This is a genomic window from Maribacter sp. Asnod2-G09, assembly GCF_045063795.1.
GTDB lineage: Bacteria > Bacteroidota > Bacteroidia > Flavobacteriales > Flavobacteriaceae > Maribacter.
Window position 1 is genome coordinate 288,357 of record NZ_JBEFOA010000005.1, and the last position, 57,671, is coordinate 346,027.

Annotated in this window: 38 protein-coding genes and 1 tRNA gene (2 of these 39 cut by a window edge); 13 read left to right on the forward strand and 26 right to left on the reverse strand. The window is 36.1% G+C overall.

Features of this window, described 5'->3' with window-relative positions; all coding sequences use genetic code 11:
• The 6 genes from sprA to ruvB all read right to left on the reverse strand — a co-directional run.
• On the reverse strand, positions 1–5,107 hold the 5' portion of the coding sequence (gene sprA, locus ACJJVT_RS13450) for a cell surface protein SprA (RefSeq protein ID WP_405399369.1). The gene continues 2,087 nt to the left of window position 1, outside the view; only the first 5,107 of its 7,194 coding nucleotides appear in the window; it begins with the start codon at positions 5,105–5,107; the stop codon falls past the left edge of the window.
• A gap of 5 nt (positions 5,108–5,112) precedes the next feature.
• The gene (ruvA, locus tag ACJJVT_RS13455) at positions 5,113–5,694 is read right to left on the reverse strand and encodes a Holliday junction branch migration protein RuvA (RefSeq protein WP_073242374.1); all 582 of its coding nucleotides are present in this window, start codon (positions 5,692–5,694) and stop codon (positions 5,113–5,115) included.
• Positions 5,695–5,767: 73 nt separating this feature from the next.
• On the reverse strand, positions 5,768–8,062 hold the full coding sequence (locus ACJJVT_RS13460; RefSeq protein WP_405399372.1) for an NADP-dependent malic enzyme: 2,295 nt from the start codon (positions 8,060–8,062) through the stop codon (positions 5,768–5,770).
• A 118-nt stretch (positions 8,063–8,180) separates the two neighbouring features.
• Positions 8,181–9,500 (reverse strand): MFS transporter, encoded by a 1,320-nt coding sequence (locus ACJJVT_RS13465; RefSeq protein ID WP_405399374.1) that lies wholly within the window; start codon positions 9,498–9,500, stop codon positions 8,181–8,183.
• Between the two features lie 168 nt (positions 9,501–9,668).
• Entirely contained in the window at positions 9,669–10,589 is a 921-nt protein-coding gene (gene queG, locus ACJJVT_RS13470; protein ID WP_405401041.1) for a tRNA epoxyqueuosine(34) reductase QueG, read from the reverse strand.
• Between the two features lie 2 nt (positions 10,590–10,591).
• Positions 10,592–11,614, reverse strand: coding sequence for a Holliday junction branch migration DNA helicase RuvB (gene ruvB, locus ACJJVT_RS13475; protein ID WP_405399376.1), 1,023 nt, complete (start codon positions 11,612–11,614; stop codon positions 10,592–10,594).
• A gap of 130 nt (positions 11,615–11,744) precedes the next feature.
• On the opposite strand from ruvB, the gene ACJJVT_RS13480 reads away from it, so the two are divergent.
• The gene (locus tag ACJJVT_RS13480; RefSeq protein ID WP_405399377.1) at positions 11,745–14,009 is read left to right on the forward strand and encodes an acyl-CoA dehydrogenase; all 2,265 of its coding nucleotides are present in this window, start codon (positions 11,745–11,747) and stop codon (positions 14,007–14,009) included.
• Here the strand turns inward: ACJJVT_RS13480 and ACJJVT_RS13485 are convergent.
• The 9 genes from ACJJVT_RS13485 to ACJJVT_RS13525 all read right to left on the reverse strand — a co-directional run bounded on the left by ACJJVT_RS13485 (position 14,006) and on the right by ACJJVT_RS13525 (position 26,743).
• Entirely contained in the window at positions 14,006–14,833 is an 828-nt protein-coding gene (locus ACJJVT_RS13485) for a GIN domain-containing protein (protein ID WP_405399379.1), read from the reverse strand. The two genes, ACJJVT_RS13480 and ACJJVT_RS13485, sit on opposite strands and share 4 nt — an antisense overlap.
• Positions 14,834–14,965: 132 nt before the next feature.
• A complete protein-coding gene (locus ACJJVT_RS13490; RefSeq protein WP_405399381.1) occupies positions 14,966–16,795 on the reverse strand; it encodes a cbb3-type cytochrome c oxidase subunit I in 1,830 nt (609 codons plus the stop codon).
• Between the two features lie 60 nt (positions 16,796–16,855).
• On the reverse strand, positions 16,856–17,959 hold the full coding sequence (locus tag ACJJVT_RS13495) for a cytochrome c oxidase subunit II (RefSeq protein ID WP_405399382.1): 1,104 nt from the start codon (positions 17,957–17,959) through the stop codon (positions 16,856–16,858).
• Between the two features lie 31 nt (positions 17,960–17,990).
• The gene (locus ACJJVT_RS13500; protein WP_405399383.1) at positions 17,991–19,325 is read right to left on the reverse strand and encodes a quinol:cytochrome C oxidoreductase; all 1,335 of its coding nucleotides are present in this window, start codon (positions 19,323–19,325) and stop codon (positions 17,991–17,993) included.
• A 15-nt stretch (positions 19,326–19,340) separates the two neighbouring features.
• On the reverse strand, positions 19,341–19,901 hold the full coding sequence (locus tag ACJJVT_RS13505) for a c-type cytochrome (RefSeq protein WP_405399385.1): 561 nt from the start codon (positions 19,899–19,901) through the stop codon (positions 19,341–19,343).
• A gap of 2 nt (positions 19,902–19,903) precedes the next feature.
• Positions 19,904–20,434 carry a DUF3341 domain-containing protein gene (locus tag ACJJVT_RS13510; protein WP_405399386.1) on the reverse strand — a complete coding sequence of 177 codons (531 nt, stop codon included), beginning with the start codon at positions 20,432–20,434 and terminating at the stop codon, positions 19,904–19,906.
• Between the two features lie 2 nt (positions 20,435–20,436).
• The gene (gene nrfD / locus ACJJVT_RS13515) at positions 20,437–22,182 is read right to left on the reverse strand and encodes an NrfD/PsrC family molybdoenzyme membrane anchor subunit (protein ID WP_405399388.1); all 1,746 of its coding nucleotides are present in this window, start codon (positions 22,180–22,182) and stop codon (positions 20,437–20,439) included.
• 32 nt (positions 22,183–22,214) lie between these two features.
• Positions 22,215–25,337 (reverse strand): TAT-variant-translocated molybdopterin oxidoreductase, encoded by a 3,123-nt coding sequence (locus ACJJVT_RS13520; protein ID WP_405399389.1) that lies wholly within the window; start codon positions 25,335–25,337, stop codon positions 22,215–22,217.
• A 35-nt stretch (positions 25,338–25,372) separates the two neighbouring features.
• Positions 25,373–26,743: a c-type cytochrome gene (locus ACJJVT_RS13525; RefSeq protein WP_405399390.1), complete on the reverse strand. Its 1,371-nt coding sequence runs from the start codon at positions 26,741–26,743 to the stop codon at positions 25,373–25,375.
• Positions 26,744–26,975: 232 nt separating this feature from the next.
• Between ACJJVT_RS13525 and ACJJVT_RS13530 the strand changes: the two genes are divergently transcribed.
• On the forward strand, positions 26,976–27,347 hold the full coding sequence (locus ACJJVT_RS13530) for an SPOR domain-containing protein (RefSeq protein ID WP_405399392.1): 372 nt from the start codon (positions 26,976–26,978) through the stop codon (positions 27,345–27,347).
• 55 nt (positions 27,348–27,402) lie between these two features.
• Here ACJJVT_RS13530 and infB read toward each other — a convergent pair whose 3' ends face one another.
• From infB to rimP, 3 genes are read right to left on the reverse strand one after another with little or no spacing between them, the layout of a single operon-like run.
• Positions 27,403–30,243 carry a translation initiation factor IF-2 gene (infB, locus tag ACJJVT_RS13535; RefSeq protein ID WP_405399393.1) on the reverse strand — a complete coding sequence of 947 codons (2,841 nt, stop codon included), beginning with the start codon at positions 30,241–30,243 and terminating at the stop codon, positions 27,403–27,405.
• A gap of 42 nt (positions 30,244–30,285) precedes the next feature.
• Positions 30,286–31,518, reverse strand: coding sequence for a transcription termination factor NusA (nusA, locus tag ACJJVT_RS13540; protein WP_073242344.1), 1,233 nt, complete (start codon positions 31,516–31,518; stop codon positions 30,286–30,288).
• Positions 31,519–31,530: 12 nt separating this feature from the next.
• Positions 31,531–31,992 (reverse strand): ribosome assembly cofactor RimP, encoded by a 462-nt coding sequence (gene rimP, locus ACJJVT_RS13545; RefSeq protein WP_405399394.1) that lies wholly within the window; start codon positions 31,990–31,992, stop codon positions 31,531–31,533.
• A gap of 221 nt (positions 31,993–32,213) precedes the next feature.
• Between rimP and ACJJVT_RS13550 the strand changes: the two genes are divergently transcribed.
• The gene (locus ACJJVT_RS13550; protein ID WP_405399395.1) at positions 32,214–33,539 is read left to right on the forward strand and encodes a cation:proton antiporter; all 1,326 of its coding nucleotides are present in this window, start codon (positions 32,214–32,216) and stop codon (positions 33,537–33,539) included.
• A gap of 48 nt (positions 33,540–33,587) precedes the next feature.
• Here the strand turns inward: ACJJVT_RS13550 and ACJJVT_RS13555 are convergent, their stop codons facing one another.
• Together ACJJVT_RS13555 and ACJJVT_RS13560 are read right to left on the reverse strand one after the other, a co-directional pair.
• On the reverse strand, positions 33,588–33,920 hold the full coding sequence (locus ACJJVT_RS13555; protein ID WP_405399396.1) for a hypothetical protein: 333 nt from the start codon (positions 33,918–33,920) through the stop codon (positions 33,588–33,590).
• 252 nt (positions 33,921–34,172) lie between these two features.
• Positions 34,173–34,243: transfer RNA gene (locus tag ACJJVT_RS13560), tRNA-Gln, on the reverse strand.
• Positions 34,244–34,411: 168 nt separating this feature from the next.
• On the opposite strand from ACJJVT_RS13560, the gene ACJJVT_RS13565 reads away from it, so the two are divergent.
• A complete protein-coding gene (locus ACJJVT_RS13565) occupies positions 34,412–37,735 on the forward strand; it encodes a DUF2723 domain-containing protein (RefSeq protein ID WP_405399397.1) in 3,324 nt (1,107 codons plus the stop codon).
• A gap of 82 nt (positions 37,736–37,817) precedes the next feature.
• On the opposite strand, the gene ACJJVT_RS13570 is transcribed toward ACJJVT_RS13565, so the two are convergent.
• From ACJJVT_RS13570 to ACJJVT_RS13580, 3 genes are all read right to left on the reverse strand, one after another.
• Positions 37,818–38,114, reverse strand: coding sequence for a thioredoxin family protein (locus ACJJVT_RS13570; protein ID WP_405399399.1), 297 nt, complete (start codon positions 38,112–38,114; stop codon positions 37,818–37,820).
• 92 nt (positions 38,115–38,206) lie between these two features.
• A complete protein-coding gene (locus ACJJVT_RS13575) occupies positions 38,207–39,436 on the reverse strand; it encodes a metallophosphoesterase (RefSeq protein ID WP_405399401.1) in 1,230 nt (409 codons plus the stop codon).
• A 57-nt stretch (positions 39,437–39,493) separates the two neighbouring features.
• On the reverse strand, positions 39,494–40,216 hold the full coding sequence (locus ACJJVT_RS13580; protein WP_405399403.1) for a copper homeostasis protein CutC: 723 nt from the start codon (positions 40,214–40,216) through the stop codon (positions 39,494–39,496).
• 41 nt (positions 40,217–40,257) lie between these two features.
• On the opposite strand from ACJJVT_RS13580, the gene ACJJVT_RS13585 reads away from it, so the two are divergent.
• The 5 genes from ACJJVT_RS13585 (at position 40,258) to ACJJVT_RS13605 (ending at position 49,896) form a co-directional block, all read left to right on the forward strand.
• A complete protein-coding gene (locus tag ACJJVT_RS13585) occupies positions 40,258–41,244 on the forward strand; it encodes an isoaspartyl peptidase/L-asparaginase family protein (protein ID WP_405399405.1) in 987 nt (328 codons plus the stop codon).
• Between the two features lie 103 nt (positions 41,245–41,347).
• Positions 41,348–44,182: a DNA polymerase I gene (gene polA, locus ACJJVT_RS13590; RefSeq protein ID WP_405399407.1), complete on the forward strand. Its 2,835-nt coding sequence runs from the start codon at positions 41,348–41,350 to the stop codon at positions 44,180–44,182.
• Between the two features lie 118 nt (positions 44,183–44,300).
• Positions 44,301–48,824 carry a thrombospondin type 3 repeat-containing protein gene (locus ACJJVT_RS13595; protein ID WP_405399408.1) on the forward strand — a complete coding sequence of 1,508 codons (4,524 nt, stop codon included), beginning with the start codon at positions 44,301–44,303 and terminating at the stop codon, positions 48,822–48,824.
• Positions 48,821–49,495 carry a hypothetical protein gene (locus ACJJVT_RS13600; RefSeq protein ID WP_405399410.1) on the forward strand — a complete coding sequence of 225 codons (675 nt, stop codon included), beginning with the start codon at positions 48,821–48,823 and terminating at the stop codon, positions 49,493–49,495. Before ACJJVT_RS13595 ends, ACJJVT_RS13600 begins: the two co-directional genes overlap by 4 nt.
• 89 nt (positions 49,496–49,584) lie before the next feature.
• Positions 49,585–49,896 carry a T9SS type A sorting domain-containing protein gene (locus tag ACJJVT_RS13605; RefSeq protein ID WP_405399412.1) on the forward strand — a complete coding sequence of 104 codons (312 nt, stop codon included), beginning with the start codon at positions 49,585–49,587 and terminating at the stop codon, positions 49,894–49,896.
• Positions 49,897–49,949: 53 nt separating this feature from the next.
• Here ACJJVT_RS13605 and ACJJVT_RS13610 read toward each other — a convergent pair whose 3' ends face one another.
• Together ACJJVT_RS13610 and ACJJVT_RS13615 are read right to left on the reverse strand one after the other, a co-directional pair.
• Positions 49,950–50,459 (reverse strand): hypothetical protein, encoded by a 510-nt coding sequence (locus ACJJVT_RS13610; protein ID WP_405399414.1) that lies wholly within the window; start codon positions 50,457–50,459, stop codon positions 49,950–49,952.
• Positions 50,460–50,551: 92 nt separating this feature from the next.
• A complete protein-coding gene (locus ACJJVT_RS13615) occupies positions 50,552–53,182 on the reverse strand; it encodes a DUF5916 domain-containing protein (RefSeq protein WP_405399415.1) in 2,631 nt (876 codons plus the stop codon).
• A 247-nt stretch (positions 53,183–53,429) separates the two neighbouring features.
• Between ACJJVT_RS13615 and rplM the strand changes: the two genes are divergently transcribed.
• The 4 genes from rplM (at position 53,430) to tsf (ending at position 56,637) form a co-directional block, all read left to right on the forward strand.
• Positions 53,430–53,885 (forward strand): 50S ribosomal protein L13, encoded by a 456-nt coding sequence (rplM, locus tag ACJJVT_RS13620; RefSeq protein WP_073242320.1) that lies wholly within the window; start codon positions 53,430–53,432, stop codon positions 53,883–53,885.
• Position 53,886: 1 nt separating this feature from the next.
• Positions 53,887–54,273, forward strand: a complete 387-nt coding sequence (gene rpsI / locus ACJJVT_RS13625; protein ID WP_073242318.1) for a 30S ribosomal protein S9 — start codon at positions 53,887–53,889, stop codon at positions 54,271–54,273.
• A gap of 236 nt (positions 54,274–54,509) precedes the next feature.
• Positions 54,510–55,601, forward strand: a complete 1,092-nt coding sequence (gene rpsB / locus ACJJVT_RS13630) for a 30S ribosomal protein S2 (protein ID WP_405399419.1) — start codon at positions 54,510–54,512, stop codon at positions 55,599–55,601.
• Positions 55,602–55,671: 70 nt separating this feature from the next.
• Positions 55,672–56,637, forward strand: a complete 966-nt coding sequence (gene tsf / locus ACJJVT_RS13635; protein WP_405399421.1) for a translation elongation factor Ts — start codon at positions 55,672–55,674, stop codon at positions 56,635–56,637.
• Between the two features lie 83 nt (positions 56,638–56,720).
• Here tsf and ACJJVT_RS13640 read toward each other — a convergent pair whose 3' ends face one another.
• Positions 56,721–57,671, reverse strand: the 3' portion of a protein-coding gene (locus ACJJVT_RS13640) for a peptidase M61 (protein WP_405399422.1). The gene runs 921 nt beyond the window's last position; only the last 951 of its 1,872 coding nucleotides appear in the window; its start codon lies off the right edge, out of view; the stop codon is at positions 56,721–56,723.

A 57,671-nucleotide genomic window follows, 5' to 3' on the forward strand; every position in this document is an offset into this window, starting at 1 on the left:
GTTCAAAACTGTGATTGTACACAAAACCAGTATTCACATTTTGCTCTTTTAGCTCAGCAATTTCAAAATCTCTATGATCAGTTTCGTTGTAACTATAATTAAATGTAAAGTTTTCAATATCGTAGAAGTTAGCATCTGCCTCTTCGCCACGATCTTTTCGAACACCAATTAAGTTGATACTCGTTCGCTTTGTATAATCTTCAGCCTGCTCTAAAACTTCATCTTTACCCTCTTGGGTAGCTTCAGCCGCAATTCTATCGTCTAATTTTAAATCATCATATACAGGATCAAACTCAGGCGTAATCATCTGCTCTGAAATTCCGTAATTGAATGGTAATTGAATTCCCCATTTCTTAGGAAGCAATTGTCCGACATTAACATTGGTAACTACATCGTAAGAAATAACATCTTCACGAGCACGTTCATTTGGCATTTGATCTATAGAACCAAAACCAGAAGTACTTTTACTACCGGTTGCACTAAAATTGGCAAAATCGGCAATATTACCATCAACTGCAGCAATTGCAGCCCAGCCACCATTATTATCTAAACCAGCTAAACGAAGTTCATTGAACCAAACCTCACCTCTTGCAGGTAAAATATCTTGATTTTTTATACCCACCATCATGGTACGTATACTACCTAAAGACGGGTTACCCTTAATACCAATACGTATTCTACCAGGAGCACGAACATCGAACTCACCCACAGGTATAACTTCGCCGTTTTCAATTTCAAAGAAACGAACATCACTAAGATCACCATCGGCAATCCATTGCGATTTTACTTTTGTTAAATCACTAAGTAAAATGTTCATCTCATTATTCTCTGGCCATACCTCATCATCTGCAACCGCAGTAAAAGGCGTAAACTCTAACGGTAATTCTATTTGATAGTAGTTTTGGGTAAAATCTGTTCCCATACGCAAGAAACCTACTAAAGGCGTAGAAGTATCTGCATAATCACTATCTATAATTTTTTCGGCATGTATGAACATTTTCATTTTCTCATACTGACGAATGTCAACATTCAAGTTTTTAAATACACCACGCGAATCTTCAGACTCTAAATTAGACACGGTCAACGAAAGAGATTGCTCGTTCTGGCGTATAATGGTATTGTTATTATTTAATTGTTCTCTAATAACACCTGGCGGCAATACATAAGGTATCGGCGTTCTACTGCTATTTTCTTCAATATTTACCGTATTAACATCTAAGGTAGTACCATCATCAGAAGGATCACTATCAATGTTTTTATCTTGTAAGGTACTGGTATATGTACGCCAATCTCCTCTAACTAAATCTAATGTAGCAAAACGTAAAATGGTTGGACTATTAAAACCAGTCATATACATTCTCATAAAACTAATAGACCTAAAATCTGTAATACCACCTACAGCATCGGTAAAATCACTTAACGGAATTTTATATTGGATCCAACGGTAGTTTACGTCATCACCATTAGGTATTCTAATATCTCCGCTTGCTGTACCTTCAATAATGTCGGTTACATACTCGTCATTAATTGTAGTATTAGGCTTTATTGAAATTCGATATTCGTAATAACTATTAACCGTATTCATGGTTAAATCTCTATCAACATCTTCCACATCTGGCAATGTTGTAGAACCCCTATCAGTATTGGTTACCGTTACAGGCGAATTCCCTTGAGGGTTATTAAAATCTAAATATCTATCTAAAATACTACCATCTCTATTTAGGTAATACCCGTAGTTATCTAATGCAGGATCATCACCACCGTTATTCGTATATACATCCGCTTCACGTACATCATCTAAACCGTCAAAACCAATATCCTGTAAACCTCTGTTGTTTTCATCTGCATCAAAAGCATACACCAAAGATTGTGTTGCCGGCACCTCTCCCCAAGAAGTAGGCGAAACAAAATCGTTACTATTTACGCCCGGCAATCCGTTTTCATATTGCTTTTTACCATCACGTAAAATATCTTCAGAAATATTACCAAGGTTAAAAACCAATTCACCTGGACCGTTAGCAATACCATCAACATAAGGATCCATTACCCAAAACTGAACAAATTCAACATTACTTTGTTCAAAATCTGTACTACTTAAAGAACGCATCATACCACCCCACTTTTCAGTTGGAGCTTCAGTTTCAAAATCAGGATTGTTATTATACGGACCTTTAGCTGTCGGATAATACACCATATCTAAAGTAGACTGAACCTGGGTCTGCCCTTGAGCAACATCAGTCTCAGGAAAAACTTCATCGATATAAACTCTACGCGTAGCGTTTGTTGAAATATCATCATCACTAATCTCAGCAGGTCTTTGTGTAGTAAAGAATATTGGATCAATAGTATACCAAGATAACTTAGCTCTACCATAACCGTTTAATAGGTTATTTAAATCTTCTGGCGAACTACCAAATGGTTGATCCGAATTACCAAATTCTAATGGCATACTAGCAAGAGACCACCCAAGAGATGCTCTAATATCTATCAAGGCCTGTGCCCCTTCAAAATCATCTAAATACGTAGTTGTCTCCCCTTCAAAATCAGCATTTTTAGGTGAGCTTGGTATTAATGCGGCCATTTCTGCCCTAACAGAAATATTAGAAGGCACATCGGTATCTATATTTGGCAACTTATTCACCATACGGGTCAAGAAAGGTACCTCTGTAGAGAAATTAGTATTTAATCCGAATATAGTATTGTTTACAGATTCTACTCCGTATGTAGATTTCTGCGTTAACGGTCGTTCGTTCATATTTAACAATGTACTGCCCAAAACAAATTTCTCATTGAATTGATGTTCAACATTTACACCCGTAAAACGACGTGTTTGTTGTCCGAATACTGCATTATTTTCTACAGAAATATTAATAGGCACATTAGAAGCCTCTAAACTAGGATCTAATATTTGCACCGTACCTGATTGATAGTTTACCGTATAATCGATACCCTCTTGCAAGGTTCTACCGTTTGCAGTTACCGTTACCGAACCTTGAGGTACGTTAAAAGCACCAATAGAAATACCATTACTACCTTCTGATTTATATGAACCTTTTAATATGAATTTATTTTTTTCAGGATCTTGTAGTGCCGCTGTTTTGGTTAAAGAGTACATATCTCTAAATACATACTGCTCTTGATTGGCGTTATAACCAGAAGTAACATTATACTGACCACTATTACCATTCTGTAGTTTTTCATATAAGTACTCCCCAAAAGGTTCTACTTTGGTAAAGATGATACGACCATTCTGCACATCTATCGTTTGACCACTTATAAAATCGAAGAAACCATCACCACCTGGTTGAATATCATTATAGACATTCAATCTATCTAAATTGAAGACATTTAGAAGAATACTTTCTTCCAACCCTTCAGGCCAACCAGAACCGGGACCTTCCTCAATAGGAGTAATATAGTTTCTTGGAGTAGGATCAGAATATAGAATATTCATTTTAAAATCTTCCTCACTTAAACTATACGCGCCAGTTGCGTAAATATTCTTCATCATCAAGTCCCAAATAGGATCAGTGATATTGGTAATATTACTTTTAAGAAGTTTAAGAATTAAGGTATTATTTTCTATAACTGTATTTACCGTCTGTGTAACCGTGGTAGCCTCAATACCGCCATTTGCAAATTCACCAACTTGGTATACCTGACCTTGAAATGTGTACTGATATGCAACACCTAAAACCTCATCGTTACTTAAACGTTGGTTTAATGAAATATAACCTAACTGTGTATTGAAATCGAAATCTCTACCTTGCTCTAACTTTCTAGCATTTTCTAAATAGGCATAATCAAAACCTTGATTAGGAGAATACCCACCTGCGAAACTACCAGCATTGAATCCGCTTTCTACAGTGGCGATTTCCCTAATGTTATCATTTAACGCACCATTATTGGTAAGAATTAAAGCCGGGTCATAATCATTGGCGTTGTTTCTAGGTCTTAAATCTGCAGGACCATTAAAGAATCCGCCACCACTACCGTTACTCTGACCAACTCTGGTCTTCGTAATATCTGATTCACCTAAATCTTGAATTGCCACAACATTACGCACATTTAGTGTCTGTTGCGTTCTGTTGGTAATCCAAACTTCTATACGGGTAATCTGTACCTGACTTTTTATATAAGGATAAGAAGAAAGTGCTTCGTCGTAGTTATCTCTAAAATACTGCGCTAAAAAGAAGTGTCTATTTTCATCATAGTCTAACGCCGTTAAAGAAAAATCATTTAATGTACCACCGCCTTGTGCAACTACTGTATTGTTTTGCGAACGCTGCTCAGAAAAAACAGCTGTTACCGAAGTTTTACCAAATTGTAGTTTCGTTTTTACACCAAATAAACTCTGTGCACCAGAAATTAGCGAACTATTAAGTGGCATGTTTACATTACCAACTTCTATAGATTGAATAATATCATCTTCTGTTGGCGTATAATCTAACTTTACAATATTCTGAAAATCGAAAGTTGCTTCTGTATCGTAATTGGCAGTTACTTGTAAACGCTCCCCTATTTGACCCAACATACTAAGACTAATACGTTGATCAAAATCAAAAGATAGATTCGTTCTATTTCTTGGTGATAAAGAAGGATTATCATTTTTCTGCCAGATAACTCCTAAATCCATCGCAACAGATCCTTGCGGAATTATCTCGATAGTATTACCGCCAAAAATGGTTGAAAAGAAATCGTTATTTACATAAAAATTAGGAAGTAAGTTTTTACGAGCTTCTTCACTACCTTCTTTTTTACCTGAATAAGCATCAGATTTTTCCTTGAAATATGATTTTATTCCTTCTTCCCTAATCAATTTAAAATACTGATCTGGTGTAAGAATTACAGGATATCCGATATTAAAATCACCCACACTTTCATTATAGATATAACGATCAAGTTTCGGGTCATAAATATATTTTGACACGATACTTTCTGGATTCTCAATTAGAATTCTACCCAGATCATATCCTGTTTTTACCGAATCAATTTCCTGTTCTTCTGTTTCTTGCGCCACAACAGTTGTTATGGAACCCAAAAACATAAAGAATACAAAGATGTGCTTAAAAGAAATTTTAAGAAATTTAGTTACCCCGTTTTTCAAACTTATTACAAATTTTTGAGCGCGAGTTTAATTATATTCTCGACACTTAGAGAAGCATCTTGACTAAGCACTTTATCGACAACCCTCTCTGATTGTTTACGTGCGAAGCCTAGAACTTCTAAAGCAGATAACGCTTCATCTTTATTTGTATTGTTTATACTTAGTGAAAGTTCGTCTATATCGTAAACTTTTAAGACCTTATCTCTAAGATCTAAAATTACACGCTGTGCGGTTTTCGCTCCTATACCTTTTACGGCTTGTATTGATGCAACATCACCGTTAGCAATAGCATCTCTTACTTGAGAAGGAGACATAGATGAAAGCATGGTTCTGGCTATACTTGACCCAATACCTGAAACAGATAGCAATAATCGGAATATTTCACGTTCAGATTTTTCAACAAAACCGAACAACGTGTGAGAATCTTCCTTCACTTGAAGGTGCGTAAAAACCGAGATGTTTTCTTGCTCTGGCAGCTTTGAAAAAGTGTTTAAAGAAATATTTACAAAATAGCCGACACCACCACATTCGATAATAACATGAGTTGGGTTCTTCTCTACTAGTTTTCCTCTTAAGTGATGTATCATGGTTTTTTAAAATTAAAAAGGGAAAGAAGTATGTCTACCAATTTCCCTATTTGAGTTATTATTTAATTAAATATTATTTTGAACCTTTAGCTTTCTTGCGCTTTTCACGCTCTTGAGCATCAATTACAGCAACAGCCGCCATGTTTACTATTTCGTCTACACTGGCACCTAATTGCATAATATGAACCGCTTTTCTTAAACCGACCATTATCGGACCAATAGAATCTGCACTGTTCAACTCCTTTAAAAGCTTATATGTAATATTCGCCGATTCTAAATTCGGAAATATTAATGTATTCACTTTTCTACCCGCTAGTTTAGAGAATGGAAACTTACTCTCATGAAGTTCTCTGTTTAAAGCAAAATCGGTTTGTATTTCACCATCAACCACCAAATCAGGTTTCGTTTCATGAAGAATACGAACCGCTTCCCTGACTTTTTTAGCATTAGGGTGCGTTGAAGAACCAAAGTTAGCATAGCTCAACATTGCCAACACTGGATCAAAACCGAAATTAGCAGCAACGTTCGCTGTCATTTGTGCAATATCTGCAAGCTCTTCAGCATTAGGCTCTATATTAATAGAAGTATCCGCTAAAAATAATGGACCCCTATCGGTAATCATAATATTCACCGTTGCTACTTTTTTAACTCCGCTTGCTCTACCAATAACTTCTAAAATTGGCTTTACTACCGTAGGGTAAGCTCTTGAGTAACCAGAAATCATTCCGTCTGCATCACCTTCAAGAACCATCATCGCACCAAAATAGTTACGCTCTCGCATTTTTATTTTTGCACTGTAAAAAGTTACACCGCTACGTTTGCGACTTTCCCAATATTTAGTAGCATAACGAATATGACGTTCGTCGAACTCCTCTGAGATAGGATCAATAATTACCAAGTCGGCATCGAACTCCAACTCTTTCTTCAATTCAAGAATAATTTCTTTTCTACCCAAAAGAATAGGAATAGCAATACCCTCTTCATGAACTATTTGAGCCGCCTTTAAAACATCTAAATGATCAGCTTCGGCAAATACTATTCGCTTGGCATTACTACGTGCTCTACCATGTAATAATCGAACAACCTTATTATCGTTACCCGAACGAAGCATAAGCTCTTCTCTATATTTATCCCAATCATCAATTGGCGCTTTTGCAACACCACTCTCTATAGCAGCTTTAGCTACTGCAGGTGGTATTTCATATATTAATCGCTGATCAAAAGGCTTAGGTATAATATATTCCTTTCCAAAAGTTAATCTTGTTTCTCCGTATGCAATGTTTACTTGCTCAGGTACCGGTTGTCTTGTTAAGTCTGCCAAAGCTTTTACAGCTGCCATTTTCATAGCCTCATTTATTGCAGTAGCCCTAACATCTAAAGCCCCTCTAAATATGAATGGAAAACCAAGTACATTATTTACTTGATTAGGATGATCAGATCTTCCCGTTGCCATTATAATATCTTTTCTGGTAGCAACCGCTAAATCATAAGCTATCTCTGGATCCGGGTTAGCCATTGCAAACACAATAGGATTCTCAGCCATGGATAGTAACATATTCGGAGTTACTACATTTGCTATCGATAGACCAACGAATACATCGGCATCTACCATAGCTTCATCAAGCGTGTTTATTTTTCTGTCGGTAGCGAATTCTTTCTTTGCTGGCGATAAATTATCGGCATCTTTTCTAATGACACCTTTACTATCGAGCATTACTATATTCTCTGCCTTTGCACCAAATGCTTTATATAATTTTGTACATGAAACAGCCGCAGCACCCGCACCACTTATTACAATGCGTACTTCGTCCATTTTCTTTTTAGAAATCTCTAATGCATTCAATAAAGCAGCTGCAGAGATTATAGCCGTACCATGTTGATCATCATGCATTACAGGAATATCTAACTCCTCTTTCAACCTTCGTTCAATCTCAAAAGCTTCAGGCGCTTTTATATCTTCAAGGTTAATTCCACCAAAAGTTGGTGCGATCATCTTCACAGTTTCAATAAACTTATCTACATCTTCTGTATCTACCTCAATGTCAATACCATCGATATCTGCGAAAATTTTAAACAGAAGACCTTTACCTTCCATTACAGGTTTTGAAGCCTCCGGACCAATGTTTCCTAATCCTAATACAGCTGTACCATTAGAAATAATGGCAACCAAATTACCTTTAGAGGTGTATTTATATGCGTTGTCTTTATCCTTTGCTATCTCTAAGCATGGCTCTGCTACACCAGGCGAATAAGCCAGAGCAAGATCACGTTGTGTACTATAAGGTTTTGTGGGAACTATTTTTATTTTACCAGGCTGTGGTTTTGCATGATAAATAAGTGCTTCTCTTCTTAGCTTTTCATTGCTCATACTCTTCTATTTAAAAAAACAAATTTAAAGGTATTCTGTAAGAAAGCGTTAAGCGAATCGGTATTTATACAAACAAAATAAATTGTTCTAATTAAATGGCTCAAAGTGGCATATCAAATTACAATTCAGAAGCCTTCTCTTTATTTGGCACATTAAGGCGTAAGGCTAGAAAACCTGAGATTGCGAAAAATGCACCAGCAAATAACATGGCGTTAATGGCATTATTACTAAGCAAGTATTTATAAATAGGACCAAAAGTTAGTGTCTCAATACCCATAGGAATCACAATCATCATATTTAATATCCCCATATAAACCCCACGTCTTTCTTGGGGAACCACTTTTGATACCATGGTATAAGGTATACCCATCATTGCCGCCCAACCAATACCAAAAAGTACCATTGGCACTAAAACCATAATTGGATCTGTGATATACGGGATTGTAAATAATGAAATAGCAGTACCGAACAGGCTTAATGCATATATTTTTTTACCACCATATTTCAATGTAAGTGGCACCAAAGCCAAAGCGACTACCATAGTCACTATATTATAGGTCAAACTCATTTGTGCAGATTGTGAGGCTGCTTCTCCCGTAGTGTATCCCATTGTCAATTTAAACAATGGCGTAGTATACTGCCAGTAAATAAATAAAGCATACCATTGAAATAAATATACTGCACCAACTCTCCACATAAACTTGGGCATTTTCTTTATAGATTCTGCAATTTCCTTAAAAGGCAAAGCAATGCGCTCAGTTAACGGCTTAGCTTTTGCATTATTAATCGCTGTCAATTCTTCTGATGAAGGCGGAATTTCTGGAGTTTTTAAAACTGAATAAAGGATTGTAGTAATCGAAAGAATTGCACCAATATAAAATGAGTAGTACAACCAAGTCGGTATCGTTCCTGCAACTTCAACAGATTCACCTCCAAATAAATATTGGAATAGTACAATAGATCCATTTGCTAAAAGTATACCTGCACCCACAAACAAACTTTGCATTTGATAACCTAAACTCAATTGTTTCTCAGGAAGTTTATCACCAACAAAAGCCCTGTAAGGCTCCATTGCCATATTGTTACCTACGTCAAGAATCCAAAGTAAACCAACAGCAAACCATAAAACGGGACTCGTTGGGAAAGCGAATAAACATAAACTACCCAAAATTGCCCCAATCAAGAAAAAAGGCTTTCTTCTACCCCAGCGTTCTGACCATGTTTTATCTGAAATAGCCCCAATTATAGGTTGTACAATCAAACCCGTTACCGGACCAGCGATATTTAAAATAGGAAGCATATCTTCTGGGGCACCTAGATATAAGAAAATAGGATTAATAGCGGTTTGCTGCAACCCGAAGCTATACTGGATTCCTAAAAAACCAACATTCATATTAAATATCTGCCAGAAACTTAGACTTGGTTTATTGAACTTCATGTACGAGATCAGTTAATTAATTGGTGATACGTTTTAGTACATTCTCACAAAACCTATAGTATTATTTCGGAAAACGTAATTTTCAACGACTACCAATATAATATAATTAAGACTGTTCTAGTACATTACTATTCAGAAAATCGAACGAAAACGATTGAGAAGTTTCAATTATTTTAAAAACTCAATATTTCTTGTGAGTCCGTCGAACTTCGTTCGCTTAACCGCAGATTCCTTGAACACTTTTTGAAAGACATCGACAGTTATTTCTTCCCAGTCTTTTTTAGTCATACTCAGCAGGTCTGGATTAGGGTTGAATAATGGTTCATTATGTGGTTTCGAAAACCGATTCCAAGGGCAAACATCTTGGCAAACATCACAGCCAAACATCCAATCATCAAAAGAACCTTTCATTTCGTTTGGCAGTTCATTTTTTAACTCAATCGTAAAATAAGAAATACACTTACTACCATCAACCACGTACGGATCAACAATTGCCTGTGTTGGGCAGGCATCTATACAGGCGGTACAGGTACCACAATGATCGGTTACCGCATGGTCATATTCTAATTCTAAATCAACTATCAACTCTGCTATAAAATAAAAAGAGCCAACTTGCTGGGTGAGTAAATTGCTATTCTTACCTATCCATCCTAGCCCACTTTTTGCTGCCCAAGCTTTATCTAATACAGGGGCAGAATCTACAAAAGCACGACCATTGACCTCGCCTATTTCCTCGGTAATAAATTCTTGTAACTGTCTTAGCTTTGTTTTGATGATATGGTGATAATCTTGACCATAGGCATATTTTGAAATCTTATAAGAATCATCGGTTTGCGTTTCTTCTGGATAGTAATTTAATAAAAGAGAAATAACCGACTTAGAGCCTTCGACCAATAATCTCGGATCTAATCTTTTATCGAAATGATTCGCCATATAGCTCATTTCGCCATTCATATTTTTATTCAACCACTTTTCTAACCTAGGTGCTTCTTCTTCTAAAAAATCTGACTTGGATATACCACATGATAAAAAACCGAGGCGTTTGGCTTCGGTTTTAATACTATTTGTCCATTTAGATTTTATGTCGATACTCAAAACAAGCCGGGTTGAATTCCTCCTTTTATTCTACCAAGGTGTTTGTAAGCCAATTCGGTTACTTCACGACCACGAGGAGTTCTCATGATAAATCCTTGCTGAATTAGAAAGGGCTCATAAACTTCTTCAATAGTTTCTGCACTTTCAGAAACAGCTGTAGCCAAGGTACTAATACCTACAGGACCACCTTTAAACTTATCAATAATAGTGGTTAGAATTTTGTTATCCATTTCATCTAGCCCATGTGCATCTACATTTAATGCCTTTAAACTAAATTTTGAAATTTCCATATCAATAGAGCCATTTCCTTTTATCTCTGCAAAATCACGCACTCTTCTAAGTAACGCATTACAAATTCTAGGTGTCCCTCTACTTCTACCGGCAATTTCTATGGCTGCATCTTGAGTAATGGGTACACGTAATATTTCTGCACTACGTTCAACAATGGTCGAAAGCAATTCGGTAGAATAATATTGTAACCTACTTTGAATGCCAAATCGCGCACGCATTGGCGCAGTCAATAATCCAGATCGGGTGGTAGCACCAATCAATGTAAACGGATTCAAATTAATCTGAACAGACCTAGCATTCGGCCCAGATTCTAACATGATATCAATCTTATAATCTTCCATTGCAGAGTATAAATACTCTTCTACAATAGGGCTTAATCTGTGAATTTCATCAATAAACAAAACATCGCGTTCATCTAAGTTGGTAAGCAGTCCGGCTAAATCGCCCGGTTTATCCAAAACAGGACCGGAAGTAATCTTAATCCCTACACCCAACTCATTCGCAAGAATATTTGCCAGCGTAGTTTTACCTAAACCTGGGGGACCATGAAACAAGGTATGATCCAAGGCCTCTCCTCTTCTATTTGCAGCTTCCACAAATACCTTAAGGTTTTCAAGCACTTGTTCTTGACCTGTAAAATCGTCAAAATTTATGGGTCTCAATGCTCTTTCAATGTCTAGTTCCTCATTAGAGAAACCTTCAGTAGATGGGTCTAAATACTCGTTCATACACTAACAAAGATAGACAAACACGAGATAACTTTACTCGTATACTACCAGCAAATTGAATTTATCAGAATACCTAAATGAAGCGTTAAATACATATAAGAAATCTAACTAAAAATTGTAATTTCATGGCATGACAAAAGAAAATTACACTGCACAAGTTTTACAATATATTCCGGTCTTTTATATTATCTGGTCAGATGACCTATTGTCGGCATCAGAATTAAATGTTATTGAGAATGCTATTTCTAACGATAGCACATTATCTGGCGACGATAAAAAACAACTTAAAGCATGGATGAATGTCAAAAATCCACCAAAGAACGAGTTATTTAAGTATTGGAAACAATTGATTATCAATAGCAATGTAAAGTTGGTAGAGCATGAAACATATCCGCTTACGGCATTCAGTCAAAAAGTAGCATCGCATTATCATAATGACTTCTTGTTCAATAATCAAATTAAAGAGATTGAAATAAACTTGGGCATTCAACCCAATCATTACAATCATTTATTTGAGGTACATATTGATTTAGAAAAAAAGTCTTCACAGTATTCTGCACAAGTTATAGACACTATTTTAAAAGGAGAACATACAGAAGCTATAGATGCCTTTAGATCTGTACTTAACGATCCAATTTTTTCATGGGAAGTTAGACGTGACAAAGAAGAATTTAGAAATCATGTTTTAAAACAAGTAGAATTTCTAGCGGATAAAGGTTACGGTGCAATGGCTTACCCAAAAGAATATGGCGGCACCAATGATATGGAGGGCTATGCTACCATTTTCGAAAATATGATGTGGGCAGATGGAAGCTTAGCTATAAAATTTGGCGTTCAATTTGGATTGTTCGGAGGAAGCATTCAAAAACTGGGAACCAAAAAGCACCATGATAAATATTTAAGCGATACAGGTAAGGCCGAACTATTAGGATGCTTTGCCATGACAGAAACCGGACACGGATCTAATGTTCGCGGAATAAAAACTACCGCAACCTACAATAAGAAAACTGAAACTATTGTCATACATACCCCAGGAAAAAATGACAATAAAGAATATATTGGCAATGCTATACATTCAAAAATGGCATCTGTTTTTGCCCAACTCATTATTAATGGTAAAAATGAAGGCGTTCATGCGATTCTAGTACCACTTAGAAATGAAAAGCATGAGCTACTACCAGGTGTAACTGTTGAAGATAATGGCTATAAGCTCGGGCTAAACGGTGTTGATAATGGCAAGATCTGGTTTAACCAAGTTGAAGTACCCAAAGAAAATTTACTAAACAAGTACGGAACCATTTTAGGTAATGGAGAATACTATTCAGAAATTAAAAATCCGAACAAACGATTCTTTACCATGCTAGGTACTTTAGTAGGTGGTAGAATTTGTGTTGCGAGAGCAGGTTTAGGCGGAGCCAAATATGCGCTGACCGTAGCTATCAAACATGCTTTAAAAAGAAGACAATTTAATGATAGTGTAAAAATACAGGAAGATTTATTGATGGATTACCCATCTCATCAATTACGTTTAACTCCGCTAGTTGCAAGTGCATATGTGTATCACATTACATTAGATAAAATGATGAGGCTTTACTGCGATGAATCTCAACCTGACAAAAGACAGGTTGAAACACAGGTAGCAGGACTTAAATCTATTATTACCTGGTATGCTAACGATGCTATTCAAGAATGTCGTGAAGCCTGTGGTGGCAAAGGTTATTTGTTGGAAAACAGAATTGCAGATCTAAAAGGCGATGTAGATATATTCACCACGTTTGAAGGCGACAACAATGTTCTCTTACAACTTGCTGCAAAAGGCGTACTTTCAGATTTTAAAGCTGAATTTAATAGCGCAGGCTTTTCAACGGTATTAAAATTGTTAAGCTCTCAACTAAGCGATAAGCTTTCTACCATAAATCCGCTATACACGAACAAGACGGATAAAGACCATTTATACAACCAGAAGTTTCATGTTCATGCCTTTGAGCATAGAACAAGAAGACTTACCTATACAATAGCTATGCGAATTAGGGGATATATTAAAAAGGGTATTCCGTCTTATCAAGCATTTTTAAAGGTTCAAACTCATTTAATGACTCTTGGCAAGGCATATAGTGCTGAACTGGCTTATAAATCATTTATAGAGCACACAAGCACAATTACTGACCCAGAATACAAAGCACTATTTGAAAAATTAGGAACTTTATACGCACTTTCCGAAATAAGAAAAGATGCTTCTTGGTATTTAGAACAAGGCTACATTAGCGGAACTAAGTCAAAAGCTATACGCCAGCGTGTTGAACGTTTATGTACCGAGCTAAGACCACATTTAAATAGCCTTGTAGACGGTTTTGGCATACCTGAGCATTTAATGACAGCACCTATAGCGAATTAGTTTCGCTCCTTTTCTAATCGCGAGGTATCTAGAAAGTCTAAAATGGTAATTTGTGGTTCACCATATAGTTTGGTTCTAGTACCTCCTTTTGAACTAAGTTGTAAAGTTTTTAATGCTCTGACTTCAATATCTGGCGAATCTTCAGTAACTAGAAGCACATAGTTTGCTTGTAGGTCAGCTGCTTTTAAAGAGCTATTACCATACATTTTTGCCATTAAGTAATCTGCATTACCCTCAACTTTCGCAGACGCATTTTTATACATGTAGATATTACTGCTCGCACCAGTAGAATACAATTTCACATCTATTCTATCCTTTAAGGTAAGATTCAACGAATCACTGGCTAAATTAAAATCACCAGAACTTATTTCTTCCATTGTAATATCCATGATATCGGCAGTAGCATTGAGCTCTAATCTAGAAGTACCAAAAGTTTGTACTCTTAAGCGATTTGTAGAAATAACGTCTTTCATACTAATTTTACCATTAAGCATCTTAATACTGCTTAGTTCTTGAAAGAAGATAGTAATATCAAGTTTCTTTTTTGACGTTATATTATAGAATGATGATATTTTAAGAACTCCATCGTCAACTTTAAATTTAAGAACATCCAATAAATTGTCGTCTAATTCTAAAGCATAACCTTCAGTTGTAGACTTCTGAATTACAATATCTAAATCATCGACTAATTCAATCGCTGTAAAAGGCTCTAAATCTTCCCTTACTTCAATGACATTTTTATTCCCCTTTATCTTCGGTTTACGTTGAGAGTAACCATTAACTGAAATAAACAATACAATAACAAGTAGGGCGAACTTTTTCATAATCTAAACTTCTATTTAAAATTGAAGGTATTTAATTTTATGTAATAATAAAACAACTTAGCAATATCTTAAGAAGATTGCAAAAAAAAGCCCAACTATTACTAGTTGGGCTTTTATATAACTTAATGAAGCTTAATGATTCATTTCTTCTTCATTTTCCTGAAGTGGTATATGTTGTGGTATGTAATCTTGACCTGGAATGTAATATTCACCATTCTCATCAACCTTACTATAATCATAAGACCATCTATGAACTTCTGGTATTGCACCAGCCCAGTTACCATGAATATGCTTTTGTTCAGCAGTCCATTCTAATGTATTAGATTTCCATGGGTTCTTAGGTCCGACCTTACCATAGAAAATACTATAGATAAAGTTTGCAACAAAAATTAATTGCGCAGCACCGGCAATGATAGCAAACACAGTCATTAAAACTTGTATATCTGCAAGTTCATCAAACATTGGAAACGCCGTGTTTTCATAATATCTTCTTGGTACACCTGCCATACCAACAAAATGCATTGGAAAGAATACACCGTAAGCAGCAACCGCAGTTACCCAAAAATGTACATAACCTAAATTTTTATTTAAAAGTTTTCCTTCGAACATTACAGGGAACCAATGGTACACACCAGCAAACAAACCATATAATGCAGAGATACCCATTACTAAGTGGAAGTGAGCAATTACGAAATAGGTGTCATGAACATTAATATCTAATGTACTATCCCCTAAAACAATACCTGTTAAACCACCTGTAATAAATGTTGATACAAAACCAATGGAAAATAGCATCGCAGGGTTTAATTGCAGATTACCTTTCCAGAGTGTTGTTATCCAGTTAAATGCTTTTACCGCTGAAGGTATCGCAATCAATAAAGTTGTAAATGTAAATACAGATCCTAAAAATGGATTCATACCAGAGATAAACATATGGTGACCCCATACAATTGTTGAAAGAAAAGCAATTGCAAGAATAGAAGCAATCATTGCACGGTAACCAAATATAGGCTTACGTGCACTAGTAGCCATAATCTCAGATACTAATCCCATTGCAGGTAAAATCACGATATATACTTCAGGGTGTCCTAAGAACCAAAACAAATGTTCATATAAAACCGGAGAACCACCTTGATAATGTAATACCTCACCTTGTATAAATATATCTGAAAGGAAGAAAGAAGTACCAAAACTTCTATCCATAATCAATAATAATGCTGCAGACAATAAAACTGGGAATGATACAACACCAATAATAGCCGTTACAAAGAAAGCCCATATCGTTAAAGGCAATCTTGTCATTGACATTCCTTTAGTTCTTAAATTGATAACAGTTACAATGTAGTTCAATGATCCTAAAAGAGAAGAAGCAATAAATATTGCCATTGAACTTAACCATAAGGTCATACCTAAACCAGAACCAGGTTGTGCCATTGGTAGAGCACTTAAAGGTGGATAAATCGTCCAACCTGCAGCCGCAGGTCCTGCTTCTACAAATAGTGATGAAATCATTATTAAAGAAGCCAAAGCGAATAACCAAAAAGAAACCATGTTCAAGAAACCAGATGCCATATCGCGAGCACCAATTTGCAACGGAATCAATAAGTTACTAAACGTACCACTTAAACCAGCGGTAAGCACGAAGAATACCATAATGGTACCGTGCATAGTTACTAAAGCCAAATAAACATCGGCATCCATAACTCCACCTGGCGCCCATTTTCCTAAAAGAGATTCAAATATAGGAAATGCCTCACCTGGCCAAGCCAATTGCATTCTGAATAATAAAGACATCGCAATACCGATGAAACCCATAACCAATACCCCTAAAATAAAGTATTGTTTACCGATCATTTTATGATCCTGACTAAAGATGTACTTTGTTACAAAAGTTTCTTTATGATGATGTCCATGATCGTCGTGTGCGTGATCATCTACATGTGCATGTGCTGTTGCTGACATAATCGTAATCTTGTTTTTATTAATTTTCTTATTATAGCTTTGTTGACTTGAGAATAAAAATTACTCTCCTATTGAAACTGAACTTACTGTATTAAATGCAGGACTAGTCTCATCTTTCATTACCGTCTCTGCAAATGTTGACTGACCTTTCATCCATTCATTATACTCCTCTTCAGTTTCTACAATTATCTTCATTTGCATATTGTAATGAGACTTACCACAAATCTTATTACAAAGCAAGATATAATCGAACTCCCAAGGATCAATTGCCTCTCCTGTTTTCACAGCTTTCTCGGCACGAAGCTTATTAGTTCTCTTCACTTTATCTACCACATCTTGATTCATTCTCATTTCTTCCGTAGTATAAATCGGTGTAAATGAAAATTCAGTAATCATACCCGGTACACAGTTCATCTGTGCTCTAAAGTGTGGCATGTAAGCAGAGTGCAATACGTCTTGAGAACGCATTTTAAAATTCACCTTTCTACCTACTGGCAAATGCAATTCTTTAACAATAACATCATCATGCGCATATGTATCAGCTTCATCTAAACCTAAAACATTTGCTTTATCGATATCAATCATTCTTACATTAGCACCACCTAAAACATTATCTCCACCACCGTATCTCGCAGTCCAGTTAAATTGTTGTGCATAAAGCTCAACGATCAAAGGGTCATCTTCATCATTAACATCCATAATGGTTGTCCACGTATATAATCCCCAAAGAATAAGCCCAGCTAATACAATAACAGGAATAATTGTCCAGATAAACTCTAAACGATCATTATCAGCGTAAAACAATGCTTTCTGACCTTTTTTACCAGCATACTTGTAACCGAAATAGTGTAATAATGCCTGTGTTAAAGTCTGTACTATAAATATAATAACCATCGATACTAACATCAAGCTATCATATTCTGCACCATGAGCAGAACCTGCTTCAGGTAGTAAAAATTTACCGTATTTCCAGAAACTAAAAATTGTGATTCCGTAGATGAATACCAAGAATGCGAATAACATGTATCCGTTATTCTTATTATCGCTATCCGTCGCTATTTGGTGTTGTTCAGTTTTAAGCTGAGATAATTCGAATATTTTAGTCAGTTGCCAAATGGCAATGGCTACAAGAACAAGTACAGCTAAAGTTAATAATGTCGTCATTGTATATATAAATGTTATACTTACTTAATTACTAGTAATGAAAATGTCTACTTTCTTCAATAAAAGGATTTCTTTTTGGTTGTAGCGGTTGTGTTGAAATCGCTCTAAAAATCCAGAATATAAATAGACCTGCAAAAAACAATACAGAACCAATTTCAGGTATACCAATGTACCAGTTATCACCAACAGTAGATGGCATAATGGCGTTAAAGATATCCATATAATGACCCGCAAGGATTACAATACCTGTTAAAATTACGAACCAATTGATTCTCTTATAATCACTATTCATCAATAATAGCACTGGAAATAAGAAGTTCATTGCAACCATACCAAAGAAAGGCAATCTATAATCTGCAATTCTTGTTACGTAATACGTTACTTCTTCAGGTATGTTAGAATACCATATTAACATAAATTGAGAGAACCATAAGTATGTCCAGAATATACTTATACCGAACATGAATTTTGCCAAATCATGAATATGACTATCGTTAACGTCTGGTAAGTGACCTTTAGACTTCAAGTAAACAGTAACCATTGCAATAACTGTAATACCTGATACAAACATACTAGCAAAGATATACCAACCGAACAATGTACTGAACCAGTGTGGCTCAACACTCATAATCCAATCCCAAGACATGATAGACTCAGATATAAGATAGAATACTAAGAAACCAGCAGATATTCTAAAGTTCAATTTAAAGTTTGAATCATCATCAGATGCATCTTGAGCAATAGATAGTTTTCTAGAATATTCTCTATATCCAATCCAACCCGCTAAAAATATAGCCGCTCTAATTAAGAAGAACGTAGGATTTAAATATCCAGCTTTACCTTGAAGTAATGCATCATGAGCAACTACAGTTTCATCCATCCAAATGAATAAATGATTCATATGAAGTACTGAAAGAAGTAATATTACAAATACTATAATTCCACCAGGAACCAAGTAAGCAGTAATCCCTTCCATTACTCTAAATAACAATGGAGACCAACCTGCCTGTGCAGCACGTTGTATCGCATAAAATGCCAATACCCCTAATGATATCATAAAAAAGAAAAATGCCGCAACATATAATGCCGCCCAAGGTCTATTCTTTAATTGATCTAACAAATGCTGATCATGAGAAGAATCGTGTTCTTCACCATGAGCTTCAGCAACAGCATGATCATTTTCATTCGTTGCATGTTCAGCCTCTACTTCATGGGCATCACCATGACCTCCGTCATGACTTGCAACCATTTCTTTCGCCTCTGCTATAGTTCCAGGAGCCATAACAAATCCTCCAAGGATTCCTAATGCACCTACTATCATTAGAACGAAGGAAGCTATTTTAAGTCTATTTGAAAACGTATACATAGTATTGTTTACCTATTATTTGGTTAAATCTTGTTTCAGTGTCATTACATATTCAGATACTTGCCACATCTCTTCAGTATTCATTTGAGATGCATAAGAACCCATAGAATTCAATCCGTAATGAATTGTATAATATGTTGATCCTACTGTCAAGTTTCTTACTGGGTCTGCGTAACTAGGCACCCCTAATATCTTTTCTCTTTTTACAAGTGTTCCTTTACCATCACCTTTATCTCCGTGACAGATTGCACAGTAAATGGTATATAATTGACCACCTTTAGCCAAGTTCGTTTCAACATTCATTGAATCTAATGGACTATTCTGTAATCTTGATAATTCTTTACCTTCTGGAGAATTTTCAATTTCGTAAGGCAACCAACCTCTATTAATAGTATTTGCCGGTGGTAACATTGCCTCAGATTCTCTTGGTAAAAAATCTACCTCACCATAAGTTTCGTAACCTACAGACTCATACATATTAGGCATGTACTGATAGTTTCTTGAACCTTCAGTTTGACAAGAAGTCACCACTATAGCTAGACCGAATATTATTGCTAATTTCTTAAAACTGTTCATATTTAATGACTGTTTTTTTCTGATATATTAATTTCAACTGCACCAGTATCGATTAACAAATCTCTTAATTCTTGCTCGTTGTCATGGATTTCTATTTCCATTAAAAAATGATCATCCGTTGTTCTTACATCTGGATTCTCAGCTTCTTTAAAAGGCCATAATCTACTTCTTAGATAGAATGTAATAACCATTAAGTGAGCTGCGAAGAAAACCGTTAATTCGAACATAATTGGAACGAATGCCGGTAAGTTCTCTAGATAGCTAAAACTTGGCTTACCACCAATGTCTTGAGGCCAGTCTTCAATCATGATATAATTCATCATAACAGTTGCTACCGTAAGACCAACACAACCATATAAAAAGGCTGTTATCGCTAATCTTGTCGGCGCCAATCCCATCGCCTTGTCTAATCCGTGTACAGGAAAAGGACAATATACCTCTTCAATATGAAGCTTTGCTGCTTTAACCCTTTTAACGGCAAGCATTAGCACATCATCATCATCGTAAAAAGCGTGTATAACTTTAGATGCCATATTTATCTTTTGTTATTTAATAAAATTCCTGCTTGTCCTGCCCAGTCATCACGTTGTGCTCTTCCTGGAAAAGAACCTGTAATAGAATCTAACAAATTGTATTCACTCTCAGTCATTCTAGCTACTTGAGCAAATGTGTAAATTCCTATCTCATTCAAAGTAGCTTCCATTTGAGGTCCGATACCTTTAACTTTCTTCAAATCATCAGCCTCTTGTGTAGTAGCATCAAAAGATCCAACTGCACTTAACAAATCAGACACTCCAACTTTATCTCCGACAGTAGGCACTACTTCACCCATTAAAATATCATCAGTAATCGGCTCTTTAACCTCTGCCTTTAACTTTGTTATTTGATACATCGGCTTACCAGAATCTCTTAAGGTCTTATACTTTTCACCAGAAGCTTTCAAGATAGATTTTACCTCTGCCTGAGCAATTACAGGGAATGTTCTAGCATATAACAAGAACAATACAAAGAAGAAACCTATTGTACCAATAAAGATACCGATGTCAACAAATGTTGGTGAGAACATTGTCCAAGAAGATGGAAGATAATCTCTATGTAAAGAGGTTACGATAATCACGAATCTTTCGAACCACATTCCTATGTTTACCACGATAGAAATAAAGAAAGAGAACATGATACTAGTTCTTAATTTTTTGAACCACATGAACTGTGGAGAGAATACATTACAAGTCATCATTGACCAGTAAGCCCACCAGTAAGGTCCAGTTGCTCTGTTCAAGAACGCATACTGCTCATATTCAACACCTGAGTACCATGCCATAAACAGCTCTGTAATGTAGGCACAACCTACAATAGAACCCGTTAACATAATTACAATGTTCATTAACTCAATATGCTGAATAGTAATGTAGTTTTCTAAATGACATACCTTTCTCATTATAATCAACAAGGTGTTCACCATAGCGAAACCAGAGAAGATTGCACCTGCAACGAAGTACGGCGGAAAGATAGTTGTATGCCAACCTGGTATTACCGAGGTGGCAAAATCAAAAGATACAATGGTGTGTACAGATAATACTAATGGTGTTGCAAGACCTGCAAGAACCAATGATACTTCTTCAAATCGTTGCCAATCTTTAGCACGACCAGTCCAACCGAAACTTAACAAACTGTATATCTTCTTTTGAAAAGGCAAAACAGCTCTATCACGAATCATTGCGAAATCAGGAAGAAGTCCTGTCCACCAGAATACTAATGAAACAGATAAATATGTTGAAATTGCAAATACATCCCAAAGAAGTGGTGAGTTGAAGTTTACCCACAATGAACCAAATTGATTTGGAATTGGAAGTACCCAGTATGCTAACCAAGGACGACCCATGTGAATAATTGGAAATAAACCCGCCTGAACTACAGAGAAAATTGTCATTGCCTCTGCAGAACGGTTAATTGCCATTCTCCATTTCTGACGGAACAATAATAATACTGCCGAGATCAATGTACCGGCGTGACCGATACCTACCCACCAAACGAAGTTGGTAATATCCCAAGCCCAGTTTACAGTTTTGTTAAGACCCCAAGTACCGATACCGGTAGAGACCGTATAAATAATACAACCTACTCCCCAAAGAAATGCCACTAAGGCAATGGAAAAAACTATCCACCAATGCTTGTTTGCTCTTCCTTCTACTGGAGCGGCAATATCCACAGTTACATCGTGGTAGCCTTTGTTCCCAATAACTAGGGGTTTACGTATAGGTGCTTCGTAATGCGACGCCATAGACTTTTGTTATAATTACTTTCTACTATTGTTTATGCTTCGTTGGTGTTTCTAACCTTAACGTGATAGAAAACATTTGGTTGAGTACCTACATGCTCCAATAAGTGGTACATACGGTCACTCGCTTTTAATTCTGCTACTTTACTCTTCTCATCATTAACATCACCAAATACAATGGCTCCATTACTACATGCAGAAGAACAAGCTGTTTGGAATTCTCCGTCAGCAATAACACGTCCATCTCTTTTAGCATCAAGAATAGTTTTTTGTGTTTTTTGAATACACATAGAACATTTCTCAATAACACCTCTAGAACGAACATTTACATCTGGGTTCAATACCATTTTACCCAAATCGTTATTCATATGGAAATCGAACTCGTCATTGTTATTATACAAGAACCAGTTAAATCTACGTACTTTATAAGGACAGTTGTTTGCACAATATCTCGTACCTACACATCTGTTATAAGCCATTTGATTTTGACCTTGTCTACCATGTGATGTTGCCGCAACAGGACAAACAGTTTCACAAGGTGCATGGTTACAGTGCTGACACATTACAGGCTGAAAAGCAACCTGAGGATTAGCAGAAGGATCTTCTAACTCACCGAAACCTCCTAATGAACCAGCATCTCCAAATAAACCTTCAAAACCATCTTTCTTCTCATTATCACCTTCGAAAGTTTCTTCAGAAGAATAATATCTATCGATACGCAACCAATGCATATCTCTTGACTTTCTTACTTCAGCCTTACCAACTACTGGCACGTTATTCTCAGCATGACAAGCGATAACACATGAACCACAACCAGTACAAGCATTTAAATCGATCGACATATTAAAATGATGCCCAATGGTGCGATCAAAGCTATCCCACAAATCAACAGATGTTGCAGGAACTTCTTGGTGATCTAAAGAAACCATAGGAACCTCATTCCACTCAGAATGATTTTTAGTATTGAATATCTCTAAAGTTGTTTCCTTTATGATATCTCCTCTACCCATAAGGGTTTTATGCAATTGAATACAAGCAAACTCATGGTTACCTGCAACTTTTTCTACACTTACAGATTGATTAGCATTGAAACCATCATACAAGGTAAAGGCGTTAACCCCAGTTTGCATATCTTCTTTCAATCCTACTTTCTTACCATAACCAAAAGAAAGACCTACAGTACCTTTTGCTTGACCTGGTTGAACTACAACCGGAACTTGATCAATACTCACACCATTCACAGTAAGCTTTACATAGTTACCATCCATACCGCCATTAGCGACATTTACATTCTCTACACCTAACTCAACAGCATCAGCCTTAGAAATAGTAACATAGTTATCCCAAGATACTCTTGTAATTGGATCAGGGAACTCTTGCAACCAAGGGTTACTTGCTTGCTGACCATCACCCATACCTACTTTTGAATATAAAGTAAGCTCCATACCATCACTGGTAGTATTTGCTAAACTACGAATAGCAGAAGCCATAGAAGTGTTAGTAACAACCTCAGTAGCATCTTCTACAACAGCAGCTACATTTTGTGCAGCGCCTTCAGCATCAACAACCATAGTGTCTGCACTGAAAACACCATCTTGCAATGCCTGGTTCCAACTAGCTCCGTTAAGAACAGAAGAAGACCATGTATCTTTTATATAATCATAATACGTTTGCTCGCTTCCAAGTAATCCTAAAACTACTGTTTGAAACTGCTTAGTATCAAATAATTCTTTAATTGTTGGCTGCATTAAACTGTAATGCCCCTTTTTAATTTCAATATCACCCCAAGACTCCAAGTAGTGATTTGTAGACCCAACATACTGAACTGCTTCAGTGGTCTCGTTCCAGTTTGTAGAAAAAGCAACCGTTAGATCCACTTTAGACAAACCTTCTTTAAAATCAGCAGCATTTGGCAAAGAATACACAGGATTAACCCCATCCATCAACAAAGCCCCAACTCTACCTGCTTTCATATCGGCAATTAAAGCATCTACAGCTTTAACACTACCTTTTCTAATATATTTAGGCGCAGCAACATCAAATGCCTTACTAGCCAACATTTCGTTAATAGCTAAAACAACCGCCTGAGCATTAACATCATCTAAACCAGTTACAACAACTGCACTTGAACCTGCCTTCTTAATTTCTACAGCTATAGAATCAACTAATGCATCATATTCAGAAGTGTTACCACCTACCGAAGTACCATTTAGTTTTCCATATAATTTAGCCAATACAACTTTCTGAGCACTTGGCTTCATAGCCACACGCTTATCTGCATTTGCACCGGTTAATGACATATTCGCCTCTAACTGTACATGTCTTGACATTTTACCATTCTTAGGCACACGACCTCTAGAATAACCGGCATCATATCCACCACCTTGCCAATCAGCAATAAAATCTGCTCCAAAAGAAACAATAAGTCCAGCTTTTTCGAAATCGTAATCCGCTAAAGCACGCTCTCCATATTTATTTTCAAAAGCAGTCAAAGCAGCATCTTCTGAAATCGCGTCATAAGTTACATGAACAACATTTTCATTAGCCGCAACCAAATCTGACATCAAGCGATCCGTTGACGGACTAGCGTATGTTTGCGTAAGTACAGCTATTTTTTTAGCAGAACCTTTAAGTCCGCCCATTTTAGCTTTCACCGCAGCATTCAACACATCCCATTCAACCGGCTCACCATTAGCCAAAGGCCCTTGCAATCTAGTACTATCGTACAAAGAAAGAACAGAACCCTGAACTCTTGCATTCGCAGAACCGCCAACTTTAGCCAAGGTATTATTCTCAACTTTAATAGGACGACCTTCACGTGTCTTAATTAATATGCTTGCAAAATCAAATCCGTTAGCTATTGTTGTTGCATAGTAATTTGCAACCCCAGGAACTATATTTTCTGGTAACACCACATAAGGAATCGATTTTACAACCGGACCTTCACATGCTGCCAAAGAAGCAGCTGCAGTACTAAACCCAACATACTTCAAGAAATCTCTACGATTTGTATTTGTAGAAGACAAAGTTTCCTTGTCACCCAAGAAATCATCCACAGGAATCTGCTCTACAAATTCGTTCTGCTTTAGCGCCTCAACAATGGAATCGTTAGGATTTAACTCCGCCTCGTTCTTCCAATATTTTTTGTTTGATGCCATACGTATTATCTGTAATTAGCTTCTTTAAATTATTATTAATAGTGACATTTACCACATTCCAGTCCACCCAATTGAGCAGCTGTCAAATTCTCTACACCGTACTTCTTAGAAAGCTCAGCATGAATTTTCTCATAGTACTCATTACCTTCAACTTTCACGTTTGTTTCTCTATGACAATCAATACACCAGCCCATTGTCAATGGAGAGTACTGATACATAATTTCCATTTCCTCTACAGGACCGTGACAAGTTTGACATTCAACACCAGCAACAGAAACGTGTTGTGAGTGATTGAAGTAAGCAAAATCAGGAAGGTTATGAATTCTAACCCATTCTACAGGCTGACTATCGCCAGTATAACTCTGAGTTTCTTCATCCCAACCAACTGCTTTATATAATTTCTTGATTTCGCCAGTATAGAATTCGTTTGTGTAACCGTTCTCTAAATCTTCTTGCGAAGGCCCTTCAGGATTACCAGTATATTCATAAACTGATTTATGACAGTTCATACACACGTTTAATGAAGGAATACCAGAATGCTTAGAAACTCTAGCCGAAGAATGACAATACTTACATTCAATTTTATTATCACCAGCATGAACTTTATGCGAATAATGAATTGGCTGAATAGGTGCGTAACCTTGATCAACACCAACTTGCATCATCCAACCATAAGCAAAATAAGCACTACCTAATAACAAGACAATCGCAGTAACCAAAACCAAAAATTGATTTTGAGCGAATGCTTTCCAAATCGGAGTTCTTTTTGCAGCGTTATCTTTTTCAAGAACAATACCATTTGCCTGAGCTATACGCTGTAAGGTTTTATTCACCAACAACAACATAACAACCAACAAACCAAATACAAGCACCAAAGCACCTAATATGATTTCATTAGAAACACCAGCCGAACCAGTAGTTGCAGCAGCAGCTTGAGCATCACCTGCAGCAGGAGCTGGCGTAGCAGCCGGAGCCGCAGCGGTATACGCTAGTATATCATCAATATCACCATCTGATAATGTTGGGAAAGCAGTCATTGCCGCTTGATTATACTCTGCATAAAGCTTGTTAGCATAAGCATCTCCTGATTTGATAACACCAGGACTATTCTTAATCCAAGCATACAACCAATCTTTACCTAAGCCTTCATCTTCACTTAATCTAGTTTCTACATTTTCTAATGCAGGTCCTGTCATCTTACGATTCAACGCATGACAAGCAGCACAGTTCTGATTGAACAATGCTTTACCATTTTTAGCATCTCCAGCACCAGCAGCTACTTCAGTAGTTGCAGCATCTGCAGCAGGAGCATCCTGCGCTGTTAACGGACTTGCGAAAAGCAAAAAAACTATTAGGGATAAACCTAAAATTTTAGAAAACTGATTTCGGTTTGGAACCTTTTTCATATTATCGAATATTTCTATCGGAATCTTGGCATGATTTTGGTCATAGATGAAACCAATTATAATCCACCAAATGCCTAAATCGAAGACAAAAATACGACATAGTCTTTATTTGGAAAATGTTAATGTATCTATAATTTACAATTTAGAAATATTCTAAATAGATCCTGATTTATTTGTTTGATCCTTAATAAATTACTTTTGCCAATAACGAAAATAAAATTAAAAATAGGTTATGAAAATTCTTAGCACCCTCGTGGTTTTTGCTTGTTTTACTCACTTTAGCTATGCGCAAGGTGCAAATGTGAACATAGAACAAGACCAGAAGATTGATCAGTTGTTAGAAATCTACAAATCATCTCTAAGCAATAACGAATATTACAGAATACAAGTCGGTTTTGGAAATTATGCCAAAGCACAAAAAATAAAAGCAAATGTCGAGGAAGATTTTCCGGATTTGTCATCTAAAATAGATTTTGACTCCCCAACTTATAGAGTTAGAGTTGGTAGATTCACTTCTAGATTAGATGCCGAACGAAAGTTCAATGAGGTACGAATTAAGTACCCCGATGCCATGTTATTAAAACCAAAAAAATCGACCAAATAGGTCGATTTTTTTTGCTTTATTTTTAAAGAGATATAAAAACTCTTCTATTAAAATCCTATTTAGACTTCAATTTCTTCTTCACTGCAACCTCTTGGAATGCTTCGACGATATCACCTTCGTTAATATCATTGTAGTTCTTAATTTGAAGACCACAATCATACCCTTTAGCTACTTCTCTAACATCATCTTTAAATCGTTTTAAAGAAGTCAATGTACCCGTGTAAATCACTACACCATCACGTATCAATCTAATATTAGAGTTTCTAAAGATTTTACCACTAGTTACCATACAACCTGCAATGGTACCAATTTTAGAAATCTTGAATGTTTCTCTAATCTCAGCTGTACCAGATATCTCTTCTTTCATTTCAGGAGACAACATACCTTCCATCGCATCTTTAAGATCATTGATCGCAGCATATATAATAGAATACATACGGATATCAATTTCTTCTTTTTCAGCGATTGCCTTAGCATTACCCATTGGTCTTACATTAAAACCAATTATAACAGCATCTGAGGCCGAAGCTAACAATACATCTGATTCTGTAATAGGACCAACTGCTTTATGAATGATATTCACCTGAATTTCATCCGTAGATAATTTCTGGAAAGAATCGGTAAGTGCCTCAACAGAACCATCAACATCACCTTTAAGGATAATATTAAGTTCTTTGAAATCACCCAATGCAATTCTACGTCCGATTTCATCAAGCGTTATATGGCGTTGCGTTCTAACAGACTGCTCACGTTGTAATTGAGATCTTCTTGAAGCAATTTGTTTTGCCTCACGTTCATCTTCTAATACATAGAACTTATCACCTGCTTGAGAAGCACCATCAAGACCTAAAATAGATATTGGTGTAGATGGTCCAGCAGCTTTAACACTATGCCCTCTTTCATCTTGCATTGCCTTTATCTTACCACTAGTGGTACCAGCTAATACATAATCACCTATTTTAAGCGTACCCGACTGTACTAATACAGTAGAGACATAACCTTTACCTTTATCTAAGAAAGCTTCTACCACAGTACCTGTAGCATGTTTATCAGGATTTGCTTTTAACTCTAACAATTCTGCTTCAAGTAAAACCTTCTCCAATAACTCTTTAACACCTAAACCAGTTTTAGCAGAAATATCATGAGATTGTATTTTACCACCCCAATCTTCTACCAATAAGTTCATTTGCGCTAAACCTTCTTTAATCTTATCTGGGTTAGCAGTAGACTTATCTACTTTGTTTATTGCAAAAACGATTGGCACACCAGCAGCTTGCGCATGGCTAATTGCTTCTTTCGTTTGTGGCATAATGTCATCATCTGCCGCAATTACAATAATTGCAATATCTGTAACTTGAGCACCCCTAGCACGCATCGCGGTAAACGCTTCGTGACCAGGTGTATCTAAGAAAGCAATACGCTCTCCATTCTCAAGAGTTACACCATATGCACCAATATGTTGTGTAATACCACCACTTTCACCGGCAATAACATTTTCTTTACGGATATAATCCAATAAAGAAGTTTTACCGTGATCCACGTGACCCATTACAGTAACAATAGGCGCTCTTGATTTTAAATCTTCAGGAGCATCTTCCTCTTCAACTATACTTTCTTCAATATCAGCAGTAACGAAATCTACTTCATAACCGAATTCATCAGCAACAATAGATAATGTTTCAGCATCTAAACGCTGATTCATTGTTACCATTAATCCCAATGACATACAAGCAGAAATAATTTCGGTCGTAGAAACACCCATCATAGTTGCAACCTCGGTTGCTGTAACGAACTCAGTAACTTTAAGTACCTTGTTCTCTAATTCCTGTTGTTCTAGATCTTTCTCAGTCTGCTCACGATGCTGATCTCTTTTACTTCTTCTATACTTAGCCCCTTTACCCTTCTTAGATTTACCTTGAAGTTTTTCTAGGGTTTCACGTACTTGCTTTTGAACGTCTTCTTCAGTAGGCTCTACTTTTGCAACAGGTGCAAATCTCCCTCTACCTTTATTTCTATCACCAGTGTTACCAGTATTTCTATTTTGACCAGGACCAGAAGGATTCTTTGTTACAATTCTTCTACGTCTCTTTTTACGATCAACACCAGCAGCAGGTTTTTTATCTTCCTTCTTTTTCTTAGGTTTTTCAAATTTACTAAGGTCGATTTTCTCACCTGCAATTTTCGGACCTGATAATTTCTGGTATTGAGTCTCAATAGTTTTTGGAGCCTCAGGTTCTGGAGCAACTTCTGCTGCAGGTTCTACTTTAGCAGATTCCTTTTTAACTTCAGGCTTCTTAGTCTCTTCAACTTTCGGCGCTGCTGCTTTCGGAGCTTCTACTTTAGGCTCTTCTTTCTTAACCTCTTCTTTCTTCACCGGTTGAGATACTATTTTTGGTCCTTGTAAAACAACCTTTCTAGTTTCTTTAACTTCAACCTTAGGCGCAGCTTTTTCCTCCACTTTCGGAGCAACCTTTTCTTCAGCTTTCGGAGTCTCCTTAACAGGTTCTTCCTTAGCTTTTTTCTTAGGATTAAGATCTATTTTACCGACCATTTTAGGTCCGGAAAGTTCAACCTTACCAACCAAAGCTTTCTCTTCAGATTCAGCGTTTCTTCGCTCACGGGACAAGCGACGATCTTCTTGTTCTTTTTCTAATCGAACTCGAATTGCCTCCTTCTCCTTACGCTTTTCCTCACCAACTTCCTTTGAAGCTACCTTTTTGCTCTTATCCGTCTGGAACTCGTCAAGCAAAACTTGATAAACATCATCGGAAATTTTTGTGGTAGGCCTCGCTTCCACATCATGTCCTTTTCCGTTAAGAAAGTCCACTGCCCTATCCAAGGAAATATTAAGTTCACGAAGAACTTTATTAAGCCTTATTTTTGCATTGTCTGCCATAAATACTGATTCCCGTTCTTTTATTTAAGTGCTAATATATAGCTAATCTTCTAATTCTTCTTTTAGGATACGCACAACTTCTAAAATAGTTTCCTCTTCTAAATCTGTACGCTTCACTAAATCGTTAACATCTTGTTCTAAGACGCTACGTGCTGTATCAAATCCGATCTTCTTGAATTCCTCTATAATCCAAGCATCGATTTCATCAGAGAACTCTGTTAATTCAACATCTTCCTCTACTCCTTCACGGAATACATCTATCTCATAACCAGTCAATTGACCAGCTAATCTAATATTGTGCCCACCTCTACCAATAGCTTTCGAAACCTCTTCTGGCTTTAAGTAAACTTGAGCTGTCATCTTCTCTTCATTTAACTTAACAGAAGATACTCTTGCCGGACTCAATGCTCTAGTAACTAACAATTGAGGGTTAGCTGTCCAGTTAATAACATCAATATTTTCATTACCTAATTCACGAACAATACCATGAATTCTAGATCCTTTCATACCTACACAGGCACCTACTGGATCAATACGATCATCATAAGAGTCTACAGCAACCTTCGCTTTTTCCCCTGGTATTCTAACCGCTTTCTTAACAGTAATCAATCCGTCAAACACCTCTGGTATTTCTTGAAAGAACAATTGCTCCAAGAATTTAGGCGAACTTCTAGACATTATTATAGTAGGCTTAGCACCTTTTAATTCTACACTTTCAATAATACCTCTAACATTATCGCCCTTACGGAAGAAATCTGAAGGTATCTGTCTATCTTTTGGCAAGATTATCTCATTACCTTCATCATCTAACAAAATAATAGCTTTATGACGAATGTGATGAACCTCTGCCGTATATATTTCGCCCTCTAAATCTTTAAAGTGCTTATAAATAGTTGTATTATCATGCTCATGAATTTTAGAAATAAGATTTTGACGTAATGCCAAAATAGCTCTTCTTCCCAAATCAATCAACTTCACCTCTTCAGATACATCTTCACCAACTTCAAAATCTGGCTCAATTTTACGAGCAGCAGTTAATGAAATTTCTTCATTCGGCTCTTCTACCTCACCATCGTTTACAACGATACGGTTTCTCCAAATTTCCAAATCACCTTTATCTGGGTTGATAATGATATCAAAGTTATCATCTGAACCAAACTTCTTTTTAAGCGCATTTCTAAAAACATCTTCCAAAATGGCCATCAATGTTACCCTGTCTATGAACTTATCGTCCTTAAACTCTGAGAAAGATTCAATTAACGCAATATTTTCCATTGGTAATTACAATTAAAATTTTAATACAACTTTTGCTTTAATAATATCTGAAAAATTTACTTCTTCTTTTTTCTGAACGGTCACTTTTCCTTTACCTATTGGCTTAGGCTCTCTAGCTTTCCACTCCAAAATAATAGAATCATCATTTACAGTGGTCAAATTTCCCTCAAACTTATCGTCGTTTGTTCTAACTTCAAGTTTTCTCCCAATATTCTTTACATATTGACGGGGCATAACCAACGGAGCCGCTGCACCTGCAGAGGCAACTTCAAGGGAAAAATCGTGTTCTTCACGATCTAAATCATTTTCAATAGCCCTACTTATTTTTATACAATCATTAACCGTAACCCCATGGTCACCGTCTATTACCACATGAATGCTATTATCAGCACCCATAGTGAAATCGATTAAAAATAGGGAGGGATCTTCTTGAAGACCTTGTTCCAATAATTCTTTTACTTTTTCCTTTAGCATAAATAATAAGTAATAAAAGAGGGGACTAATTGTCCCCTCATGAATACTTTTATATCCTTTCAGCTTTGCAAATATACAATAAATTTAATTTCCTACAATAGTCTATTTACACCTAATTCATTCACTATGAAAACAATCAAAATAAATAATAAAAAGAGTAAAAAATAGGCTCTTTTAGAAATTGTCTTATTTTTAGCACAACACCAACCAAAATAACACTAATGGAAATTCTTTCATCTTACAACCTAATTATAGGTGCATCTTTAATTGTAGTATTATCATTCTTTTTTAACGGCATCTCTAAAAAAACGAATATCCCTGCCGTTCTCATGCTCATTGTCTTAGGTATTCTAATCAAAATAGGACTTGAGTTTTTTATACCAGAAATACCAGATTTTAAAGGTTCATTAGAAATTCTTGGCACCGTAGGTCTTATAATGATTGTTTTAGAGGCAGCCTTAGAATTAGAATTGAAGAAAGAAAAACTATGGCCTATTTTAAAATCTATGGCAATCGCACTAATTGGTCTAGTTGGCTCTGCTTATGTCGCCGCTTTAATTCTAAATCTATTTATACCTAATATGACCATGCAATCCGCATGGCTTTACGCGACACCATTATCCATATTATCTAGCGCCATAATTATACCTAGTGTTGGCGGACTGAGTGAAGAGAAAAAAGAATTCCATATTTACGAGAGCACCTTTTCTGACATCATGGGTATAATGATGTTTTACTTTTTAACAGGAAAACTAAACCCGGCAGAAGATACCGGAGCTGTCGGTTTTGGAATAAATTTAGTGGTTACTATAGTTATTGCTTTGGTCGCCAGCTACGCCATCATATTAGTATTTCAACGTATTAAAAGCCAAGCCAAGCTATTCTTACTTATTTCGGTGCTACTGCTTCTTTATGCAATTGGTAAGAAAATGCACTTATCCTCTTTAATCATCATACTTGTATTCGGACTAATTGTAAAGAATGTGAATTTGTTCTTTCCTGGGAAAACAAAGATTTTTCTAGAAAACGAGCGAATGCAGCAAATTTACCACGAACTACATATTGTCACTCTCGAAACAGCATTTGTTGTTCGTACTTTTTTCTTCGTAATATTTGGTATTACCATTGTATTATCATCACTGCTAAGCGTTAACGTAGCCATTGTCAGCTTACTAATTATAGCATCTATCTATATAATACGTTTTTTAGTACTCATAGTTTTTGTTGGCAAGGATATGCTTCCGCAATTATTTATCGCACCAAGGGGATTGATTACGGTACTCTTATTTTACGCCATACCAATGGAAGCACAAATTAAAGGGTTCGAATCTGGCATTCTACTTTTCGTAATTATTGCCACAAGCTTAGTTATGACATGGGCTATGATTCGCGATAAACGTAAAATGGGTACTATGCTAGATGAAATTGACGAAGAGATTGCAGAAAGAAATTTAGCTGAAGATGCAATTAGACATTCGGAAAGCGAAGAACTTATCGAACCTAAAAATGACGCACCTGAGCAAATAGACCCTGAGGATACTCACTAAATCGGATTACAAATCTTACTTAATCACAATAAAACAAAAAAAAAAGGATTATTGAGGCATAAATGAAGCATGCACTTCAACTTGTTCGCTGTACGCCTGTGGCTCAGAATCTTCTAAACTATCTACTTCTTTACGAAAACGAAGTATCATAAGGGTATCTAACTGTTGATCTATACTATCTTTTAGTATTCTCCAGTTAGTAGAATTCATTTTGTTATTGTACTCCATAATCTTGTTAAAGCGATCTAAATTATAGCGATTCGCCTTCCAAGCATGTGCAGTACTTTCTTCGTGTTTTACGTCTTGCATGTAGAATCCGATTCCGAATCCAAGTAAAACAACAATCAATAATATCTTTAAAACTTTTGGAGAGAGTTTCATAGGGTTAAGTTCTTTAGGGTACCAAAGTAAATAATAACATAATCGAAATGGTTTCTTTTCCGATGAATTTGTAACGTTATCGGTTTAAATGTACAAAAATACTGACACACAGTTAACCATTTCTTCACATTAAGTCCTTATGTACGTATGAATAGCAAAGAACTAACTTTAAAAAGGCTTTTAAAATGACATAGGTCATAAAAACAAAAATCCCGATATCAAATGATATCAGGATTTTCTTTGTTCTCTTAGTTGGCCCACAAGGATTCGAACCTTGAATGACGGTACCAAAAACCGAAGTGTTACCATTACACCATGGGCCAATACCTTTTTAAGAGGCTGCAAATTTAAAACAAAGTTTTGTTTCACCAAACATTTTTTAAAGTAAAAATGAAAAAAATCTACTTTACCTATGTTAAAGGTTTATAAAAATAGTTCATTCCTTTCTATATTAATTAGTAAATTCGCCACTTAGGTTTAACCCAAGCTTCATGTTTTCAAAGAACTACCACAAGTGGGACACTATATTAGGATGGTCCGTATTTTTCATAGCACTTATTACATACTACATTACCGTAGAACCCACCAATAGTTTTTGGGATGCGGGCGAGTATATAGCAACAGCTGCAAAACTTCAAGTTGGTCACCCACCGGGTGCGCCATTGTTACAGATGATAGGCGCATTTTTTGCAATGTTCGCTTTAGAACCAAGTCAAGTTGCTATGATGGTAAACCTGGTTTCTGGCGTCTCCAGTGCTTTTACTATTTTATTCATGTTCTGGACAATTACCAATATCACCAGAAAATTAATAGACAAAGATGGTCCTTTCACAAATAGTAAGGCTATTGCCGTATTTGGCAGTGCTTTAGTTGGATCGCTTGCATTTACCTTTTCAGATAGTTTTTGGTTTAATGCCGTAGAAACTGAAGTGTATGCCATGGCAAGTTTTATAATGGCGTTACTATTATGGATGGGCTTAAAATGGGTCGACAATTTAGTTGACCCTCGTGGAAACAAATGGATTGTATTGATCTCTTTCGTTGTAGGTCTTACTTTCGGTATACAATTTATGGGCTTTTTGGCAATACCTTCCATTGGGCTACTTTATTATTTTAAAACCTACAAAGAGACTACTGTAAAGAACTTTTTACTAGCAAACATTATTGTTGTTGCCATTTTAATGTTGGTATATAAATTTTCACTTACTTATATTCTTCAACTTTTCGGTTGGGGAGAAGTGTTCTTCATTAATAGTATTGGGCTACCATTTAACTCTGGGTCTATTATTATAGGCTTACTATTTATAGCTGCTTTTTACTTTGCATTAAGCTATACAAGAAAAAATAATTACAAAACAGGGAATACCATTGTTTTATGTATGATGTTTTTATTCTTAGGCTTTTCATCTTGGTTAATGTTACCTATTAGAGCAAATGCCAAGGTTGTTATCAACGAGAACAATCCTGAAGACGCGCGAGCACTTTTAGCATATTATAATAGAGAACAATACCCAGGTGTAGATAGTCCCGTTTATGGCACCTATTATTCAGACATGTTTGCAGCACCAGGTGAAGATCAAGATGGCAAACCAAAATACGAGAAAGATTATGCTCTTGGTAAATATATAATTGTAAACAAGTATATAGATGCCGTTCAAGGACCTAACCCTAAACACCAAGGTTTGCTACCTAGAATGTGGAGCTCACAAAATGCAGAAAACTACATGCGTTATTTTGGGGCTTTAGATTTCAGAATTACGAAACCAAATCAAGAATTAAGACAAGCCGCAGAACAAGTTAAAATAGGTTTTGCAAATGGCGAAATTGGTGCTGATCAATACATTAGCTTTTTAAAGCGTTTTGATGAGTACATAGAAGTACAACCACCAACCGTGTGGGACAATGTTAAATACATGTTTGAATTTCAGTTCAACTATATGTACTTAAGGTATTTTATGTGGAATTTTGTTGGAAAGCAGAATGACGTTCAAGGTCGTTACAATGAAAATGGTAACTGGCTAAGTGGTATAGATGCTATTGATAGCATAAGATTAGGTAGTCAAGACAACTTACCAAGCGATATACAAAATAATCCAGGCAGAAATACATATTTCTTTTTGCCTTTAATTTTAGGAATTATTGGTATTGTTTTTCAAGTCTCAAAAGACAAAAAGCAATTTTGGGTATTGCTGATATTCTTTCTATTTACTGGTTTGGCTATTCAATTTTACACCAATCCTGGAATTTTTCAACCTCGGGAACGAGATTATTCACTTGTAGGGTCATTCTATATTTTTGCCCTTTGGATAGGTTTAGGAGTTTATGGACTTTATGATAGCTTTAAAGATTGGATTACGCCTAAAGTTTTAGCACCAGTAGTAGTTGTAGTTACCTTACTTGCCGTACCAACAGTAATGGCTGTACAAAACTGGGATGACCATGATAGATCTGGCAGATTTACTGCAAATTCATCTGCAAAGGCATATTTAGACTCATGTCAAGAAGATGTTGGCGCTATATTATTTACAATCGGAGACAACGACACTTTCCCTATTTGGTATGCACAAGAAATTGAAAATTACAGAACAGACGTACGTATTGTCTGTACTAGTCTTTTTGAAACAGATTGGTATGTAGACCAAATGAAGGTTGCGGCATATGAAAGTGCACCGATACCTTCTCAAATTACTCATGAGAAATATAGATGGGGATCAAGAGATGTATTATACCACCAAGGTATTACAGAGAACAGATGGCCAATTAAAGATTTCATTAACTGGATCGATAGCGATAAACCTAGAACAAAACTTAAGTATTTATTTGAGCAGAATGGAGCAGACCTAAGTCAGTATTCAGAAGATACTCAGAACATGGTCTACTACCCTACCAATAAAATTAGGGTTCCTGTAAACAAACAAAATGTATTGAGCAGTGGCTTGGTTAAAGAAAAAGATGCCGACCTTATTGTAGACTACATTGATATTGACCTACCGGGAGCAATAACAAAGAAAAGCATGATGATGCTTGACATATTAGCGAACAATGACTGGAAACGTCCTTTATACTTCTCTGGAGGTAGTTTTGACGATGCTGAATACCTTTGGATGAAAGATTACCTTCAACTAGATGGCTTAGCATATAAACTAGTACCTATTCGTACAGAAAGACCTAACGCATTTGAACTTGGTCGTATCGATACTGATTTAATGTATGATATCGTTACCGGATGGGATTGGGGCAATGCAGGTGGTGATATTTATCATGACACCCAAACACGTATTCAAAGTGTTTCTTTTAGAGGAAACTTGGCTCGTTTGACAGAAGCGTTGATCGAAGAAAACAAAATGGACAAAGCTAAAGATATTATCGAAATATCTTTGACCAATATGCCAGTTGATAAATTTGGGTACTACACTTTAGTAGAACCTTTTATAGACGGCTACTATAAAGTTGGCGAAGGCAAAAAAGCACGTGTGCTATTCGAAAAACTAAAAAAGAAGTACCAAGAAAGACTGGAGTATTATGCTTCTACAAGTTTAGACGAGCAATACAGCAATATTGATGATATCATCGCAGATATGGAAGCATACAGACGTAATATAGATATCATTATTACTAATGATAGCGAAGATATTGCCGAGAAAGAAACATTGATATTCAATGAGTACATCGACAAATTCCAACACTTCTATAAAGATGAGGATGATATGGACATGCGCGAAGAAATGCTTCAATCTGATCCAGATATGATGGATACAGTACCAGTATCTGATACTATTCTACCAGACAATACTAAAACTGAGCTCATAGAATAAGAGATACTATTGAAAATAGCCCACAATAAAAAAGCTTTGAGTTTACACTCAAAGCTTTTTTTTATTTTAAAATCATGGTAGTTTAAACGTATTCTTTAAGAATACCCATTAGTGTAGTAGCATCTTGCTCGCCACTTTGTCGCCATACCATTTCACCTTTTTTATAAATCATAAGTGTAGGTAGACCCTTAACACGTAGCGCTTGAGAAAGCTCTTTGTTCTTATCCACATCAATCTTTATAACCTTACCTCTATTACCTAAGGCAGCGGCCACATCTCTTAATACAGCATGCATTGCGGTCGACTGTTCGTTCCACTCCGCATAAAAATCAAGTAGAACGGGTACCTTTAAATCTATTAGCTCACCAAATTTGGACATAAAAAATGCTTTTCTTAGTTATCCAAATGTAATAAAAATTGTTAAAATATTAGTCTTAGCATCCCAATTGTAACACTACAAAAGGGTTAAAATCATGTTAACGCCTTTTTCTTTAAGGTTATTACAGTGATTTCTGGCCAAATTCCTACCCTACCTGGGTATCCTAAAAAGCCAAAACCTCTGTTTACATTAATGAATTGACCCATTTCTTTATAAATACCTGCCCAATAAGGATACCTCCATTTTACAGGACTCCACTTTATCCAACCTGGTATTTCGATACCAAACTGCATTCCATGAGTATGTCCACTTAAAGTTAAATGATAATGATAGTCATCTTGTATCACTTCCATTTCCCAGTGCGACGGATCATGACTCATTAATATTTTAAAATCATCGGCTTTAATCTGTGAAGCAGCTTTTTTGAGATCTCCTGCTTTTTTGAATCCGCCTTTACCCCAATTCTCTACTCCCACCAAAGCAATCTTATCATCTCCTTTTTGTAAGTATCTATGCTCGTTAAGCAGAAGGTCAAAACCCATTTCTTTTTGCAATGTCTTTAGGTCTTCTAAATTCTGATTTTTTAATTCTTCTGTATCCCAAGGAATGTAATCACCATAATCATGATTACCTAATACCGAAAACTTACCGTCTTTGGCTTCTAGGGTGCTAAACAGATCTGCCCAAGGCAACATTTCAGAAGTCATATTATTAACCATATCACCAGTAAACAAAAGCACATCACTTTTTTGCTTGTTGATTAAATCTACACCGTATTCAATCATCTTTCTATCATCAAAACTACCACTATGTATATCTGAAATTTGAGTAATCTGATAGCCATCAAAACTGTCGGGAAGATCTTCGAACTCTAAATCGTATTTCAATACCTTAAAATTGTACTTCCCTTTGTACATACCATATAATAGCGCCCCAAATGGCACGGCAGCTACTCCCAGTGCCAATAAACTAAGAAAACGTCTACGTGCCGGAAGTCCGAATTGCTTTTCCTCACCATAAATTTTTTGATATGCACCTGCTATAAAACGATATATATCTTCAGAAAACAAAAATAAGATAGTGATGATATTGAACGTTAACATGGTCAACAAAAAACCAAAAGCATAACTTTTAGGTATACTTAAAACACGACCTGTCTCTTCCCCTATAGAAAATTGGTAGATAAAATTTAACATGACCGCTAATGATATTGCAATATAAATCCATGACCACCACGGTTGTTTGGTTATTGTTTTTAATGCCTGAAGCACATAAAAACTTAAAGCAACATAAGCTAAGACAAAAACAAACCAACGAATCATGACTAAAATTTTTACAAAGATATCTGTATCCCAGCGGTATATAAGCTCATTTGCATTTTATTTAACCTTGTTAACTACCGCTTTAATATTTTCCAATTGCGTAATTGCTATATAATTATCACTTAAAAAGCGTTCTGAATTCATAGTTATAGCGGGTTCCTGAGCCAGTGTTTGAATCATAGCCGTACCCGACAAATGAACCGCAGTAAATCCTTTATTTTTAAAACTGACTACATTATCAGCATTTACACCTGACCCAGGCATAATTTGAATAGACTTGGTTTTACTTTTTAATTTGGATAAGAAATCAATACCTAGGGGAGCAGATTTCTGTTGACCCGATGATAATATATAATCAACTTGCATTGCCTCAAGTTGATCTAACGCTTCCGACGGATTCGTAATCCAATCAAATGCTCTATGAAAAGTGAATTTTAAATTGCAAGCCGCAGTCTTCAGCTTTTGTGTCTGTGCAACATCCAACGAAAAATCATTCAAAAGAACTCCCGATACAATTCCGTCAAAACCTAATTCGACACATAATCTAATATCAGCGAGCATAATATTCAATTCATCAGCTGAATAAGTGAAATCTCCACTACGCGGACGGATCAGAACATGCACAGGAATGGAAACTTGTTCTTTTACAGCTTTCAACAACCCGTATGAAGGAGTTAATCCGCCCACTGCTAGTTCTGAGCACAATTCAATTCGATCAGCCCCGGCACGTTCGGCAACTAAAGCAGATTCCAAAGAATTAGCACAAACTTCTACTATCATATTCCTATATTTAAGGTCACTAAAAGTAAAGAACCAAACCCATGAAAAGAAGAAAGTTTCTAAGAAATTCTAGCACGGTGGCTGCCGGTATTGTTTCGGCACCAATATTAGCTTCTTACAAAGAAGAACCCGCAGTAAAAGAAACAGCCAAAGCGCCAATTCTACCAATAACAATTTGCACGTGGGATTTTGGAAATGCAACAGCCAAAGCTTGGGAAGTCTTAGAAAAAGGCGGCACTGCTCTAGATGCCGTTCATCAAGGGGTTATGGTAGAGGAAAATGATTTAAACAACAGCACGGTAGGTAATGGCGGGAGACCAGATAGAGATGGCAATGTCACTTTAGATGCCTGTATTATGGACAAAGATGGTAATTGCGGTGCTGTACTTGCCATGCAAAATATAGCCAACCCAATTTCGGTTGCTAGAAAAGTCATGGAAGAGACTCCGCATGTGATGCTTGCCGGCAAAGGAGCAGAACAGTTTGCCTACGAGCAGGGTTTTGAAAAAACTGATTTGCTTACCGAAGAATCAAAACAAGCATGGGAAGAGTGGAAAAAGACTTCGCAGTATAAACCCATCATAAATATTGAAAATCATGATACTATTGGCATGCTAGCAATTGATGCCGATGGCGATATTGCAGGCGCATGTACTACTAGCGGAATGGCATATAAAATGGCAGGCAGAGTTGGTGATTCGCCTATTATTGGTGCGGGACTTTTCGTGGACAATGAAATTGGCGGAGCCACAGCAACAGGTGTTGGCGAAGAAGTCGTTAGAACCGTTGGCAGTTTCTTGATCGTTGAATTAATGCGCCAAGGCAAATCGCCACAAGAGGCATGCGAAGAAGGTGTAAAACGCATTATCGCAAAAAATAAGGATAAGCAAGATTTTCAAATCGGTTTTATCGCCATTAATAAAAAAGGAGAAACAGGCGGTTATTGCATTCACCCAGGGTTTACATATAGAACGTATACTAAAGAAGGTCATGTAAACAATCCTTCAGATAGTTATTTAAAAAGTTAATACACTTCTTTAACTTGTATTTAATACGGAAGCAATAGGGCAATCTCCCTTAATGTTTCCGTATCAATTTGTACTTTTAACCTTTTACAATCAATACTCAAAAATGGCAGATCAAAAAAGACTCTTTTTGCTAGATGCATACGCACTAATTTTTCGTGGTTACTACGCACTTATAAAAAACCCAAGAATAAACTCTCAAGGCATGGATACCTCAGCGATTATGGGATTCATGAATTCTTTATTCGATGTTATTCGTCGTGAAAAACCTGATCATTTAGCCGTTTGTTTTGATAAAGGAGGAAGTGCCGAGCGCACAGAATTATTCCCCGAGTATAAAGCAAACAGATCAGAAACACCCGATGCCATCCGTATTGCCGTACCTTATATTCAAGATATCTTAAATGCAATGCATATTCCTGTAGTCGTAAAAGAAGGATGGGAAGCAGATGACATTATAGGTACTTTGGCTAAACAAGCAGAAAAAGAAGAATACAAAGTTTTTATGGTTACGCCAGATAAGGATTTTGGACAATTGGTTTCTGAAAACATATTCATGTATCGCCCTGCTAGAATGGGTAACGGAATAGAAATTTGGGGTATTCCAGAAATTCAAAAACGTTTTGGAGTACAAAGACCAGAGCAAGTTATTGATTACCTAGGTATGATGGGTGATGCCAGTGATAACATCCCGGGATTACCAGGTGTTGGTGACAAAACTGCAAAGAAGTTTATTGAACAGTTTGACTCTATGGAAGGACTTTTAGCGAATACCGATAAGCTAAAAGGTAAAATGAAAGAGAAAGTAGAAGCCAATGGTGAACTTGGTTTACTTTCTAAAAAATTAGCAACTATTTGTTTAGATGTTGATGTTACTTTTAATGCTGGTGATTATGAAATGTCTGAACCGAATGCCGAAGCAGTTCAGAAAATTTTTGAAGAGCTTGAGTTTAGAAGATTAAAAGACCAGTTTATAAAATTATTTTCTGCGGAAGTTGAAGAAGCCACTGCAGACACTACAAATAAACCAGCAGCCAAAAAAGAAATTCAAGATGCTGGATCCGGACAGTTTTCATTATTCGGAAGTCCCGCAGACTCTGGCGCTACCGTAAAAGATTTTTCAAGTAGAAAAACGATTGCAGATGTTGCGCATTCTTACCAAAGTGTTGCCCCAGGTATGGCGACGAAATTATTCTTAAAAAATTTAATGCAACAAACTTCAGTATGTTTTGATACCGAAACTACAGGTTTAGATCCTTTGACAGCCGAATTAGTTGGTATTGCTTTTTCTTGGGAAGCAACAAAAGGATATTACATTCCCTTTACGGACAATAAAGAAGAAGTACAGGCACTTTTAGAAGAATTACGCCCTTTCTTTGAAGCCGAGCAAATTGAAAAAATAGGTCAGAATCTTAAGTACGATATTAAGGTATTGGATAAGTATAGTATTGATGTAAAAGGACCTTTGTTCGATACCATGTTGGCACACTATCTAATTAATCCAGATATGCGTCATAATATGGATGTGCTGGCAGAGACGTATTTAAATTACACTCCGGTTTCCATCACAGAACTTATAGGTAAAAAAGGAAAGAATCAATTAAGCATGCGCGATGTTCCGCTAGAAAAACAAACGGAATATGCAGTTGAAGATGCAGACATCACCTATCAACTTGCGCAACATTTTAGACCAGAATTAAAAGAAGCGAATACAGAAAAGTTATTTAAGGAAATTGAAATTCCTTTACTACGTGTATTGGCAGATATGGAATTGGAAGGTATCAATTTAGACAAGGAATTCTTGAATTCACTTTCAGAAGATTTGAACAATGACATCGATAATCTAGAAAAGAAAATATATGAAGTGGCGGGTGAGGAATTCAATATTGGTTCGCCCAAGCAATTAGGCGAAATACTTTTTGATAAATTAAAATTAGTAGCCAAGCCTAAAAAGACCAAAACAGGACAGTACTCCACCGCAGAAGATGTGCTCTCTTACTTAGCTAAAGATCACGAAATTATTCAGAATGTATTGGATTATAGAGGTCTTGCCAAATTAAAAAGCACGTATGTAGACGCATTACCAGAACAAGTAGAACCGTCTACAGGAAGAGTGCATACAGACTATATGCAAACCGTTGCTGCAACAGGTCGTTTAAGCAGTAATAACCCTAACTTACAGAACATACCCATTAGAACAGAACGTGGACGACAAGTTAGAAAAGCGTTTATTCCACGTGATGAGAATTACACCTTATTAGCTGCAGATTATTCTCAGATAGAACTACGTATTATTGCAGCCCTAAGTGAAGAAACCACCATGATAGAAGCTTTCAAAAATGGTGAAGATATTCACGCTTCTACGGCATCAAAAGTATTTAATGTTCCGTTAGAAGAAGTAACTAGAGAACAACGTAGTAATGCCAAGACAGTAAACTTCGGTATTATATACGGTGTTTCTGCATTTGGCTTAAGTAACCAAACGGACCTTTCTAGAAAAGAGGCAAAAGAATTAATAGATACCTACTACAAGACCTACCCAAAGCTAAGAAATTACATGAGCGAGCAAGTAGATTTTGCTCGTGATAATGGTTATGTTTCAACCGTTTTAGGAAGAAGACGTTACTTAAAAGATATCAATGGTAGTAATGCCATTGTTCGTGGCGCTGCAGAACGGAATGCCGTAAACGCACCTATTCAAGGTAGCGCGGCAGATATCATAAAAATCGCCATGATTAACATTCATAATAAACTAGAAGAAGGTAATTACAAATCTAAAATGTTATTGCAAGTACATGATGAATTGGTGTTCGATATTTACAAGCCAGAATTAGAAGAATTACAGACGCTAATTAAATTTGAAATGGAAAATGCATATAAAATTGCAGTTCCTTTAGATGTGGAGGTTGGCTTAGGTGAGAATTGGTTGGTTGCACATTAACACTTATTTGTAATAGAACGACCACACCTTGTAAGAAACAATTGTAGTATTTTGACGAAAATATTCTGTTAACAAAACGCTAATATTTATATTAGTGTTTTGCTAACCACATTTTACTATGATTAAAAACTACACTAAGCTGCTATTGGCAGTTTTCTTTTTGTTTACAACACAACTTTTTTCTCAGGGAAGCGCAGCTTCTGATCGTGAAGCACTGATTGCATTATATAATTCCACCAACGGAGATAATTGGACTAATTCATGGGACCTTAGCGCTGATATGGATACATGGTACGGTGTTACAGTAAACGGAAGTGGAAGGGTTATATCGATTAACATGTATCAAAATAATCTCACAGGCACTGTACCACCAGAAATAAGCAATCTAACAGAACTAACAGGACTATCGCTGAGAGCACAAAATCTTACAGGAACAGTATTAGATAAGGTTACGGGTCTAACTAAACTAAGTTATTTGGATTTTGCTTTTAACAATTTAGAAGGAACAATACCGGAAAGCATATCAAACCTTACTTCTTTAAAAAATCTTTTCCTGGACTACAATGAATTTTCAGGTGAGATTCCTATTTCACTAACGACACTAACAAATCTCGAAAGATTAAATCTGGGCGGTAATAACCTAACAGGAAGTGTACCAAATGAAATTTTTGAAAATCTTTCAGATTTAATTGAACTTGAGATATTTAATAATGATTTAACAGGATTGATAAATCCAACGGTGGTTAATTTGCCTTTACTAAAGAGTTTAAACATTAGCGCAAATGGATTTACTGGGACTTTCCCATCTTTTATTACTCAACTTACGACGCTCGAGACTGTCTCTTTGTCAACGAATTTTTTTTCAGGGCCTATTCCACAGAATATTAGCAACTTAACCGAACTAAAAAACTTATACCTAAGTAAAAACAATTTCACAGGAACTATCCCTGTTGAAATAACGACATTACAATTACTTGAGAGGTTAAATTTAAGCTCAAATCAATTCACAGGAACATTACCTAGCCAAATAGAAAATCTCGAAAACCTTTTACAATTACAACTATATTCAAATCAATTTTCTGGACCGTTACCAACTTCGGTATGCAACTTAGCTAACTTAAGCATGTTGTTATTGAACGACAATGATTTCAGTGGGAGCATTCCTGAATGTTACGGCTATTTCAGCTCTATACAAAGATTAGAATTACAAAAAAATAACCTTACAGGGATTTTACCAGAAAGTTTAGAAAATTCAACCACATTGTCTTCTTTTAACATTCAAGAAAATAATTTTGTTTTTGAGGATTTAGAGAATCTAGTTTTAAACATCGGACAATTCCGCTATTATCCTCAACAAGATATTGAAGTAAGTGAAAATGTAACACTTAATGAAAACACTACTTTCACAGCTAGTATTCAAGCCACAAATAGTTCAAACAATACGTATCAATGGCGTAAGAATGGAAACAATATTATTAACGAAACCAACTCAACCCTTACAATATCAAATATAACACCTGAAGATGGCGGAAACTATGATTGTTTAATAGAAAATACAAATGTCCCTAATTTAACCTTAAAGAGAAATGTTGTTTCATTGACAGTTACCCCATCCCTAAATAATGATTCGGATGATGACGGTATAACAAATGAAAACGACAATTGCCCAAATACTCCTGCAGGTCAAACTGTAGACGAAAATGGCTGCTCTCAAGATCAATTAGATGATGACAATGACGGAGTAAATAACGCTAATGACAATTGCCCAAACACGCCAAATGGAGAAAACGTTGATACGAATGGCTGTTCACAAAGCCAATTAGATGATGATAACGATGGTGTAACCAACAACAATGACAATTGCGCAAACACTCCTACAGGAGAAACAGTAGACATCAATGGCTGCTCTCAAAATCAATTAGATGATGACAATGACGGAGTAAATAACGCTAATGACAATTGCCCAAACACGCCAAACGGAGAAAACGTTGATACAAATGGTTGTTCACAAAACCAATTAGACGATGATAACGATGGTGTAACAAATAGCAATGACCAATGCCCAAATACACCATCTGGCAATACTGTAGACAGCCAAGGTTGTATAGTAAGCAATAACAATCAAGTTAATTACGCACAGAATTTTAGTTTTGAAAATTGGTCAACAAACCCGGCCACGCCTGAAGATTGGACTATTGAAAATGACAATAGCATTATTCAAAGTACGGATGCCACAGACGGATCTTTATCTTTAGAGCTAGATTTAGATAATTCTCTACAATTTAAAACAGAACTCATAAATACTACTGCTATTCAATTAGCAACCAATACAACTTATACCTATGCCTTTGATTACAGAATAAAAAGAGGCACGGACGTTAGTGCTGAAATTCATATCTCAAAAGACGGAAACCCATATGGAATACCTTTATTAAGAGAGTATACAACTTTTAATACGGATGGCAACTGGCATACTTTCTCTTTTGATTTTGACACAAACGCTACCGATGAATCGCATATTTTTAGACTTATTTTTAGAGCTAACACCACTGAAACAGGTATAATCATTCTTGACAATCTTAGGGTTTTAGGAGACCCTTTACCAGATGCGGATAATGATGGTGTTTTAGATAATAATGATCTATGTCCAAACACTTCTGATACTGCTCTTGCTGTAGATGATGATGGCTGTGAAGTTACAATAGATGGTTCAAATCTATTAGAAGACCCTAGTTTTGAAGATTGGTCATACGGCGGAGGAAGTAACCTTGCCAACTGGGGTATTTGGATACAACTAGGGAGCTGGGTAAAAAACACAGACATTAGTGACAATCTACAATATAGTGTGGAGTTAATTACAGGTGGTGCTTCATCAAATTCAATATTCCAAAATGAATTGCAATTCTACAAAGGTGTAGAATATATAATTTCAATCGACTATAAAGTTCTAGAAGGCACTTTCACCACTTTACAACTTGAGTTGACAGATGGCGGTGTATTTGGTGAGATTGTTGCTGAATTTAGCACTACACCTAGTCCATCAGGTTGGCAAACGTTTTCAACAACTTTTACACCAACATCAAACGAAATGTTAGATTTAGGTATTAGAGTTGAGTCTGGTCAAACAGGAGACAGAATTTTACTAGACAATACCGTTATTAGAGCAAATGTTACTGCCGTTGGAGATGACGATAATGACGGAATAATCAACACTAATGACAACTGCCCAAATACTCCAGCAGGAGATACAGTTGATGAAAATGGATGCACAGTAACCATAATAACAGATTCAGACAACGATGGTGTAGCAGATGCAGATGATGATTGCCCAAATACTCCTACAGGAGATACAGTTGATGAAAATGGCTGTACAGTGACCACTGTAACAGATTCTGACAATGATGGTGTAACAGATGCTAATGACGATTGCCCGAATACTCCTGCAGGAGATACGGTTGATGAAAATGGATGTACAGTAACCACAATAACAGATTCAGACAACGACGGTGTAGCAGATGCAGATGATGATTGCCCAAACACTCCTATAGGAGATACGGTTGATGAGAATGGCTGTACAGTAACCACAGTAACAGATTCCGACAACGATGGTGTAGCAGATGCAGATGATGATTGCCCGAATACTCCAATAGGAGATACGGTTGATGAAAATGGATGTACAGTGACGACAGTAGCAGATACAGACAACGATGGTGTAGCCGATGCTGATGACGATTGTCCAAACACTCCAAGCGGAGATACGGTCGATGAGAATGGCTGCACAGTAATTACAATAACAGATTCAGACAATGACGGTGTACAAGATGCTGATGACGACTGTCCAAACACTCCTGCAGGTGAGACGGTAGACACTAACGGATGTACGATTTTTGAAAATACGCTCCCAGATATTTCAAATGACGGCATTCAAGTAAAAGTAACAAGCACCAGTTGTCCAGATACTTCAAACGGAGAAATCTCTGTTTCCTTTAATGAAGATTACAACTACAAAGTTCAAATTACAGGACTCTTATTAGATAATACATTCAGCAACATCAGTAGTAATGATGGTTTAGTAAGATCAGATCTTTCTTCTGGTTCGTATACTGTTTGTGTGACTATCCCAGAATATCCAAGTTATGAGCAATGCTACACAGTAACAATAGAAACGCCCGAAGAATTTATTTCTGGTAAAACCGTTATAGACTACACTGCTAAAAAAGCAAGTGTTGTGGTTTCCGGAAGTAAGAATTACCAAGTTTTAGTGAATGATAAGGTATATTCCTTTGAAGTGGACAATATAGCCAATCAGCAATTATCATTTCCGCTTGATAAAGGAGCTAATGTTATTTCTATAGAAACCGATAAAATTTGCCAAGGTGTTTTTAATGATAATGTGGTTATCAGTAATGCTATTTTAACTCCAAACCCAGTGACTGATATGTTACGAGTTGAAGGTTTAGATATGATCACGAGCGCTCAAATTATACTATCTAATGTTAGCGGAGTAACAACAATACAAGAGAGCAGACAGATAAGTAACGGCACATTAGAAATGAATATTTCTAACCTTTCTCCTGGCATCTATATGTTAACTATTGTAGATGGAGATAAAGAAATCAACTTAAAATTTGTAAAAAAATGAGATTAGCTATAAAATTAATTTTAGTGGTTTTACTCGTTACCGCTTGCGGCGGGAAGGATGACAATAAGAATAATCCTCCTGAGGAAACAGAAAAAGAACTGGGCGCTTTCAATCTTGTATTTCCTGAGAACAATTTAATATGCACTGAAGGGGAAGACAATGGTACAGATGGGGTAAGCATAGAATTTCAATGGTCGGGATCTACCAATGCTACATCGTATGAAATAAAAATCACCAATCAAGAAACCAATTCTACAGACACAAGAACTGTAACTACAACATCACTTGCTGTAGGTTTGCCTAAAGGCACCCAATTTTCATGGGCGGTAACTGCCATTTTGGGTTCAAAAACACTGGCGAGCGACTCATGGAACTTCTATTCTGAAGGCACAAGCACAGAGAACTTTGCTCCTTTTCCTGCAGAAATTAGTGTTTCAGATAATGGTAACGGTACCGTAAGCGTTTCTTGGATAGGTGAAGATTTAGATGACGACTTAGAAAATTACGATGTATATATTGGGTCGGGCGAAACTTTAGAATTGATATTAGAAAATACAACATTGCTAAACACGACCTATAATATTACAGCTGGTCAACAGTATGCAATTAAAGTTATTTCAAAAGACAGTAACAACAATTCATCTACCAGCGAAACATCTTTTTCTTTTTAGAAAGTTAAAGTTTATTTAAAGAGAGACGAAAACGTATTTTTAAAACGTTAGCATATAACGTACTTCTACAATGAGGTGCGCTATTTTTTATGAAACGCATTTTTCTCATATTACTTTTCATCATCTTTAGTGCAACACAGTTGTGTGCCCAAGATGCAGAAAGTAATATAAAAGTGTTTCCTAACCCTGCAACCAATGTCATTAATGTCTTAGGACTTAAAAATGATTCGAACGCAGCTATAAGCATTAGAGATAGTTACGGGACCCAAATTATCTACCACCAATGGGATATTAAAAGAAACTCGCTTAACATTCCCGTTTTCAATCTTGAAAAAGGTTTGTATATGATTACCATACAATCTGAACATCAAAATGTAAAAGCTAAATTTATCAAGCAATAAAAAACCCTCACATAAATGCAAGGGTCAATTCTTTAAATATAATTTTAGCTCTATTATTGTCGCTTCACAAAAATTAATTGTCCGTCTTCTGAGAAATTAGGAATATCAAGATCACTGGCATCTAATGTCATTACATTACCATCAATAGTAACACCTATTGCCACTTCCTCACCATCTTCATCTATAGTCGTTACAGTTTCACCATCAAAAGTATACGTACTTGCACTTTCATCTGACTCTGTTGGACAAGGAATATCTAAACCATCTGCCGTAGCATTAACTTCTACATAATTAGCAGAATTAGATGCTATAGCACTTAGATCCTCATTAAATTGTAATGTAATAATATAGCAACCTTTGTTAGATAAGAAATCTAAAATTTGTTTTCCAAACTTAACATCATCACTTGCTGTTTCATTATCTATAGTAAGTTCAGTGGCATCCCATGTGCCAACTATTGCAGTCTTATTAATTTCCGCTTCCGATTCAGTTTCATCTTTATCAGAGCTGCAAGAAACTAAGGCTAACACCATAGCTGCACTAAGTAAAATACGTTTATACATTGTTTAGTTTTTTGGTTGTACAAGCATAAAAACGAAAAAATCAACTTATTATTTCATATCCATACAAACAGCTAGCTAATAAAAACAAGTGTTTACAGTATAAATCGATACGTTGCTTTCAGCAAAAACGTATTATCTTTCTTCTGTCCTAAAATTTGTTGATCTAAATTCCTCCCTAATGTTTCACTTGGGTTCCCTGCCCCCACAACGCCTTGAGACCAGACCAAAAAAATTTCTGAACCAGGCACATACTCCCATCTAAGCACCAAATTTGATCTAAACTGAACATATGAAAAATCTGGATTCTCTATTTGATAATCTACAGTACCATCAAAATTTTCATCAATTAAATAATCATTAGTACTAGTAGATTGCGAAATTTGATTATCTGAAAATACGGTTACTCGTTCATTCAGCTTTTCTGCTATAGGGTTATTCACATAATTAAAATCGGTATATGTACCTCTAGATATAAATGGCTCGCCATAATACTGAATAGAAAGATTCGGATTTATACTATAATTAAAACGGATAGAAGTACTAAACGTTTTTTGATCAATATTACCGGTAATATATCTCGCATCGCCATTAAAACTGGTTTCGGTAACATACTGCGTCTTATTCGGATTCTCTTCAAATTCAGACGAAATAGATAGATTAAAAGCATCAAAAGGTTGGTAGTATAATCTAAAAACATATCGCGCTAGCGAAAAATTCTTTTCTGCTGCTTGACTATTTACATAACCTAGGGTAAAACTCAATTTCTTTCTACTATCAGAACCGAAGAATAAATATGCGAAATTTTCGTCTGACCAGCGCCACCGTGGTCCGCCACGAAGTACCGTATTTGAAAATATACGTGGTTTATGCGCTGCACCCACTTCTGTCCACCAATTATTTTTATAATTTATAAAACCTTCAAATTGATATTGAATTCGATTATAATTACCCTCAAAGTCGTAGGTTGAATATTGACTTAATTCTATATTGGCTTTACGATACAAATTAGTGGGCTTTATAAACAATCTACTTACTGAAGCCGTTTGTTTTATCTCATCTGCCTGCCTTAAAAATCCGATATCGTTCAGTTCCAATTCGGGTGAGCGCCAAATGACCCCGCCATCATACCTCCAATTTCCACCGCCAGCTTTACCTACTTCTAACTTTCCGCCTGTACCCGTAAGTGATGTTCTACTCTCATCAACAGAAACATGACCCGCATCTACTCTTTGAAAAAGGTGCGTAATACTATTTTGTGTTCGTGTTATTGCTTCTTCACTACCCATAACATGACTACCTACTATATTACCTTCAACATAATAATTTCTATTCTTCCAATTATGTTTAAAATCTAAACCGCCGGTATATGCCCCACTTCTTAAAAACTCAAGATGCTCGGGCAAATTTCTATTAGTGGCGGTGAATATTCCGCCCAAATAAGAATTTCTTTCATTGAAATCTTTTTGAACTCTACCCACAATATAGTTGGTTAAAGGCTCAACCAGTTCTGATCTTTTATTACCAGTGACATCTTCAATATCTGCGTACATCTTACCGGTAACACTTTCTAACAAACCTAAAGACCACCCGTTTTTTGTCTTACCAGAAAATTTTGCCGCGCCAAGTATTGTAGAATTTATTGGTTGATCAACAAATTCATTATCTGTAACATCTGCATACCCTTGCGGGCTTCTGCCTATTCTTCTACTATAAAAAACATTGTCGTTACCATCGGCAAACTCATAGTCGAATATATTTTTGTTCTCAATAAAAAAAGGTCTTCGTTCTTCAAAGAATATTTGAAATCCGTCTAATGCAATTGCACCTGGATCAGCATCTACTTGTCCGAAATCTGGATTGACCGTTAAATCTAGCGTCAAGTCATTCGTCAATCCTATTTTAGCATCTAAACCTGCATTGAGAATATAATCTTTACCATCTCTAAAAGGGTTGCCGGCTTCAGATGGATAGCTATCAAACTGATTCACTAAAAACGGTTGAATCTCCAATTGTTTTTGCGGTTCAATATTCTTTAAACCATTCAACCTACCAAATTCACTTACCCAACCCGGTGCCTCTAAAGAAATTGGTTGCCAAATAGAACGTTCTTCTCCCCTAAAATATCTTCTGTGTATTTGAAGTCCCCACACTTGTTCTTCGGCAGCCCCAAACTTCAATTGACTAAACGGAATTTTCATTTCTGCAGTCCATCCTTCTTCATCAATATTTGAAGCGGTATACCAAATTGGGTTCCAGCTGGCATCCCAAAAATCACCATTCTGAGAAATAAATTCATCACCCTTTACTCCCGCTGCCGAGACGTTAAATGAAAAAGCCGTTCTTTTATCATTATAACTATCAATATTTACCTCTATCCAATCTCCAGAAAAATTATCTCTACGAGCTAGACGTTTTTCTATTTTATTAGGTATACTATCATAACAGCGAATACCTACATAAATAAACTTAGCATCATATGCAATCTTAAATTTTGTTCGTTGACTTGCTTTTTTACCGTTATTTGGCTCAAAAACAGTAAAATCATCATCCCAAATAACATTTTTCCATGCTTTATCAGACAATTTGCCATCAATAGTGATTTCTTCACCTACAGGAAGTTGCACAGTATTATATTCCCGTTGTACCTTTGCAGAATCTTTTTGAGCAACTACTATAGTCGTTAATAGAATAAATAAGATACTCTTGAATAAGCGTCTACTCATAATTGCAAGTTCTTTTGGTTGATTGTTTTAATATTAGAAGAGACATTAAAGAATTGTAAATGTTACAGAAATAGTAATAAAATCAATAAGTTTAACAGTATCTCAATAGTAGCAAAGTAGTAAGATTTCGCATTTATTGAAAAAATGTGAAAAAATAAGAAACAAGTATTTGCAATTCAACTTAATAATTGTAGATTTGCAGCCCCTTTCTAGGGATTGATTAAAATAATAGTTAAAAATAGCAGTAGTGGATACATTAAGTTATAAGACCGTTTCGGCCAACAGAACAACTGTCAACAAAGAGTGGTTATTGGTAGATGCCGAAGGAGAAACATTAGGACGCATGGCTTCTAAAGTCGCCTATTTGTTAAGAGGAAAGCACAAACCAAGTTTCACCCCTCACGTAGATTGTGGTGATAATGTTGTTATTATCAACGCAGAGAAGATTGTTCTTTCAGGAAACAAGTGGTCTGATAAAACCTACTTGAGATATACTGGCTACCCAGGTGGTCAACGTTCTACTACCGTAAAACAATTATTGGATAAAAATCCAGAAGGTATTCTTGAAAAAGCGATCAAAGGTATGTTACCTAAGAACAGACTAGGTGCTGAGCTTTTCAGAAACCTAAAAGTTTACGCAGGTACAGAGCACGGTCAGGAAGCTCAAAAGCCAACTGTTGTTAATTTAAAAGACATTAAATAAGATGGAAGTAATTCATAAAATTGGTCGTAGAAAGACCGCTGTAGCGAGAGTTTATCTTTCTGATGGTAATGGTGATATCACTATTAACAACAAAGATTTAAGTGTATACTTTCCAACTGCAACACTTCAATACAAAGTAAAACAACCTTTCACTTTAACTGAAAGCTTAGATACTTATGACGTAAAAGTAAATGTTTACGGTGGTGGTATCACTGGTCAAGCAGAAGCTATTCGTCTTGCTTTATCTAGAGCAATGTGTGAGATTGATGCTGAAAACAGAATTGTCTTGAAACCAGAAGGTCTATTAACTAGAGACCCAAGAATGGTTGAACGTAAGAAATTCGGTCAGAAGAAAGCACGTAAAAAATTCCAATTCTCGAAACGTTAATTCGAGTTACAAGATTACCAGGCACCCTTTTTGGGTGCCTATTTTTATATTTTATCATACTGGAAAATCCAGAGTATTAACAAGTTCATTGAAAGTCCTTTTGCGGACAATTAAAAATCCTTTAATCACTTTAAAATTAAAGGTAAGATTAGTTTAGCATCTAAATGGTGAAGGCTTTTGCTCATGCAAATACCACTTTATCATTGCTAATTCATAAGAACGTAAACTAAATTAAAATGGCGAGAGTCGAAGTAAAACAATTATTAGAAGCAGGTGTACATTTTGGTCACCTAACAAGAAAGTGGAATCCGAACATGGCTCCTTACATCTACATGGAGCGTAATGGAATTCACGTAATCAACCTTTACAAAACAGTTGCAAAATTAGACGAGACCAATGAGGCTCTTAGCAAGATTGCAGCATCAGGTAGAAAAATACTTTTCGTAGCTACCAAAAAACAAGCAAAAGATATCGTTGCTGAAAAAGCAGCAGCAGTAAACATGCCTTACATCACAGAAAGATGGCCAGGTGGTATGTTAACAAACTTCGTTACAATTCGTAAAGCTGTTAAGAAAATGGCTTCTATTGATCGTATGAAGAAAGATGGTACTTTCCTTACTCTATCTAAAAAAGAAAGATTACAAGTTGACCGTTTACGTGCAAAATTAGAAAAAAACTTAGGTTCTATTTCTGAAATGACTCGTTTACCAGGTGCATTGTTCATCGTTGATACAATGAGAGAGCACATTGCAGTAAAAGAAGCTCAAAAATTAAACATTCCTATTTTTGCAATGGTTGATACCAACTGTGATCCTAGAGATGTAGATTACCTTATACCTTCTAATGATGATGCTTCTAAGTCAATTGACATCATTATGACAGAAGTTACAAATGCAGTTGCTGAAGGTCTTGCTGAACGTAAGGCTGAAAAAGGCGATGCATCTGAAGGTAAATCTGAGAAAAAAGATAAAGCTCCAAAGAAAAAGGTTACTGCTGAAAAGCCAGAACCTACTCCAGCAAAAGCTGAACCAGAAGTAAAAGCTGAGCCAGTAGTTGCTAAAGCTACTAAAGCTGAAGCTGACGATTTAACTAAAGTTGAAGGTATTGGACCTAAAGCTGCTGAAGCATTAGTTGCTGCAGGTATTACTACTTTCGCAGATCTTTCTAAAGGAGAAGCTGAAAAAATCAAAGAAATCTTAACAGAAGCAAGTTCAAGAATGGCTCATTTAGATCCTACCTCTTGGCCAAAGCAAGCTAAAATGGCTGCTGATGGTAAATGGGACGAACTTAAAGAGTGGCAAGACAACACTAAAGGTGGTGTAGAATAAGTTATTCTTTTTTTGATATAAATAAATCTAAGAACAACCCATTAAAACGGGTATACTAAAAGAAAATAAAATGGCAAAAATTACAGCCGCAGAAGTAAATAAATTAAGAAAGGCGACTGGCGCTGGAATGATGGATTGTAAAAACGCTTTGGTTGAGGCCGAAGGTGATTTCGACAAAGCTATTGAAGTGCTTCGTAAAAAAGGACAGAAAGTAGCAGCAAAAAGAGCAGACAGAGATTCTTCTGAAGGTGCCGCTATTGCTAAGTTAAATTCTAACGAAACTGTTGGTGTTGCTATAGTACTTGGTTGTGAAACCGATTTCGTTGGTAAAAATGAGAACTTTATTACTCTTGCTAATCAATTAGCTGAAATAGCACTTAACTGTAACTCTAAAGAAGAGCTTTTAGCTGCTGATTTTGGAGGTATGACCGTTGCTGAAAAATTAGTTGAACAAACTGGTGTTATTGGTGAAAAATTAGAAATCACAGCTTTTGAAAAATTAGAAGCACCATATGTTGGTTCTTACGTTCACATTAATAAGATTGCTGCTTTAGTTGGTCTTTCTGCAAAAGTTGAAACTGCTGATGTATTGGCAAAAGACGTTTCTATGCAAGTTGCATCAATGGGCGCAACTACATTGTCTTATAAAGATTTTGATCCTGAATTTGTTGCAGCTGAAACAGAAGCTAGAATTGCTGTTATTGAAAAAGATAACGAAGAACTAGGTCGTTTGGGCAAAACGCTTAAAAACGTACCTCAGTACATTTCTATGGCGCAATTAACTCCAGAAGTTATTGCACAAGCTGAAGAAGATGCTAAGGCGCAATTAAAAGCAGAAGGTAAACCAGAGCAAATCTGGGATAAAATTCTTCCTGGTAAATTAGAAAGATTCATCTCTGACAATACAACTCTGGACCAAGAACAATGTTTATTAGACCAAAACTTCATTAAAGATGAGAAAATCAACGTAGCTAAATATGTTGAATCTCATGGTGATGTTTCTGTTTTAGATTTTAAACGTGTAAGCGTAGGTTAATTACAATACAACTAACTCAATAAAAAACCGTCTTACTGTAAAAAGTAGACGGTTTTTTTATTTCATTATATTTAAGCTATTACCTAATGCTTCAACCAGGCATTTCGCAAGGCTACCGCTTCTTCAGTAACACCTTCTAAAGCAACTATCTTCTTAACCTGCTTTACCGGTTGACCAACAGGTCCTGAAACAGAGATCATTTCACCATCTCTTTCAACAGTCATACTAACAACAGTTTCTGGAGTCCACCCAAAACTCTCTCCTATTATAGGACGAAGTGTTTCTAAATTAATTTCTTGTTCATTTATAGTTCTAAAAATATCACCACCTTTTAATTTTAAATCATTGAAGAAGGAATTCAATTCAATATTCTCACGAATAAATACAACTCTATCATTTTGAACATTTACATCCATATATGGCACTTGACCATCAAAAAAGTAACCAGTAGGCTCCTCTACATCTTTAATAGCCAAACCAACCTTAGCAAAAAAGGCATCATAATCAATAGGCGTAGTACCAATTACATGTTCCTTAAAAAACACATCAACTTCTGGATAGGTCATAGAAACGATTTCAGGGAACAAAGCTTCATCTTCAAAAGGAATATCGGTACCGTATTTTTTAGATAATTCTTTCATTAACCAAAGCATCCCTTTTTCACCATTACTTTTTTCTCTTAAAATGATATCAAGACACATATTAATCAAAGCGCCCTTCTCATATACATTGGCATAATTAGGCTCATAAGGTTGTTCTAATATATTTTTACTCATAACAGTAAAAGACATGCTATCATCATAAAACTTAGAATTAGTGATTTTACCCAGCATACGCTCATAAAAATCTTCCTCAGAAATTAGACCTTGCTGAATCTGGAATAGGTTGGCGAAATATTCTGTGGTTCCCTCATACATCCATAAGTGTTCTGACATTTTTGGATCATTGAAATCGAAATACTGAATCTCTTTAGAATGAACAGATAGCGGAGTAACAATATGAAAAAACTCATGAGAAACCACATCTACCATTGC

Coding starts and splice junctions, on each gene's coding strand:
- ruvA (WP_073242374.1), bottom strand. CDS start 5,694: ATGATACATCACTTAAGAGGAAAACTAGTAGAGAAGAACCCAACTCAT.
- ACJJVT_RS13460 (WP_405399372.1), bottom strand. CDS start 8,062: ATGAGCAATGAAAAGCTAAGAAGAGAAGCACTTATTTATCATGCAAAA.
- ACJJVT_RS13465 (WP_405399374.1), bottom strand. CDS start 9,500: ATGAAGTTCAATAAACCAAGTCTAAGTTTCTGGCAGATATTTAATATG.
- ruvB (WP_405399376.1), bottom strand. CDS start 11,614: ATGAACGAGTATTTAGACCCATCTACTGAAGGTTTCTCTAATGAGGAA.
- ACJJVT_RS13480 (WP_405399377.1), top strand. CDS start 11,745: ATGACAAAAGAAAATTACACTGCACAAGTTTTACAATATATTCCGGTC.
- ACJJVT_RS13485 (WP_405399379.1), bottom strand. CDS start 14,833: ATGAAAAAGTTCGCCCTACTTGTTATTGTATTGTTTATTTCAGTTAAT.
- ACJJVT_RS13490 (WP_405399381.1), bottom strand. CDS start 16,795: ATGTCAGCAACAGCACATGCACATGTAGATGATCACGCACACGACGAT.
- ACJJVT_RS13495 (WP_405399382.1), bottom strand. CDS start 17,959: ATGACGACATTATTAACTTTAGCTGTACTTGTTCTTGTAGCCATTGCC.
- ACJJVT_RS13500 (WP_405399383.1), bottom strand. CDS start 19,325: ATGTATACGTTTTCAAATAGACTTAAAATAGCTTCCTTCGTTCTAATG.
- ACJJVT_RS13505 (WP_405399385.1), bottom strand. CDS start 19,901: ATGAACAGTTTTAAGAAATTAGCAATAATATTCGGTCTAGCTATAGTG.
- ACJJVT_RS13510 (WP_405399386.1), bottom strand. CDS start 20,434: ATGGCATCTAAAGTTATACACGCTTTTTACGATGATGATGATGTGCTA.
- nrfD (WP_405399388.1), bottom strand. CDS start 22,182: ATGGCGTCGCATTACGAAGCACCTATACGTAAACCCCTAGTTATTGGG.
- ACJJVT_RS13520 (WP_405399389.1), bottom strand. CDS start 25,337: ATGGCATCAAACAAAAAATATTGGAAGAACGAGGCGGAGTTAAATCCT.
- ACJJVT_RS13525 (WP_405399390.1), bottom strand. CDS start 26,743: ATGAAAAAGGTTCCAAACCGAAATCAGTTTTCTAAAATTTTAGGTTTA.
- ACJJVT_RS13530 (WP_405399392.1), top strand. CDS start 26,976: ATGAAAATTCTTAGCACCCTCGTGGTTTTTGCTTGTTTTACTCACTTT.
- infB (WP_405399393.1), bottom strand. CDS start 30,243: ATGGCAGACAATGCAAAAATAAGGCTTAATAAAGTTCTTCGTGAACTT.
- nusA (WP_073242344.1), bottom strand. CDS start 31,518: ATGGAAAATATTGCGTTAATTGAATCTTTCTCAGAGTTTAAGGACGAT.
- rimP (WP_405399394.1), bottom strand. CDS start 31,992: ATGCTAAAGGAAAAAGTAAAAGAATTATTGGAACAAGGTCTTCAAGAA.
- ACJJVT_RS13550 (WP_405399395.1), top strand. CDS start 32,214: ATGGAAATTCTTTCATCTTACAACCTAATTATAGGTGCATCTTTAATT.
- ACJJVT_RS13555 (WP_405399396.1), bottom strand. CDS start 33,920: ATGAAACTCTCTCCAAAAGTTTTAAAGATATTATTGATTGTTGTTTTA.
- ACJJVT_RS13565 (WP_405399397.1), top strand. CDS start 34,412: ATGTTTTCAAAGAACTACCACAAGTGGGACACTATATTAGGATGGTCC.
- ACJJVT_RS13570 (WP_405399399.1), bottom strand. CDS start 38,114: ATGTCCAAATTTGGTGAGCTAATAGATTTAAAGGTACCCGTTCTACTT.
- ACJJVT_RS13575 (WP_405399401.1), bottom strand. CDS start 39,436: ATGATTCGTTGGTTTGTTTTTGTCTTAGCTTATGTTGCTTTAAGTTTT.
- ACJJVT_RS13580 (WP_405399403.1), bottom strand. CDS start 40,216: ATGATAGTAGAAGTTTGTGCTAATTCTTTGGAATCTGCTTTAGTTGCC.
- ACJJVT_RS13585 (WP_405399405.1), top strand. CDS start 40,258: ATGAAAAGAAGAAAGTTTCTAAGAAATTCTAGCACGGTGGCTGCCGGT.
- polA (WP_405399407.1), top strand. CDS start 41,348: ATGGCAGATCAAAAAAGACTCTTTTTGCTAGATGCATACGCACTAATT.
- ACJJVT_RS13595 (WP_405399408.1), top strand. CDS start 44,301: ATGATTAAAAACTACACTAAGCTGCTATTGGCAGTTTTCTTTTTGTTT.
- ACJJVT_RS13600 (WP_405399410.1), top strand. CDS start 48,821: ATGAGATTAGCTATAAAATTAATTTTAGTGGTTTTACTCGTTACCGCT.
- ACJJVT_RS13605 (WP_405399412.1), top strand. CDS start 49,585: ATGAAACGCATTTTTCTCATATTACTTTTCATCATCTTTAGTGCAACA.
- ACJJVT_RS13610 (WP_405399414.1), bottom strand. CDS start 50,459: ATGTATAAACGTATTTTACTTAGTGCAGCTATGGTGTTAGCCTTAGTT.
- ACJJVT_RS13615 (WP_405399415.1), bottom strand. CDS start 53,182: ATGAGTAGACGCTTATTCAAGAGTATCTTATTTATTCTATTAACGACT.
- rpsI (WP_073242318.1), top strand. CDS start 53,887: ATGGAAGTAATTCATAAAATTGGTCGTAGAAAGACCGCTGTAGCGAGA.
- rpsB (WP_405399419.1), top strand. CDS start 54,510: ATGGCGAGAGTCGAAGTAAAACAATTATTAGAAGCAGGTGTACATTTT.
- tsf (WP_405399421.1), top strand. CDS start 55,672: ATGGCAAAAATTACAGCCGCAGAAGTAAATAAATTAAGAAAGGCGACT.